This is a genomic window from Leptospira mtsangambouensis, from assembly GCF_004770475.1.
Lineage (GTDB): Bacteria > Spirochaetota > Leptospiria > Leptospirales > Leptospiraceae > Leptospira_A > Leptospira_A mtsangambouensis.
Map to the genome: position 1 here is coordinate 115,343 of NZ_RQHK01000015.1, position 57,671 is coordinate 173,013.

The 57,671-nt window shown below is 36.6% G+C and carries 45 protein-coding genes (2 of these 45 running past the window's edge); 31 read left to right on the forward strand and 14 right to left on the reverse strand.

All coding sequences use genetic code 11. The annotated features are described in order from the left end of the window. The 4 genes in view from EHR01_RS11195 to EHR01_RS11210 are tightly spaced (at most 41 nt apart) and all read left to right on the forward strand, a layout consistent with a single transcriptional unit that may run on beyond the window. Positions 1-1,500: the 3' portion of a PP2C family protein-serine/threonine phosphatase gene (locus EHR01_RS11195; RefSeq protein ID WP_135694872.1), read on the forward strand. The gene continues 387 nt to the left of window position 1, outside the view; only the last 1,500 of its 1,887 coding nucleotides appear in the window; the start codon falls outside the window, past its left edge; it ends in the stop codon at positions 1,498-1,500. After that, complete coding sequence (locus EHR01_RS11200; RefSeq protein WP_135694873.1) at positions 1,497-2,801, forward strand: sensor histidine kinase; 1,305 nt, start codon at positions 1,497-1,499, stop codon at positions 2,799-2,801. Before EHR01_RS11195 ends, EHR01_RS11200 begins: the two co-directional genes overlap by 4 nt. 41 nt (positions 2,802-2,842) lie before the next feature. Then, on the forward strand, positions 2,843-5,104 hold the full coding sequence (locus EHR01_RS11205) for an NAD(P)-binding domain-containing protein (protein WP_167482950.1): 2,262 nt from the start codon (positions 2,843-2,845) through the stop codon (positions 5,102-5,104). Further along, positions 5,073-6,296, forward strand: a complete 1,224-nt coding sequence (locus EHR01_RS11210; RefSeq protein ID WP_135694874.1) for a glycerate kinase type-2 family protein — start codon at positions 5,073-5,075, stop codon at positions 6,294-6,296. Before EHR01_RS11205 ends, EHR01_RS11210 begins: the two co-directional genes overlap by 32 nt. On the opposite strand, the gene EHR01_RS11215 is transcribed toward EHR01_RS11210, so the two are convergent. Beyond that, positions 6,276-7,622 (reverse strand): C69 family dipeptidase, encoded by a 1,347-nt coding sequence (locus tag EHR01_RS11215; protein ID WP_135694875.1) that lies wholly within the window; start codon positions 7,620-7,622, stop codon positions 6,276-6,278. The two genes, EHR01_RS11210 and EHR01_RS11215, sit on opposite strands and share 21 nt — an antisense overlap. Before the next feature lie 54 nt (positions 7,623-7,676). Here EHR01_RS11215 and EHR01_RS11220 point away from each other — a divergent pair, with 54 nt between their 5' ends. From EHR01_RS11220 to EHR01_RS11235, 4 genes are read left to right on the forward strand one after another with little or no spacing between them, the layout of a single operon-like run. Beyond that, positions 7,677-10,187 carry a cation-translocating P-type ATPase gene (locus tag EHR01_RS11220; RefSeq protein ID WP_135694876.1) on the forward strand — a complete coding sequence of 837 codons (2,511 nt, stop codon included), beginning with the start codon at positions 7,677-7,679 and terminating at the stop codon, positions 10,185-10,187. A gap of 37 nt (positions 10,188-10,224) precedes the next feature. Next, a complete protein-coding gene (locus tag EHR01_RS11225) occupies positions 10,225-11,091 on the forward strand; it encodes a patatin-like phospholipase family protein (protein WP_135694877.1) in 867 nt (288 codons plus the stop codon). 8 nt (positions 11,092-11,099) lie between these two features. After that, positions 11,100-13,025, forward strand: coding sequence for a hybrid sensor histidine kinase/response regulator (locus EHR01_RS11230; protein WP_135694878.1), 1,926 nt, complete (start codon positions 11,100-11,102; stop codon positions 13,023-13,025). Between the two features lie 44 nt (positions 13,026-13,069). Further along, positions 13,070-15,244, forward strand: coding sequence for an ATP-binding protein (locus EHR01_RS11235; protein ID WP_135694879.1), 2,175 nt, complete (start codon positions 13,070-13,072; stop codon positions 15,242-15,244). Here EHR01_RS11235 and EHR01_RS11240 read toward each other — a convergent pair. After that, positions 15,241-17,277, reverse strand: a complete 2,037-nt coding sequence (locus EHR01_RS11240) for a SpoIIE family protein phosphatase (RefSeq protein WP_135694880.1) — start codon at positions 17,275-17,277, stop codon at positions 15,241-15,243. The genes EHR01_RS11235 and EHR01_RS11240 overlap by 4 nt on opposite strands. 116 nt (positions 17,278-17,393) lie before the next feature. Between EHR01_RS11240 and EHR01_RS11245 the strand changes: the two genes are divergently transcribed. Together EHR01_RS11245 and EHR01_RS11250 are read left to right on the forward strand one after the other, a co-directional pair. Next, on the forward strand, positions 17,394-19,781 hold the full coding sequence (locus tag EHR01_RS11245) for an ATP-dependent Clp protease ATP-binding subunit (RefSeq protein ID WP_135694881.1): 2,388 nt from the start codon (positions 17,394-17,396) through the stop codon (positions 19,779-19,781). Between the two features lie 73 nt (positions 19,782-19,854). Then, entirely contained in the window at positions 19,855-20,682 is an 828-nt protein-coding gene (locus tag EHR01_RS11250) for an aldo/keto reductase (protein WP_135694882.1), read from the forward strand. A 28-nt stretch (positions 20,683-20,710) separates the two neighbouring features. Here EHR01_RS11250 and EHR01_RS11255 read toward each other — a convergent pair whose 3' ends face one another. Next, the gene (locus tag EHR01_RS11255; RefSeq protein ID WP_135694883.1) at positions 20,711-21,754 is read right to left on the reverse strand and encodes a hypothetical protein; all 1,044 of its coding nucleotides are present in this window, start codon (positions 21,752-21,754) and stop codon (positions 20,711-20,713) included. 20 nt (positions 21,755-21,774) lie between these two features. On the opposite strand from EHR01_RS11255, the gene EHR01_RS11260 reads away from it, so the two are divergent. Next, positions 21,775-24,150, forward strand: coding sequence for an ATP-binding protein (locus EHR01_RS11260; RefSeq protein ID WP_135694884.1), 2,376 nt, complete (start codon positions 21,775-21,777; stop codon positions 24,148-24,150). A 1-nt stretch (position 24,151) separates the two neighbouring features. Continuing rightward, entirely contained in the window at positions 24,152-24,628 is a 477-nt protein-coding gene (locus EHR01_RS11265; protein WP_135694885.1) for a response regulator, read from the forward strand. A gap of 86 nt (positions 24,629-24,714) precedes the next feature. Here the strand turns inward: EHR01_RS11265 and recA are convergent, their stop codons facing one another. After that, positions 24,715-25,872: a recombinase RecA gene (recA, locus tag EHR01_RS11270; protein ID WP_135694886.1), complete on the reverse strand. Its 1,158-nt coding sequence runs from the start codon at positions 25,870-25,872 to the stop codon at positions 24,715-24,717. Between the two features lie 303 nt (positions 25,873-26,175). Here recA and xerA point away from each other — a divergent pair, with 303 nt between their 5' ends. From xerA to EHR01_RS11295, 5 genes are all read left to right on the forward strand, one after another. After that, the gene (xerA, locus tag EHR01_RS11275) at positions 26,176-27,111 is read left to right on the forward strand and encodes a site-specific tyrosine recombinase/integron integrase (RefSeq protein WP_135694887.1); all 936 of its coding nucleotides are present in this window, start codon (positions 26,176-26,178) and stop codon (positions 27,109-27,111) included. Between the two features lie 221 nt (positions 27,112-27,332). Next, positions 27,333-28,022, forward strand: coding sequence for a TetR/AcrR family transcriptional regulator (locus tag EHR01_RS11280; RefSeq protein ID WP_135694888.1), 690 nt, complete (start codon positions 27,333-27,335; stop codon positions 28,020-28,022). A gap of 48 nt (positions 28,023-28,070) precedes the next feature. Next, on the forward strand, positions 28,071-29,513 hold the full coding sequence (locus EHR01_RS11285; RefSeq protein WP_135694889.1) for a nitrilase-related carbon-nitrogen hydrolase: 1,443 nt from the start codon (positions 28,071-28,073) through the stop codon (positions 29,511-29,513). Positions 29,514-29,656: 143 nt separating this feature from the next. Next, positions 29,657-31,813, forward strand: coding sequence for a PAS domain S-box protein (locus EHR01_RS11290; protein WP_135694890.1), 2,157 nt, complete (start codon positions 29,657-29,659; stop codon positions 31,811-31,813). Between the two features lie 95 nt (positions 31,814-31,908). Then, positions 31,909-32,688 carry a 1-acyl-sn-glycerol-3-phosphate acyltransferase gene (locus EHR01_RS11295; protein ID WP_135694891.1) on the forward strand — a complete coding sequence of 260 codons (780 nt, stop codon included), beginning with the start codon at positions 31,909-31,911 and terminating at the stop codon, positions 32,686-32,688. A 17-nt stretch (positions 32,689-32,705) separates the two neighbouring features. On the opposite strand, the gene EHR01_RS11300 is transcribed toward EHR01_RS11295, so the two are convergent. Beyond that, a complete protein-coding gene (locus tag EHR01_RS11300; protein ID WP_135694892.1) occupies positions 32,706-33,194 on the reverse strand; it encodes an SRPBCC family protein in 489 nt (162 codons plus the stop codon). Continuing rightward, positions 33,191-33,526 carry an ArsR/SmtB family transcription factor gene (locus EHR01_RS11305; protein ID WP_135694893.1) on the reverse strand — a complete coding sequence of 112 codons (336 nt, stop codon included), beginning with the start codon at positions 33,524-33,526 and terminating at the stop codon, positions 33,191-33,193. The genes EHR01_RS11300 and EHR01_RS11305 overlap by 4 nt, the downstream gene beginning before the upstream one ends. A 115-nt stretch (positions 33,527-33,641) precedes the next feature. Here EHR01_RS11305 and EHR01_RS11310 point away from each other — a divergent pair, with 115 nt between their 5' ends. The 3 genes from EHR01_RS11310 to EHR01_RS11320 all read left to right on the forward strand — a co-directional run bounded on the left by EHR01_RS11310 (position 33,642) and on the right by EHR01_RS11320 (position 38,887). Next, positions 33,642-34,925, forward strand: coding sequence for a chloride channel protein (locus EHR01_RS11310; RefSeq protein WP_135694894.1), 1,284 nt, complete (start codon positions 33,642-33,644; stop codon positions 34,923-34,925). 383 nt (positions 34,926-35,308) lie between these two features. Next, complete coding sequence (locus tag EHR01_RS11315; RefSeq protein ID WP_135694895.1) at positions 35,309-36,451, forward strand: FecR family protein; 1,143 nt, start codon at positions 35,309-35,311, stop codon at positions 36,449-36,451. A 363-nt stretch (positions 36,452-36,814) separates the two neighbouring features. Next, entirely contained in the window at positions 36,815-38,887 is a 2,073-nt protein-coding gene (locus EHR01_RS11320; RefSeq protein WP_135694896.1) for a methyl-accepting chemotaxis protein, read from the forward strand. A 60-nt stretch (positions 38,888-38,947) separates the two neighbouring features. On the opposite strand, the gene EHR01_RS11325 is transcribed toward EHR01_RS11320, so the two are convergent. Both EHR01_RS11325 and EHR01_RS11330 read right to left on the reverse strand, forming a co-directional pair. Beyond that, on the reverse strand, positions 38,948-40,762 hold the full coding sequence (locus EHR01_RS11325; RefSeq protein WP_135694897.1) for an alginate export family protein: 1,815 nt from the start codon (positions 40,760-40,762) through the stop codon (positions 38,948-38,950). Between the two features lie 387 nt (positions 40,763-41,149). Continuing rightward, positions 41,150-42,142 (reverse strand): HpcH/HpaI aldolase/citrate lyase family protein, encoded by a 993-nt coding sequence (locus EHR01_RS11330; protein WP_100744545.1) that lies wholly within the window; start codon positions 42,140-42,142, stop codon positions 41,150-41,152. Positions 42,143-42,404: 262 nt separating this feature from the next. On the opposite strand from EHR01_RS11330, the gene EHR01_RS11335 reads away from it, so the two are divergent. Beyond that, positions 42,405-42,836 (forward strand): globin domain-containing protein, encoded by a 432-nt coding sequence (locus EHR01_RS11335; RefSeq protein ID WP_135694898.1) that lies wholly within the window; start codon positions 42,405-42,407, stop codon positions 42,834-42,836. 137 nt (positions 42,837-42,973) lie between these two features. Next, complete coding sequence (locus EHR01_RS11340) at positions 42,974-43,702, forward strand: hypothetical protein (protein ID WP_244310089.1); 729 nt, start codon at positions 42,974-42,976, stop codon at positions 43,700-43,702. A 44-nt stretch (positions 43,703-43,746) separates the two neighbouring features. Here the strand turns inward: EHR01_RS11340 and EHR01_RS11345 are convergent, their stop codons facing one another. Further along, positions 43,747-44,679 carry an ornithine carbamoyltransferase gene (locus tag EHR01_RS11345; RefSeq protein ID WP_135694899.1) on the reverse strand — a complete coding sequence of 311 codons (933 nt, stop codon included), beginning with the start codon at positions 44,677-44,679 and terminating at the stop codon, positions 43,747-43,749. An 88-nt stretch (positions 44,680-44,767) separates the two neighbouring features. Then, positions 44,768-45,115: an LEPBI_I2431 family sigma-54 regulated protein gene (locus tag EHR01_RS11350; protein ID WP_135694900.1), complete on the reverse strand. Its 348-nt coding sequence runs from the start codon at positions 45,113-45,115 to the stop codon at positions 44,768-44,770. A gap of 281 nt (positions 45,116-45,396) precedes the next feature. Here EHR01_RS11350 and EHR01_RS11355 point away from each other — a divergent pair, with 281 nt between their 5' ends. Then, complete coding sequence (locus tag EHR01_RS11355; protein WP_135694901.1) at positions 45,397-46,383, forward strand: cytochrome-c peroxidase; 987 nt, start codon at positions 45,397-45,399, stop codon at positions 46,381-46,383. Here EHR01_RS11355 and EHR01_RS11360 read toward each other — a convergent pair. Continuing rightward, complete coding sequence (locus EHR01_RS11360) at positions 46,376-47,029, reverse strand: TetR/AcrR family transcriptional regulator (protein ID WP_135694902.1); 654 nt, start codon at positions 47,027-47,029, stop codon at positions 46,376-46,378. The genes EHR01_RS11355 and EHR01_RS11360 overlap by 8 nt on opposite strands. 262 nt (positions 47,030-47,291) lie before the next feature. On the opposite strand from EHR01_RS11360, the gene pyrE reads away from it, so the two are divergent. Continuing rightward, on the forward strand, positions 47,292-47,849 hold the full coding sequence (gene pyrE / locus EHR01_RS11365) for an orotate phosphoribosyltransferase (RefSeq protein WP_135694903.1): 558 nt from the start codon (positions 47,292-47,294) through the stop codon (positions 47,847-47,849). Beyond that, positions 47,850-48,602 (forward strand): hypothetical protein, encoded by a 753-nt coding sequence (locus tag EHR01_RS11370; RefSeq protein WP_135694904.1) that lies wholly within the window; start codon positions 47,850-47,852, stop codon positions 48,600-48,602. It begins immediately after the preceding gene. A 2-nt stretch (positions 48,603-48,604) separates the two neighbouring features. On the opposite strand, the gene EHR01_RS11375 is transcribed toward EHR01_RS11370, so the two are convergent. From EHR01_RS11375 to EHR01_RS11385, 3 genes are read right to left on the reverse strand one after another with little or no spacing between them, the layout of a single operon-like run. Next, positions 48,605-49,513, reverse strand: a complete 909-nt coding sequence (locus EHR01_RS11375; protein WP_135694905.1) for a hypothetical protein — start codon at positions 49,511-49,513, stop codon at positions 48,605-48,607. 37 nt (positions 49,514-49,550) lie between these two features. Then, entirely contained in the window at positions 49,551-52,010 is a 2,460-nt protein-coding gene (locus EHR01_RS11380) for an ABC transporter permease (RefSeq protein ID WP_135694906.1), read from the reverse strand. After that, on the reverse strand, positions 52,007-52,711 hold the full coding sequence (locus tag EHR01_RS11385; protein ID WP_135694907.1) for an ABC transporter ATP-binding protein: 705 nt from the start codon (positions 52,709-52,711) through the stop codon (positions 52,007-52,009). The genes EHR01_RS11380 and EHR01_RS11385 overlap by 4 nt, the downstream gene beginning before the upstream one ends. A 58-nt stretch (positions 52,712-52,769) precedes the next feature. Between EHR01_RS11385 and EHR01_RS11390 the strand changes: the two genes are divergently transcribed. The 6 genes in view from EHR01_RS11390 to EHR01_RS11415 are tightly spaced (at most 38 nt apart) and all read left to right on the forward strand, a layout consistent with a single transcriptional unit that may run on beyond the window. After that, positions 52,770-53,054 (forward strand): hypothetical protein, encoded by a 285-nt coding sequence (locus EHR01_RS11390; protein ID WP_135694908.1) that lies wholly within the window; start codon positions 52,770-52,772, stop codon positions 53,052-53,054. Between the two features lie 38 nt (positions 53,055-53,092). Continuing rightward, a complete protein-coding gene (locus EHR01_RS11395) occupies positions 53,093-54,838 on the forward strand; it encodes a proton-conducting transporter transmembrane domain-containing protein (protein WP_135694909.1) in 1,746 nt (581 codons plus the stop codon). Further along, the gene (locus EHR01_RS11400) at positions 54,839-55,717 is read left to right on the forward strand and encodes an NADH-quinone oxidoreductase subunit H (protein ID WP_135694910.1); all 879 of its coding nucleotides are present in this window, start codon (positions 54,839-54,841) and stop codon (positions 55,715-55,717) included. A gap of 8 nt (positions 55,718-55,725) precedes the next feature. Further along, positions 55,726-56,337, forward strand: coding sequence for a formate hydrogenase (locus tag EHR01_RS11405; protein ID WP_135694911.1), 612 nt, complete (start codon positions 55,726-55,728; stop codon positions 56,335-56,337). Further along, a complete protein-coding gene (locus tag EHR01_RS11410) occupies positions 56,334-57,551 on the forward strand; it encodes a proton-conducting transporter transmembrane domain-containing protein (RefSeq protein ID WP_135694912.1) in 1,218 nt (405 codons plus the stop codon). The genes EHR01_RS11405 and EHR01_RS11410 overlap by 4 nt, the downstream gene beginning before the upstream one ends. Continuing rightward, positions 57,539-57,671, forward strand: partial view of a hydrogenase large subunit gene (locus EHR01_RS11415; protein WP_135694913.1) — the 5' end (the start) only. 1,298 nt of this gene lie beyond the right edge of the window; 133 of the gene's 1,431 nt are visible here — the first part of the coding sequence; it begins with the start codon at positions 57,539-57,541; its stop codon lies beyond the right edge, outside the window. The genes EHR01_RS11410 and EHR01_RS11415 overlap by 13 nt, the downstream gene beginning before the upstream one ends.

Consider the following 57,671-nt stretch of genomic DNA (forward strand, 5'->3'; position numbering starts at 1 on the left):
ATTGAATGTCGTGAAACACAGTTTAGGTGTGGTATCTTTCGATCAATTCCCTATTTTGGGACCCAAGACGAAATCAAAGATAAAATGGTTTTTGAGGATGTGAACCAAATCCTCATTGGTGCTTTATTTTTTGGGATTTTTTTACAACAGGCTATCGGTTATGCTTTGAATCGATCCTCAAAATCCGGATTGTATTTAGCGGGTACAGCTATCTTCTTTGTGGGTTGGAGATTGCCTTCTATCAATAAGATTCATTTTTTATTGATCCATCCGGAGATTCTTGTAAGACTTTTGTTTTTTTGCCAGTTTATATTTCCCGTCTTTATCATGTTATTTGTTCATACTCTTTTTGATCGACGGATTACTAAACTTGCAGTCATAACTTTCTTTTTAGACACAGTCCTTGCTTTCACACAACTGTTTTCGATGGAACCTGATCATCGATTTTATTTAGTTTATATTTGGTATTTTTTACTTGCTGTTAAGGTTCCAATCCTAATCCAGCTACTGGTTCGAAATTATAAAAAAACAGCGGAAGCCGTAGTTGTATCCTTGGGGGCACTGGTAGCAACTTTTTTTGGAATTGCAGATGTCCTTACAGATTTGATAACTGGGAAAAATGCTTACCTAACTCAATATGGAATTTTAACATTTTTATTCGCCGGTGTACTTGCCATTGCTCTACAAAGTGCTAGGACGAGAAGGGAACTTCGAAATCTGAATGAATCACTTGAAATGCTTATCACCTTGCGCACACAAGAACTACATAAACAATATAAGTTGTTACATGATGATTTGGTGATGGCTGCAGGATTACAAGCTAAACTGATCCCTCCTATGGAATTTAAACACCATACACTCAGTGTTGCTTCTGTATTTATGCCAATGGAAAAAATTGGTGGAGATTATTTTGATTATTATATTCACGAAGACGGCTCCATAACATTTTTGTTATGTGACGTTCTTGGACATGGGATTGCTGCTGCATTGATCGCTAGTATGTTAAAGGTCAATTTTTTAGAGATTGCTCCGAAAGTAAAAGATCCCTCTAACTTTTTGTTAGAGTTAAACATGAAAATGTTGCCAGTAGTCGAAAAAAATTATATCACTGCCGTTGTTAGTCATTTTGATTTAAAACATTCCATTTTAAAATATTCGGTGATGGGACATCCGAGTCCTTATTCCATGAATGTTGTTTCTAATTCCTTAACACCGCTAGGGGGAAGGGGGCCGATTATGGGTTGGAAAAAAGATGTCCTCGTGGAAACATTTTCTCACCAACTTTCATCAGGGGATCGTTTCTTTTTTTATACCGATGGGATTACGGAAAGCCAAAATAAAAATAGGGAATTGTACGGAGAATCAAGGTTAAGAGAACAATTAGTGGGTGGGTTCCATCTTTCCCTTTCCGAATTAAACGAAAAAATTAAGAAGGATATTCGGAATTTCGCATTTCGTTTGTCAGATGACGTAACATACTTTACGATCGATATTAAATGAAAACTTTCTTGGATCGATTGGGAGTATTTCGGTTACTCAATTTAGGGGTGGCTGAATATTTGGGTTTAGAAACTTCCGTTCGTATTCAACTTTCCAATTTGGTTGCCATTTTGGGAATTTTTTCAAATATCGAATATTCCATTTTTTTTGCAATCGCAGGTGCTCCCCATTATCTGGTCATGAATGTCATTCATGTCCTTGTTATCTGTTCTTTAATTTATGTTTTGTATCTAAATACGAGGGGAAGGTATTTTTTTTCTCGAATTCTCCTGGTGTTTACAATTTCAGTTCCGTTGTTTTGTGTTTCCACAATTAGTTTTGGAACATCCGGTGGGTTTTACTATTATTTTCTAATGTTTGCCATTGTGCCATTTGTGATTTTTTCATACGATGAGAAGGGTTGGATTTTTTTTGTATTCCTTATGAATACAAGCTTTTATATCTGGTTTGAGTTTTTTGGCAGTCCAGGTATGTTCGAAAAAGGAACATTATTATATTATAAAGAAGTTCAGGATTTGTTTCGTATCAATTCGGTTGTATCTTGTTTATCTTTTGTAGCTTTGTTTATGTTTTATTTTTTAAGAAATATCAATCGAATCCAAAAGGAAATGGAAAGGATCAATGATCATAAAGATCGTATTTTTTCTATCCTTGCACATGATTTGAAAGGACCAATTGGTACGATTAGTACGTATTTAGGTTATATAACAAAATCATTGCCAGAGAGAGAAGAACTTCTTTTTGGTTTAACGGAGCTGAAAAAAAGTACAAACCAAACGTATTTGGTTTTGGAAAACTTATTGGACTGGGTTAGGAATGAAACGCAAAAAACGCAATGTAATCCCAAAAATTTAAATCTCAATTCAATTTTAAAAAATGCGCTAGATCTACTCAATATTCAAGCAAAAGACAAAGGTATCACTTGGGAAACAAAAGTTTCAGAAGATCATTTTGTGTATTGCGATGAACGAATGACAGCAACTGTCTTACGCAATATATTGTCCAATGCGATAAAATATTCTCACCCGAATAGTAAGGTTTCAATTGAAACTGAAAAAAACTCCGATTGTATCGAAATACGCTTTCAAGATTCCGGTGTGGGTATGGGGCCTGATCTACTTGCCAAGATCCTTGAAGGGAAACGATTCGATTCAGGTTTTGGAACAGCTGGGGAAAAAGGAACAGGTCTCGGTTTGCTTGTCTGTAAAGAGTTACTTGCGGAACAAGGTGGAACCCTAAAGGTCAGCAGTAAACTTACAAAAGGGACAAAAATTAGCATTCAACTTCCCCTTGCCGATTAAAATTATTTCTTTTTTTTAATCATTTAGTCCAATCATTAAGTATGTGGCCATCATCCTATTTTCGTTGGTTAACCAAATCTGCCCCAATGGGTCCTGTTGAAGTTTACCCAGAATTATCTGAATCGTATGAAACAAACTTACCTAATGTTTTTATCATTGGTGATTTAACGGGTGTTCCACTACTGAAACTTGCCGCCGAAAGCGGTGTGAATGTATGGAAACACATTCGTGAAAAAACAGAAGACTGTTTAGATGCAGTGATCATTGGCTCAGGGCCTGCTGGTCTCTCATGTGCATACGAAGCGAAACGGTTAGGCAAAAAGTTCATTCTCCTTGAAGCTAATATTCCATTTCAAACCATCCAAAGTTATCCAAAACATAAACCAATTTTTGCGGAACCAAAAGGATTAAATTCCAAGTCCAGAATTAAGATTACTGATTCAACGAAAGAGGACTTATTAGAGTATTTGAATGCCCTAATCAAAGAAGATACAATCACTATCCAAACTGGGAAACGTGTTGTTTCAATTCAACCTGAGGGTAATGTATATAGAGTGCAAACGGAAACAGGTGAATCATTTTTTACCAGTTCTGTTGTAATCGCAATCGGAAAATCAGGTGATCCAAAGAGATTAGGTGTGAAAGGTGAATCGAACCCTTCTGTATTTTATCGTTTTTTTGATCCTTCTGATGCAAAAGAAAAATCTGTGGTGATTGTTGGTGGTGGTGATAGTGCCGTTGAAGCAGCAATCGCCTGTTCACGTTATGCGAAATTGGTAAATTTGGTATACAGAGGAAAGGAGCTTACTCGTCCAAAACAAAAAAATAAAGAAGAATTGGAAGAGTTGGTCCGAGATGGAAAAGTCAAACTTCAACTTGAATCAGAAGTCACCGAAATTTCTGAACAAAACTTATTTGTGAAAACATCTGTAGGTTCGGCCAAACTAAATTTCGACTTGGTTTATATTTTGATTGGGAATACTGCACCTACCCAATTTTTAAAAAAGTTAGGTATTAAAATTCAAAATGAAAAATCACTTTCTGATTGGGTTGGATTTAGTTCCCTTTTATCTTTTGCAGGTGCAGCTTATTTGGGCAAAGCTTCATTTTATGGGCCTGGATGGTTTTCGCCTTTGGCAACAGTCTTTGCCGCCATTTCCTTTTTGTCCTTATCCTTTTTTATTTATTTAAAATGGAATTTAAATCATCTGAAGACTATTCCTTGGATTTTTTTAAGAAACACCTATTTACTATTTGTGTTTTTTTATTTTCTCTATGTATATCTATCCACCACTTATTTTGGTTATACTCTTTTTGGTAAATATCCATCTTTCCACTATACAATGTTATACTCGCTAACGATTCTATTTTTTGGAATCAGAAGGATTTTGGTTAGAAAAACAGATTATATCTTTTATCAAACGATCAGTTTAATCTTGATTCAGATTTTCTTTTTGTTTTTGTTACCTGAATTAATTTTACCAACCCTTGGTGATTTAGGATATTTAGGTACATCGAATGGTTATGTTAGAACAGAAATATTTCCAAATGATGCCTATTGGAAGGCTTATGGGTTTATTTTGGCGTGGCCGCTCAGTATGGGGGTTTTGTATGATGGTGGGATCACCAATTTTTGGTTAGGTTATGGTCTTTTCTTTAGTTTTGGGTTTATTCCTTTTTTAGTTTATCGTTATGGTAAAGGTGCTTATTGCGGCTGGATTTGTTCTTGTGGTGGACTTGCAGAAACTTTGGGAGATGAACATCGGCAGAAAATGCCACATGGAAAATGGGCCTATCGTTTGGAACATTCAGGCCAATACATTTTGGCTTTGGCATTTTTGTTAACAGTCTTTAAATTATTTGGAGTTTATGGAAAAAAGATCCACCCCGATTTAGAAATTTCTGAAGTAATGGCTGATTCAGTAAAATGGCTTTACGATCTCATTGTGGATATTGGGCTTGCTGGTGTTGTTGGAGTTGGTTTTTATTTTCTTTTTTCTGGAAGGATTTGGTGCAGAATGTTTTGTCCACTTGCTTCTTTGATGCATATCTATGCTCGGTTTAGTAGTTTTCGAATTTTTTCTGATAAAAAGAAATGCATATCTTGTAATATTTGTACAAAAAATTGCCATCAAGGAATTGATGTAATGGGTTATGCAAGTAGAGGCATTCCTATGGATAGCGTACAGTGCGTACGTTGTTCTGCATGTGTGTCACTTTGTCCGACTGACGTTTTAGAGTTTGGGCGATTGGTCCCATCTGGGATTCAGTATGATTCCCTCACTGCAAAAACAAGGAAATAAACAACTGAATGCTTTAAGAAAAGATATTGAAGAACTATTTTGGGAAGGGGTACGAAGTGCAACACCCGAATATCTTTCACCAGAATTTTGGAAAAACCATCAAGATCTTTGTGAAGTATTCAAAAATCCTCTGAAGAAAAACTATGTTTTTGCACTCGGAAAAGCTGCTTATGCGATGGCTTTGTCTTTCCAAAAGTTTTTCCCAGTGGATGCTGGTTTTATCCTTACTAAGTACAACCATCTTCCAAAAGAAATCCAAAAAAACGGACAAATGGATGTATGGAAATGCAGAGAAGCCGCTCACCCCATACCAGATAAAAATTCCGAACTATATGCAAGAGAAGTGTTGAATGAAATTTTACAGCTAGGTGAAGATCACCAATTGATTGTTTTGTTATCAGGAGGAGGGTCTAGCCTTTTTGAAATACCGGAAAATGGATATCTACTTAAAGATTTAATTGAACTAAATGAAAATTTGTTAAAAAAGGGACTTCCCATTCAGGAAATCAATGCGGAAAGAAAAAAATATTCAGCAGTGAAAGCCGGTAAATTCTTAAACAATCTCAAAGCTCAGTTAAAGGTTTATACGTTTGCAATTTCAGATGTGTTAGGTGATGATCCAAATGTCATTGCTTCTGGACCAAGTTATCCAGGAAGTGAATATTATGTGATGGGGAATCTGACTTCTTCTCTGAAGGCAATGGAAAAAAAAGCCAAAAATATTGGTTATGAAGTGAAAACCATATCCGATTCATGGGATTTTTCCAGTGAAATTACTGCAAAAAAAATCGTTGGTGAGTTGTTAGATGGCGATATTAATCCTAAAAAACAAGCCATTTTACTCGGAGGAGAACTTGTATGCCCTGTTGAAGGAACAGGGTTAGGAGGCCGAAACCAAGAAACGGCGCTGCGTGTGGCAATCCTAACCGAAGGCAATAGTATGGATCGGGATTGGTTATTTCTTTCTTGTGGGACTGATGGAACAGATGGTCCGACTGATGCTGCCGGTGGAATTGTTGGACCAGGAATTACCCAAAAGATGAAGGAAAAAGGTTGGGATCCAAAAAAAGAATTATTAAATTCCAATTCCTATCCCATCTTGAAAGACATGGAGGCACTCCTTTTTACTGGTGCTACCGGAACCAATGTCAATGACCTATTGATTCTTTTGTTAGCGGAACGGAATTCCTAATTTTTTATTTTGTCCCGACCAATACAATTGGAAGAGTGGGTTTTGCCATCGACTTGTTCCAATTTTGGAACGGATGAGTTCTTCATCTATTTTTTTCAAAACGTTCACATGATCTTTTAAAAATCTCCATTGGACTTCTTCTTTTTTTTGAGGAGAAAGAAACTCTTTGGAAATATTTAAAATAGATTCTTGGATTCCGATTAATGCAGGAAGTAAAATCGAACGAACTGCTTGGTAATCAAAGTTGGATTTTCTTGCAATTGATTCGTGTAACCACCATAAGGTTTCGGAATAAGTTTTATTAGATGATAAACTCGAAGAATCGATGAAGTTCTTTGTTCCAAAATAAAATGGTTTAAATAAACTTAAACACGGTGTGGATGTTCCTGTATAAAATACTCTGAGTGGGTCTTGGTTGGTCTCTGAAGTGTCCCACTCAACAATTAAACTTCCGTTAGTTTGATTCGGCGTTGTGGGTCCTGTTGCATGTAAACATAGGGATTTCATTGAAGAAGAAGATGGTTCAAATTCATCGTTTTCGATAGTATGGGTTTTTAAAGTGTCCATAGCATTTTTTGTAGTATAACTTGCATTTTCCAACTCTAAACTTTCTGCAGTTTTTTGGTGCAGATATCGTCTGTCTTTGCAATGGCTCATATAAGTATAAAATCGATCGCTGAAATGGTCTTTAAAAGAAAATTCTTGATTAGGTTTTTTTCGAAGTTTTTCTATTAAGTTAGGTGATGAATATTCAAAATCGGAGCCGATTGTGAGTCCATTCGAAATGGCATAAAAAGTATCTATTTTTTTTGCTACCCAGTAACGATCAGCAGTTTCTAATACATATCCATCTTTTCTATCCGCTATGATAAAGCTGTTATGATAAAAGAAGGATTGATTTTCATAACCTCCGCATGCATCTTGCCCGTATGTTTCTAAAAGTTCTGTAATAAGGAATAATCCATCTTTAGCCGATTTACATCTTTCTAAAGCCAAACGGATCAGGTCCATTCCTGTTAAACCATCATTTTTTTTTGGTATTTTTAGATTGGTGAAAACTGCTTCATTGCCAATACAAAGTCCGAATTCATTCACACCCATCTCTGCACCCCACATATGAAATGGTTTGCTCAAAAAAACTTCATAAGTAACGGGAGTTTGTGGAATCTCAATATAAGTTGTACGTAATTTTGAACCTTTTTTATGTTCTAAACGAGGAACATGAAGTATGGATTGTGCTTCGTTTGGTTCGCGATCCGAGTTTTTCGCAAAGATTCTTTTTTGAGTTTTGGTAAATTTTTCAGTGGCAAGAGAGGTGTCGCACATTCTAGAATGTTAAACAGATTTTTTATAAAACACAAGAGCAAATCAAATAAGAATATGCCTTCGATTCCAAAACAAATTTCAGAATATATCCTCATGGGTTTAACCCAAGAACAGGTTCGAAAAAACCGTACGAAGTACGGTGCCAATGAAATCAGCTCTTCAAAGAAGAAAGGGATTTTTCAGATGTTGTTTGGGGTGGTGACAGAGCCGATGATTCTGCTTCTCATTTCCATAAGTATTGTTTATTTGCTTTTGGGTGATCGTGGTGAGGCTCTTTTGTTATTATTTTCCGTTCTCGGTATCATCACGATTACTTTTTACCAAGAGAAAAAAACAGAAACTGCAATCTCTGCCTTACGTTCTCTTGCGAGCCCAAGAACCAATGTCATTCGTGACAAACAAATCATTCGGATTGAAGGAAAAGATGTAGTTTATGATGATCTATTGATTTTGAACGAAGGAGATCGGGTTCCTGCCGATTGCGAATTGATTTCTGATCGAATGTTCTCTTGTGATGAATCTTTATTAACTGGAGAATCTGTCCCTGTTTCCAAATCACAATCCAATTCTGTTTTTTGTGGGTCGTTAGTTGTTAGTGGAGAGGGTGTTTGTCGTGTGAATGCTGTAGGAAATCACACAGAAATTGGGAAAATTGGACGTAAAATTGCTGATGAAACAGTTGGCAGAACATTACTCGAAATAGAAGTAGCACGTCTTGTGCGTAATTTATTTATAGTGGCTGCATCTTTATGTGTCATCCTTGCTCTTTATTTTGGAATTGTAAAAAGCCAATGGTTACATGGTCTACTTTCGGGTTTAACATTGGCAATCGGATTGATGCCAGAGGAACTGCCATTGGTTTTAACCATTTTTTTTGCCTTAGGTGCATTTCGTTTGAGTACAAAAAATGTTTTAGTTAGGCGATCCTCAATCATTGAAACTTTAGGTGCGGCTACGGTCCTTTGTTCTGATAAAACGGGGACGATTACTCAAAATAAAATGAAAGTTGGAATTGTAGTTACAAAATCTGAAACAGTCACCTTGCATCCAGATTCGAAACTTTCTAAAGATGTAAAAGATTTATTAGAAATTGCTTATTGTGCTTCCAAACATCCAAGTTTTGATCCAATGGATATTGCTATATCCGATTGTTTGGTTTCTTTCCATGAAATAGATGATTCGGCTTTGTTATCTGTAAAAGATTTTCCATTGACACCTGACCATCTAACGATGGTTCGTGTGCTGCAAGGAAAAAATGCCTACCATAGTTATGCCAAAGGTTCTCCTGAAGCAATTTTTGATTTATGCCAATTTGATTCTGCAGAATCAAATTTTTGGACAACAAAAACCAATGAATTAGCAAAAGAAGGATACAGAGTTCTTGGTGTTGCCAAATCAAAATCATCATCTTCGAATATTCCTGAAGAAAGAAAACACGTTGATTATTTGTTTTATGGACTATTGGCATTTTTAGATCCCATTCGTGAGATAGTTCCTTTGGCAGTAAAAACAGCCTACGATTCGGGAATTCGTGTGATTATGATTACAGGAGATTATCCAGAAACTGCCAAAAACATTGCAGACCAAATTGGATTAAAGGATTCTCATTTGGTTTATACGGGAAAGGCTTTGGCCAGTTTGAATGAAACTGAATTACAATCTGTTATCCGAACTTGTAATATTTTTTCTAGGGTCAGCCCAGAAGACAAATGGCGAATCGTTCGTATGTTAAAAGCGGATGGTGAGATTGTTGCTATGACAGGGGATGGTGTGAACGATGCTCCTGCATTGCGTACGGCAAATATCGGTGTGGCAATGGGAGAAAGAGGAACTGATGTTGCGCGAGAAGCTGCCGACATTGTTTTGTTAGATGATTCTTTCTCTTCTATATTGGAGTCAGTTAAGATCGGAAGGCAAATTTTTGATAACTTAAAAAAAGCATTAGGATACTTGATTGGAGTTCATATCCCAATAGTTGGTATTACATTTTTCCCTATTATTTTTGATTGGCCTATTGTTGTTTTATCAGCCATTCATATTGTATTTATGGAAATGGTCATTGATCCTACTTGTACAATTGTATTTGAAAGGGAATCGCAAGAGGCAGATTTGATGAATCGAAAACCGAGGGAAACTTCGGAACCACTTTTGGATAAAGAATTGTTTATCAATTCCTTGATCCAGGGTGCCATTTCTTTGTTATCTGTTGTATCATCATACTGGATCACTGAGTTGTTTTTGAAAGGAAATTCCTCTCCAAAGGTTGTGAGTACGGCTACTTTTGTTACATTAGTATTTTCGAATTTATTCTTAATCCTTGCCAATCGTTCACTCCATGAGTCGATGTGGAGTCGGATGCGAATTCCCAATCCTATCATTCGGTTTGTTTTTGCGGGGACAATCGGTGTGCTTTTTTTGGCTATGTATTTGCCCGGTTTGAATGCTATGTTTCATTTTGTGCCACTTAATTTTGTTCAGTTTTCCTCTGCGATACTGGTTGCATTTATTGGAGTATTGTTCTACGATATGACAAAAGTTTTGGTTTCAAAATTACTTCGTGGCTGACATGATCGTGGTCTGTTTCTAAACTTAGCAAAAGCTTATGATAGAACTCTTCTTTCCTAAAAAGTATTCTGCTCTTTGTTTGAAATCCGCCTTTTTTGGATTTTTTGCCCATACAGGATTTGTGCGCGGTTTGCAAGAAATTGGTTTTAAACCTGCCGTTGTTACAGGGTCAAGCTCTGGAGCAATGATCGGTGCCTTGTATGCAACCGGTCGAGAAATGGTCGAATTTGAATCTCTTATTTTGGGACTAAGAAAAAAGGATTTTTGGGAAGGGAACTCTTTGTCAATGCTTGGTCGATTGTTACGCAAAGGGTTAAATGGTTATAGTGGGGTTCTTACTGGCAAAGCAACTCGCAAAATCTTATATCCATATCTTGGAAATAAAAAGTTTTCCGACTTACCAATAAAGTTAGGAATCGCCGTCTCCAATCTATCAAAAAACAAAAGAGAACTGATCACTGAAGGAAATGTTTTAGATGCGGTGATGGGCTCAATCGCATTTCCATTTTTATACGAAGTACAAGAATTTCAAGGGCAGGAATTTTTGGATGGTGGTATTGGTGATGGAGAACCGATCAAAGAACTGATCTTGGATCCTAGTATTGATCGCATTGTCATACACCAAATCAATAATCATAGACCTGTGAGTCGAAACACCATTAAGCGTGCGTTAGACGCATCTGTACAAATTATCGAATCGGAAACAGAAGATTTGAAATCATTGTTGGCTAAGGAAAAAGGAAAAAAACTAATCCGTTTAGAGACAAACACTCCTTACCTTTCGCCCAATGACTTTTCAAAAGGTAAATTTGCTCTTGCCGAAGGGCGTGGAACCGCTTATCGGCATAAGGCAGAAATTTTGGGTGAACTGGAACTACCAGTATTTGGTTTTTTTAATCAATAATTCAAATTATGGACATCCAAAAGAAACTCAATGTATTGATTGTTGAAGATTCCCTTGCTTCTTACAAAGCAATTGTAGCAGTTTTACAAAACTTTGGGTTTTCTATATTTTCTGAAAGAGCTGAGTGGAAATCAGAATTCGAACAAAGAATAAATGATGAAACTTGGGATATCGTGATCTCAGACTTTTATCTTCCAGATTTTGATGGTCGTTATGTGATTTCTAGAGTCAAAGAAATCAATCCAGAGCTGCCAGTGATTCTTGTTACGGAATTTTTACCAGAAGAATCTGCTTCTGAATTTTTAAATTTAGGTGCAGCAGAATTTTTACCAAAATCTTCAATCATCAAACTGCCGTTTGTTGTAAATCGTGAATTGGAAGCTTACCGCCTAAAACAATCACAAAAAAAAGCTTGGGATATGTTGGTTCATGGGGAAGAACTTTTAACACGTTCTCAAAAAATTTCTCATCTTGGTCATTTCGAAGTAATTTTTCCTGAAAAAAATACCTTATGGTCTTTAGAGTTGTATCGAATTTTAGGATTTGATTTTGCGGAAATTCCTTTGATGGAAAAAGTATGGGCACTTTTGGATGAAGCAGAGCAAGACCATATCAAAGTTGTTTGGTCTGATTTACTTAGAGACAATCACTCTAAGGAAATGATTGTCACGTTAAATACAAAATCTGGCAGAAAAAAAGTAAATCTTTGGTTGGAAGCAGAAAAGTTTGAAGGCTCAAGATTCAGAATTTTTGGTACCATTCATGATATTTCGGATTTATCTGAATTAGAACATTCCATTCAGTTGAACGAGCAGTTGTTTAAGGGTATCTTTAATAATTCCTCACAAGCTATTTTTCTTTTGGATTTACAAGGTCATGTGATTCGTATGAATCGTAATGCTGTGATTTCTTTTGAAAGAGAGGAAACTGATGTCCAAGGTTTGGAATTGATTCGATCTATTTTTTCGAATTCCGATGAAGAATCTAAAAAAAAATTAACTTACGGAATGAAGTTAGCTTTAAAAAATCAAAGTTTCGAGGTATTTGTCAGCTATAATTTGTTAGATGGAAGGGAAAAATACTTTGATTGTGATTTTTATTCATTAACGGACACATCTGGGAAAATTTTGTATATAGTCTTAGAAGCCAAGGACATTACTGAGAAAATTGTATTAGAACGTGCATATGCCCAATCGCAGAAATTAGAAGCACTGGGAACGTTTGCCGGTGGTATCGCCCATGATTTTAATAATTTACTCACTCCAATGTTAGCTTATGTTTCTTTTTTGAATTCAGAATGGTCCAAGGGTGCTACGAATGAGGCAATTCAAAAATCCTTACCTGCAATTGAAGGAATTTCCAAGTCTTTGGACAGGGCAAAAAACTTAATCCAACAAATTCTTACTTATTCTAAAATCGATAATTCCATTTCAAAACAATTAGATCTTAGGGAAAATTTATTACAAGTTTTAAAGGAAGTAAGAACTGTATCTTCTAACCAAATCACATTGTTTACCGATTTAGGAAATGAACCTGCTTATGTGAATGCGGATCCAATTCAAATTTTTCAAATTCTATCGAACTTATACGAAAATTCCGTGTTTGCCTTGAAAGATATACCAAATCCGAAAATTACAATTTCTCTTTCAAAAGTTTTATATGAAAAATCAGAATTACTTCATATTGGATTTATGAAAAATACTGAGTATTGGAAATTAGGTTTTGCTGATAATGGAGAAGGAATCCCTCCAGATATTATCGAAAAAATCTTTGATCCATTTTTCACTACCAAAGGTGGGAAGGGTACGGGTTTGGGATTGCCTATCATTTATGGGATCATGGTGAAGATGGGTGGAACAATTCTAGTAAATTCTTCGATTGGGAAAGGAACAGAGTTCGATCTATATTTTCCGGCTTGGAAAGCTATGCTTTAATCAATTGACAAGATCATCCTTTTGTATTAATAAATGATGATCCCATGAATAATTATTTCCAGAGAAAGCACTTCGAGTCCCTCTATCTAGGTTTTTTATGGGGACTTCTTGTATTACTTTTGCTTTCTTCTTTTTTTTTCTTTTATCAAGTGTATGAAAGTCGTAAAGATCGAAATTTATATGAAAACCAGAGTCGCTGGAATGCATTTTTAATTCAATATTCTTCTTATTTAAAGGACGCAGAAACTGGAGTCCGTGGTTACCTCCTAACTTCGGATCCAGAATTTCTGGAACCTTATAAAAATTCTCTCCTTCAAATGCAAAAACTCGAGACTTCACTTAGAGAAGAATGTGAATTCATTTATATTGGAGAGTTAGAGTCCATCATTCGTGCCTACCACCTAAAACTAGAATACATTCAAAATTTTATAAAATATTTTCCCAATAAACGTCCCTCGAAAGAGGCTTTTATTGAAAGCAAAAGACGAATGGATGTTTTTCGCGACGAAGTTCAATTGCTTTTGGATAAGAAGTTAGAAAAAGAAAATTTAGAAAGAGAAACAAATCGTAAATTTACCATTCGGTTGATCGCCACTTCAGGTGGATTATTTTTTATTTTATCCATACTTATATTGTGGATGATCTTTGTATTAAAAAGAAATACGAGAATATTAGTTGAGAAGGAACTAATTGAAGACCGTTTGTTTGAGATCGACGACTTGTATCAAAACTCACCAGTTGGATTTCATAGTTTAGATGTAAATGGTTTTTTTGTAAAAGTCAATCGAACAGAACAAGAATGGTTGGGATACACAGAAGAAGAGTTAATTGGAAAAATAAAATGGTCTGATCTTCTTGCTGACGAGAGCAAACAAGTTTTTCAGACTAATTTTCCTGTTTTTAAAGAGAAAGGTCGGATAGACAATTTAAGATTTGAAGTCATTCGCAAAGATGGTAGTTCTTTGTTTTTGAATATTTCGGCGACGGCAATTTATTCACAAAACAACGAAATGGTGAGGTCTCGTTCTGTTTCTTTGGATATATCTCAAATGGTATTATATGAGAGAGCTCTGATTGACTCTCGAATCCGTGCTGAGGATGCAAACCGAGCCAAGTCAGAATTCCTTTCCAATATGAGCCATGAATTAAGAACCCCGCTGAATGCAGTGATCGGGCTTTCTATGTGGCTTATGGAAGACAATCCAAAACCAGAACAGATAGAATACTTAAAAAACTTACGTTTCTCTAGTGAAACACTTCTTACTTTGATCAATGACATTTTAGATTTTAACAAAATTGAAGAAAGAATGATCATTATAGAAGAAATTGATTTTAGTCTGAAGGATTTTATAAGCTCTGTTTCCTCTTCTTTTGAGATTAAGGCCAAAGAACAACTTCTTTCTTTCCAAGCTGAAATTGATGAAAAACTACCCGAATATATTTGTTTTGATCCCACACGAATGTTGCAAGTACTTAATAATTTATTATCTAATGCCGTGAAGTTTACTAAAGCAGGAAAAATTACACTTCGTGTTCAATTAGAATCAAAAATTGGTAATGACGTTGTAATTCGATTTGAAGTGGAAGATACGGGAATAGGAATTGCATCTGAGAAACTTAAATTTGTATTTGAAAAATTCACCCAAGCAAGTGGAGACACAACCAGGAAGTATGGTGGCTCTGGCCTTGGGCTTGCCATATCAAAAGGTCTTGTCGAATTAATGAAAGGCAATCTTGAATTAGAGTCGGAATTGGGGAAAGGATCAAAATTTTCTTTTACCTTCCCATGTAAAATCGGAAATTCAAACATAAATAGACAAATTCCTTCATTAAAGGATTCTTCTGATTTAACCGGAAAAAGAATTCTTGTTGCTGATGATATTGAAATTAATCGGTCTATCGTGATTCGTTTTTTAAAACGTTGGGGTATTGAATCGGAAGAAGCAGCTGATGGTGAGGAAGTATTACAAAAGTTGGCCAATGGAAAATATGATTTAGTTTTGATGGATTTGCATATGCCAAAAATGGATGGTTATATGGCAACGAAACGAATTCGCGAAAATCTTTCTTGGAAAAACTTGCCGATTATTGCTTTAACTGCTTCCGCACAATTAGAAACACAAGATAAAATTCATTCAGTTGGAATGGATGATTTTATCTCCAAACCTTTTTATCCCAATGATTTGTTTCAAAAATTAACGCACTGGATTGTAATTTAATTTTTTTTATCTAAAGAGATGGCGAGTATTGTGATGTCGTCGTCCGAACGTTTTGACTTTTGGAATTTTTCCACTTCTGCGATTACTTGATCACAAATTGTCTGAGGGTCTTTGTCGGCTAATGTTTGTAAAATGGAAATAAATCTTTCTTCTCCAAAAAGTTCTCCCGTTGTTGATTTTCTTGCTTCAATTACACCATCCGTAAATAATACCAGAGTACCGGATTTAGGAAGGGGTAATGTTTTTTCAATTACTTGAGCTTCAATGTATTCGTTTATGGCTCGCCCTGGACTTGTGATATGTTCGATATTTCCATTTCGATCTAAATAAATCAATGGGTGGTGCCCAGCATTGGCTATCTTCATGATATTTTTTTCTGGATGCAGATAAACAAAAAAGGCACTCAGGAAATGTCCAGAAAGAGAACTAAGAAGAGATAAACGAATTCGTTCGGCTGCATAGGCAGGCCTATCGAGGGAATCATCCCAGATTTGAAGGGAAACTTTTGTCATGGATGCAATCATTGCGGCAGGTATTCCGTGGCCCGAAACATCGCAGAGAAATAAACCTATTTCATTTTCTTTAACAATGAATTGAACAAAATCACCACCAATGTCAGAGGCGGGTGAATAACGAAAGCCTAATGCATAACCATTTGCATGTGTCCTTTTTTGTGGCAATAAACCACTTTGGAGTTTTTGTGCAATTTTTAACTGGAGGTCTAATTCTTGTTTTTCTTCTGTTGCTTTTCTGTAATCAGAAACTTTTAGAACCAATGCCATCGACAAAAAGAAAACTTCTATTGCGGAACCTAACGGCAGTGAGTAGGAAGATAAATGGATGGGTTTGATGAAACCTTGAACGGTTAAAGTATTTAAAGCGCCACCGAGTAGAATCGATCCGAAAGCCAGTAGGAAAAGAATCACTTCAAGTTTTTTTTTGCTTTTGATCACAGCCATAAGAGAAATGAAGAGGACAAGCAAAATGGGTATGATCACTAGAGAGACACCTAACTGAATGAAGTTTCTCAGTTCTAGGAAAAAGATTGTAAAGATTAAAGAAATAAACAATAAGATAAAACCTTTTGTAAGTTTATTCACTTTAGGAAAGTTTTTTTCTGTTTCTAAAAATTCTATCGTAAAAAGTAAACCAAAGACTGAAGTCAGATAGATCGTGATCGGAAATAAATAGTTTTTCCAGGTATGCGAATTTCCTATTTCAATGTATTGCATAAATCCAGTGGAAAACAAATTGATCAAGAGAACCGTTGCTAAATAGAAAAAGTAAAAGAAAAATTTTCGATAACGCAGTGTATTCGCTAAGAATAAACTGAATAAAAACATCATAAAACCTGCGCCGAAATAAGCCGCAAAGAATATATCTTGTTTTTTTGAAAAGGCGATGAAACTTCGCGAATTATAAATAGAAACAAAATTAAAGATTGGATTTGCTGAATTAATTTTTACGTATATAGTGCGTGTTTCATCTGGTGAGAGAGTAATTGGAAATGCCGGGATATGGGAGTATATAGGTTTGTTTCTTTGTAGGACCTGCTCGCCGGATACTTGTGTAATCCAGTTCCCTTTCACTTGTGCATGCAGTTCAAAAACATCCACCACCGGACTTGAAAAATGCAAAAAGAATGTATGTGGTAAATTTCCATAGTGGATCAATGTAATTCTTAACCAAAGTGGATCTTTCACTTGTGAAAAAGAGATAGTCGCTTTCGGATTTGGTCGCCAAATTGTGTCCTCTCTTAGAATTCTGTCCAAACTAGATTCCTGTTCTGGAACAATGACATATTCAAAATATTTTCCAATGTCCCTATAGTTTTTTGATTCCTCAATGGAAAGAGGAAAGGCCGAAAGAGAGGACTGAAAACAAAGAAGAACCACAAAGAGTGGAATCCATAGTTTGGGGATTTTGAGAAAAGGGAGATTCTTGTCCGTTTTTTGTATTTTGGTTTTCCTTCCTGTTTCGTTCGAAGGAAATTTAGGTGAGTTGGGGAAAAAAGAAAGCCAGTTTCGAAACATTCGCACTATAATAGGACGAGAATTGGAGAGAGAAAGTGATTTTCCGAGAAAAAACTTGTAACAAGAACGAGGAATTGGCAGTCAAACGATTAGAGTGCTAAAAAAGGGGAGACACAATGAAACAATATGATTCCAACGTCCAAGGAGCTTTGGACATTGCACAGACAGAGGCCATGAGGAGACAAAATACAGAAATCACTCCTTACCATTTGGTTTGGGGGTTTATGACCCTGCCAACTTCTGTTTCTGGCAAAACATTAATTAAGTATAAATCGACAGTGGATGAATTTTTAAAGAAACAAGCCCGTGCCTCTGGAGAGATTCCTTTTGAGTCCCTTAGGACCTCACCCAAGTTGGCTCAATGGTTTACGATGGCTTCTTCTCGGGCCGCAGAAAATGGACGTGAAGAACTGAAAGAGGCTGACTTTCTTAAATTTTTACCGCAGGTCCTTCCTGAATTAAAGATCAATTATGAAGATTTGCAGGTAAAGGAAACGGATGAAGAAGTACCTAACTTTCTTGTGAATTTGAATGATTTGGCAAGAGAAGGGAAACTAGATCCTGTCATTGGAAGGAGCAAAGAGATTCGTTCCGTGATGGAGATTTTGGGAAGAAGGTCAAAGAACAATCCTGTGTTAGTTGGTAGTGCGGGAGTTGGTAAAACTGCCATTGTAGAGGGTCTTGCGGAACAAATTGTAAAAGGAAGAGTTCCCGATGTACTCAAAGGAAAAACCATTTATTCTTTGGATATGGGCCAACTGATGGCTGGGACAAAATACCGCGGTGAGTTTGAAGAAAAACTAACTGCCTTACTTCGGTACATTAAAGGCCAAGCAGGAGAAGCAATTCTTTTTATAGATGAGATCCATCAATTGGTGGGAGCCGGTAAAACAGACGGGGCAATGGATGCCGCCAATCTTTTGAAACCAGCTTTGGCAAGAGGAGAACTCCATTGTATTGGTGCAACCACTCAGGATGAATTTCAAAAGTACATTTTAGGTGACCAAGCTTTAGAAAGAAGATTCCGGGCGGTTCCAGTGAATGAACCTAGTAAGGAAGATGCCATCGAAATTCTTATGGGGATTCGTGATAAACATGAAATCCACCATGGGATTAAAATTTCGGATGAAGCGATTTATGCATCTGTGCTTTTGTCTGACCAATATATTACCGATAAATTTTTGCCGGACAAGGCAATCGATTTAGTGGATGAAGCAGCATCTGCTTTAAAACTTTCAGCTGAAGCAATGCCTACGGAACTTGTGGAATTGGAGAGCGAAATTCGTTCCAAAAAAATCTTTGCTCAAGTAGAAAAGAAAAATGAAGAGATCTTAAAGGAAATCGAAAGTTTAGAAAAAAAATTCCAAGCTGGCAAAGTTGTTTGGGAAAAAGAAGTAAATTCGTTAAAACAAATAGCTTCTATCAAAAATAAAATTGATCGAGTGAAATTTGATTTGGACGCTGCCCAACAAAGAGCGGACTATACTGAGGCTTCTCGTTTGAAATATGCGGTCCTTCCTGAATTGGAAAAAGAACTTAGTAATTTCCAAAACAGTTGGATTTTAGAAAGAAATCATATAGCGGCTGTTATTTCTAGACAAACAGGAATCCCAGTAGAGAAAATTCTAAAAACGAAACAAGATAATTTGCTTCATTTGGAAGAAGATTTGAATACTGTTGTTTATGGTCAGAAGGAATCCATTCGCGAAATTGCGGATACTCTTCTTACTTCTTATGCCGGTATATCTTCAGATTCAAGACCACTTGGATCTTTTTTACTGAAAGGACCTACCGGAGTAGGAAAAACTGAAACTGCAAAAGCCATTGCCAAATTTTTATTCGATCAAGAAACAAATTTGGTTCGTCTGGATCTTAGTGAGTATTCGGAAAAACATTCTGTTGCAAAACTGATTGGAGCACCTGCGGGTTATGTTGGTTATGACGAAGGTGGAATTCTTACGGAAGCCATTCGAAGAAAACCTTACTCCGTAGTTCTTTTTGATGAAGTAGAAAAGGCACATCCTGATTTTTCTGACATCCTACTTCAAATTTTGGATGAAGGTAGATTAACTGATAACAAAGGTAGAACTATCAATTTTAAAAATACCATTGTGATTTTGACTACGAATTCAAAAAACATTGAGATGGATTTTAAGCCAGAAGTTTTGGGAAGATTGGATGCGATTCTAACCTATCATTCGTTAGATTCTTCGATTATGGAGAAACTAATTGAAAAACAAGTTCGTCAGTTGAATGAACGTTTGAAGGTAAAAGGAATTGTCATCGAACTTTCGGAAAGCACAGAACATATTTTGCGAGAACAAGGTTTTGATCCAAAATTTGGTGCAAGGCCCCTTGGCAGTGTGTTCAATCGAATTGTCAATCGTCCTTTAGCAAAAGAAATTTTAGCTGGATCCATTGGTGAAGGAACCTACCGAGCCGATTGGAATGGGGAGCTATTACAATTTGCACCCATTCCTGAGCCAGTCGGATTCAAGAAGTAAATTTTCAAAACTTTGAAATGAATCCAAGGATAGTGGTTCTATCCTTGGATTTTTTTAGTCTAAAGTCTACTCTATGACAAATCTCAAAATCTCATCTGTTTTGAAATCCAACCAATCGGTCTCCGTCCCACAGTTGGGACTTGGCGTTTGGAAATCTCGTCCGAAAGAATGCCTAGATGCTGTCAAATCAGCTTTATCACTGGGATATCGCCATATTGATACTGCTGCCATCTATGGAAACGAATCGGAAGTGGGCGCGGCAATCAAAGAAAGTGGTGTAAATCGAAGTGATATCTTTCTTGTCACAAAACTTTGGAATGCCGACCAGGGTTATGATTCCGCATTACGTGCGATAGATGTTTCTTTAAATAAATTGGATACAGATTATGTTGATATGTATTTAATTCATTTTCCTGTCTCAGGGAAAAGAAAGGAATCGTGGAAGGCACTGGAAAAGATAAAAGCAGATGGAAAAGCAAAATCCATAGGGGTAAGTAATTTTATGGTTTCACATCTTGAGGAACTATTAAAAGAAACTGGAACCGTCCCTGCAATGAACCAAGTGGAATACCATCCTTTTTTGCAGGATATCGAGTTAAAAGAGTATTGTTTGAAAAAAGGAATTCTACTCGAAGCATACAGCCCTCTTGCTCATGGGCAAAAGTTGGAAGACCCTCGGATCACAGCACTTGCAAATCGTTATCAAAAATCAAATGCACAAATATTAATTCGATGGTCTTTACAAGCAGGGCATGTGGTGATCCCAAAATCAAAAAATCCAGTTCGTATTAAAGAAAACGCAGATGTATTTGATTTTGTTTTATCAGATGAAGATATGTTGGAAATTTCCAGTTGGAATGAAAACTTCCGGACTTGTTGGGACCCCACCACTGTGGAATGATGGGACCGAAGGATATAGATTTATCTTTTTATTTTTTAGAAAAAACAAGGACTGCCGATTGACGGTTGTCCTTGGTTCCTAAGTAACCATAACCAAATGGAAAGGGAAGAGTATTGTCATTTGAATGATCACTCAAACTTTTTAATTCTGGTTGGGTTTCTGGGGTGACAGCTCCAGATAGATTCCATGATTTTTCATACCTTCCAAAAACTTGACGATTCCAACTTTCTTCTGGAAAAAATCGAATCGGAAAGCCTGATTCATCTTGGACAATAAATTCTGCATTTTTGAGCAACAGTTCTCTAAATAATTTTCTTTTTTCACCATGAAATAAATATTCTGCTGACTTTGTAAAGATTCCTATATTGGAAAGATTTGAAAAGTATTCATATAAGCCATCACCTGAAGTTCCTTCATTCCCAATTAAGAATATTTTAAAATAGGTAAGTGATTCTTGTTTATGCAGTTTTGTATCATAAAGGGAGATTGTAAATCCCTTATAAGTAATGCCTTTGCCTTCAATTGTTTCTTCTTTGGAATCCAGAATTTCTTTACCCATACGACGAAGGAAGGCGACAAATACAGGGTAAGCTCCATTGAGTTCCTTTTTCTTTGTTTCTTCTTTCATTTTTCGGTAAGTAAAGTAATTTCTTCCAGCTAGGTGATCAGAGAGATTTCTAATTCCTTGTTTAACTATTTGTTTTTCTTTTTCTGAAAGTGAACTGTATGAATTTGGATAACCAGGATCTTCTAATCCAAAAAGAATATAACGATCGGCGTTAGGATAAAATGAGAAAAGATTTAAAACATCAATTCCACTAAATGGATAAACAACGGTTTTAACTTTGGGTTGATAGTTTTTTCCTTTAAGGAAGTCGGTGATCGTATCTCTAGTGTTTGTTAGTTTTCTCCAACTGAGATCCATTTCATTTTTGTGAAGAATGTCTGTGTCCGTAAGACCTGCCCATTCATCATAAACGTGAGTTTCGGCAAACGCGATTTCTGTTTTCTTTTCTTGGAGTTGGCATTGAAGGGTTAAAAAAAATAAGCAAATAATTAATTTCTTCGTCATATCTTGTCGGTAGGTTTTGTATGGAAATCAGCGAGGCTATCGATAAAGTACTAAGTGCAAAGAAGGAGTTGGAAGCTGCCTGGGATGGAAACCCATTGCCTTCTTTTGTTTTAGACAATCATCTTAAGATCCTCAGATGCAATGCTTCTGCGACGGAACTTTTTCAGACATCTTTTTTTCATCTTTTAGGTAAGGATTTCGTTGAACTATTTTGGAAAGAAGAAATCCAAGAGGAGATCCGAAACTCGTTAGTTCGTAGGTCAGAAAAATCTTCATTTCCTGTAATCCTTTCTCGTTTGGGAGGTTCCTTCCAGCTGCTTTCTCAAGCTATATCTGAAGATCGGAGCGTTGTTTACATTGTAAATCTAGATACAATTCGTGTTCCTGAAAATCGAGAGGAGGAGGTCCGGCTCAAATTAGCTTTAGAAAGTGGACAAAGTGGAGTTTGGGATTTTTCGCTTCGTTTAGGTAAGGCTTATTTTAGTCCTGAATACGCGAGAATGTTAGGGTTTGAACCGGAACGTTTCCCACAAAATTTTTCCCATTGGGAGACTTTGGTCCACTGGGAAGACCGTGAACAAATTCGATCCTTATTTGAAAACTATCTCAACGGTTCCATTGATTCTCATGATTTAGAAATTCGAATGTTTACAAGGTCAGGAAAAACCATTTGGGTTTGGAGTCGTGGCAAGGTTGTCGAAAGAGACGAAAATGATCTACCAGTGCGTGTGATCGGAACTCATATTGATATAACAGAACGTAAAAAAACAGAGATCCGAACAGAAGCTGTGATTGAAATCGGTCAAAAAATTTCTCTGATGGAAAGTGAAGACAGCATCTTACTTCTGGCTTTGAAATATTCCTTGCAACTAACGGAAAGTAATTGGGGTGTCGTTCGTATTTGTCGTGATGGACTTGTCATTAAAGAATCTGGTCTGTATACGATGAGAGACCAATCTAATTCTGTATTTGTACCTATCGATTCCACAACCACTTTACCACATATAATTCGAGAATTGCCTCTTAAATTTAATTTAAAAGATAATGAATCGATTGAACTAGCCCTTTATAATAAACGAACTGAATATGAGAGTATCGATTTTAAAGAAGTGGAATTACTCGGTACAGAACTAGTACATATTATCATTCGGAAAAGAACCGAAGATTTGCTTTTGGCAAGTGAGTGGAATCTGCAATCTATTGTCGAATGTTCCCCGAATGGTATATTGATTTTAGTTGATGGTAATATTCAATTTTATAATCGAAGCTCAGAGATTCTACTCTCGCAGAACAAAAATCAGATGAGAAATAAAAAAGTGTCTGAAATATTTGGTTTTTTAAATGGTGAAGATCCTTTTGAGTTCATTCAATCGTTATCAAATAACGGATTTGCACCTGATCAAAATGTCGTAGAAAAAAATATAATCCTTTCGAATGGTCAAAAAAAATGGATTAGTTTTTGGGCGATAGAGATCATATATAATGGGGAAATTTCTATTTTAGTTTATTTAAATGATCTTTCAAAAGCAAAAGATACAGAAACACAATTGTTGCAAAGTGAAAAGTTGGCAACAATCGGTCAATTGGCGGCCGGGGTAGCGCATGAGATAAACAATCCAATGGCATTTATTTCAAGTAATTTGGAAACGATGAAGCGATATCATAAACAGCTTGCTACAGTAATGGCAAATGTACATTCAGTGCTTCAGAAAAACCATATGGATCCTGCGATTTCAAAAATTCTAACTGATTGGGATCGTAATGATCTATCTAATGTTCTTTTGGATACATCTGATATTTTGGAGGAGTCAATTGACGGTGCTAGTCGTGTTGTTGAAATTGTTCGTAATATCAAAAGTTTTGCTCATGTAAATAAAGAAGAAAATTTTGTTCGTTGTAATTTGAATGAGGTGATCAATTCCGCCATTAATATTAGTCATCATAATATAAAATACGATAGTGTGGTTGAGTTTTCCTTTGATAAAAATCTTCCCGAAATATTTTGCCATCCGCAAGAGATTGGCCAGGTGTTTATAAATTTACTAGTGAATGCTGGCCACGCAATTGAAGAAAAGAAAAACCATGGTTTGTTTCCTGATACCCAGGGCGAAAAACCAGGAAAAATTGAAATCAAAACTAAGTGTATTTATTCTGAAAACAACCAACAATTTGCTGAGATAAAGATTAAAGATAACGGAATTGGAATTCCTGAAGACATCCAGTCAAGAATCTTTGATCCTTTTTTTTCAACGAAAGAAACTGGTGAGGGAACTGGACTTGGTTTGTCCATCAGTATGGATATCATTCGAAAACATAAAGGGAAAATTGATTTGGAAAGTGTACGTTGTGAAGGAACAACGTTTTCGATTTTGTTGCCAACAAATCTGGAGGATTAGTATGGTTCCGAGTAGCATAGACCAATTGATACAAGAAGTAGAGTCTCAAGTAACGGACGTTAAGAAAGATGAGAAAGTTTATAAAATTGTCATGGTAGATGATATTAAATCAATTTCTTCTTCCATGAAACGAGAGTTAACCTTTGTCGCACGTAAATTAGACAATGTTAAATTGTCGATTGTAGATATTCAAGATCCTGAAATTGCTTATGAGTATTTGCAAAAGTGTAGACCCGATCTTCTTATTTCTGATGTTAAGATGCCATACCTAACGGGCGATAAATTAGTGGAAGCGGTAAAAAAACTTTATCCTGATTTACCTGTAATTGTTGTGACTGGGTTTGCCACAAAAGAAAACATTCTTTCTGTTTATAAATCGGATAAAAACAGTATCATTTTATCGAAGCCCTGGGAACCGGAGAGGCTTGTAGGTGCTGTGAACCAAATGTTGGGAACTAATTTCCAGTGGAACGATTGATCACCTGCATTTGCCTTGAACAAAAAAAAACCGGCCCGGGAAACCCCGAACCGGTCAATGGTTCCTAAAAAGAAAGCCGAATGGTTTTATTCTCCGACAGCAACTTCCGCTTCGGTAGAGAAACTAACTGGTTGTTTTGATTTTGTTTCTTTAGTTTCCTTTGGATCCCTTTCTATGGATTTTACTTCTCTCGTTTGGATTTTGGATTGGTCCATCAGAGGGAGGCTGTTGAGATCCCGAACTTGGTTTTCGATTTTAAATGCAATGTCTGGATTTTCGAGAAAGAAGTTTCTGACTTGTTCCTTTCCTTGTCCAATCTTCTCTCCACCGTAAGAATACCATGAACCAGCTTTGGCAACAAGGTCATGACGAACCGCAAGATCAATGAGAGAACTTTCTCTGTTGATTCCATTCGCATACATGATGTCGAACTCTGCTTGTCGGAATGGAGGGGCACATTTGTTTTTGACCACTTTCACTCGAACGCGGTTTCCAACAGGTTCTTCCTTTTCCTTTAGAGTTTCGATACGACGGATGTCCAATCGGATGGATGCATAGAATTTTAATGCGTTTCCACCGGTAGTGGTTTCTGGACTACCGAACATCACTCCAATCTTCATACGGATTTGGTTGATAAAGATGACTGTGGTATTGGATTTCGCAATGGTTCCAGTGAGCTTACGTAGGGCTTGGGACATGAGTCGTGCTTGGAGACCCATATGAGAATCTCCCATATCCCCTTCAATCTCTGCCTTTGGAACAAGTGCAGCCACGGAGTCTATGACAATGAGGTCGATGGCATTGGAACGAACGAGGGACTCACAAATTTCCAGAGCCTCTTCCCCGTTGTCCGGTTGGGCCACGAGTAGGTCGTCTACGTTGACCCCGAGTTTTTTAGCATATGATGGATCGAGAGCGTGTTCTGCATCGATGAAGGCAGCAATGCCTCCTTTTTTTTGCGTCTCTGCAATCGCAGAAAGAGTGAGGGTTGTTTTACCAGAAGATTCTGGTCCGTAGATTTCTACAATCCGACCGGAAGGAAACCCGCCAATTCCCAAGGCGATGTCTAAATCCAAAGATCCAGTGGATACGACGCTCATTTCTGCCATGCGTGTATCAGCACCAAGGCGCATAATGGAACCCTTACCGAATTGTTTTTCGATTTGGCCTAGGGCAGCGTCAATGGCCTGCTTTCTTTGGTCGGTTTCTTTTTCTTGAGCCTTGTCAGCTTTCTCTTTTTTCATGAATCAAACGTTCTCCTAAAATCGGTGTTCCGAAAGACTAGGTAGGGGACTAGGTCAGTTGGTCTCAAAAAAACAGATCTGACCGACTCTCTCAAGGATGAACCCATCCCTTCCGAATTCCACTCTTTTTCTCTTCCAGATTGGCTCCAGTATGCATGAGACCTGGGACAAATTAGAAAGGTGAGGGAATTTTTTCTGGATTATGTCTTTTTTTTGTCGTTTTCAACACTAAACAAAATGTAAGTACTTGTATAGTATTTTTTTGCCGTAGGAGAAAGAAAACTTTGCCGATAGTTTCTTTGTATGACCCTGCCAGCTCTTGAAGTCCAAATCCCTGACCATTTTCCCCAAGCCATGGCTGAACTTTTCCGAAGTTACCGAACTTATCTTAAAATTGAAAAAAATTATTCGGAACATACTCTATTTGCCTATTTGCGTGATTTGAAATTTTTCTTTGAGTTTTGTTTGAAAGAGGAAATTGACATTTTGAGTGTTGATGTCTTAGATGTGAGGGCTTATTTTGCTGATTTAAAATCGGCGAAAAAACAAGACAAAAGAACCCAAAGCCGTAAACTTTCTTCCTTACGTACTTTTTATAAATTTTTATTCCGCGAAGAAAAGATAGGTGCCAATCCTATTTTACAAGTCAGTTTTCCTAAAACAAAAAAGAAGTTACCGAAAAACTTCACACCGATCGAAACGGAAGACATCCTGGATTATGAAGATGGTGATAAAGCAGAAGTTCTAGGGAAAAGAGACAAAGCCATTGTGGAAGTATTGTACAGCACTGGCCTTCGAGTATTCGAGTTAGTCAATGCAAAGTTAAGCGATCTGAATCATGAATTAACATCACTTAAAGTGATGGGAAAACGTCGTAAAGAACGCTTTGTATTTATTGGCGAAGAAGCACAAAATGCACTCCGAGAGTATTTGGAAGAAAGAGGAACGGACGGCCCTGAGGAAATCTTTTTAAACCAACGTGGCGGAAAACTCACCACTCGTGGGATTCGTTATATTTTATCGGAACGAAGAACTGTGATGGGAATGGAAAAAGCCATCACACCTCATAAATTTCGACATACCTTTGCGACTGATCTTTTGAACGCCGGTGCAGACATTCGCGCCGTACAAGAGTTACTCGGTCATGCATCTTTATCTTCTACACAAGTATATTTGAGCGTTTCGAGAGACCGGTTGAAAGAAGTGTATCGGAACGCCCATCCTCATGCGAAGAAGTAGGGATTGGATTTAAGTTCCGCGCGCGGATAGAATCTCCCCGCCCTGATTAGGGTGGGGAACTAGACCCGCCACCCAATACGCTCCCTTTACCATAACCCCCTTTTTTTCGAAACCAAATCTCCTTTTCGTCTTAAAAAAATAACCTATTTGTTCGCCTTTCGGATCTATTTTGGATTTTATTATTGTTGACTATAAAAATATATAAGGCTATAATTATAGTCATGCCTCAGAATTTGGAAAAAAATTTGGAAACCCTTCGGCAATTTCCCTTAAAGGAAAGAAAGTTTGCCAAAACCCGGACCAACCTTACCTTCGCCTTCCTCTCCGAACTAGAAACAAAAACCTTTGAAGAGATAAAAATCAAAGACCTTTGCCAAATGGCAGAAGTATCAGAGCCAACGTTTTACAATTATTTTCCAGAAAAGGGAGATTTAATCCTCCATTACATTCAAATTTGGAGTTTGCAAGTTTCAGTTTTTGCTCATGAAAAAAAATTAGCTGAATCTGGGTACGGTATCCTTTCCGCTTTATTTCGTTATACGGCAAAAGAGTCCAAAAAAAATCCAAGAATCCTTTTAGAGATTATTTCTTTTCAAGCGAAAACCAAAAAGCCGATTCAAATCAACAGGTTAACAGTCGCTGAACGAGTGTTACTTTTCCCTGAAACACCTGGGATCGAAAATCTAGCGGCCGATGGAATCGAAGGAATCATCCAGAAAGCACTCACTGTTGCAGCAAAAAATGGAGAACTTCCCGAATCTACCAATTGGCAATCTTTTTCATTGTCCATCGCTTCCTGTTTTTTTGGAATTCCTATCCTTGCTTTTCAATTAAACCAAAACTTGGAAAAACTTTGGTTAGATTCGCTTCAATACTTGTGGTTGGGTGCAGGTGGGAAAATTGAAAATTAAGAGTCACTAATCATTTATATATCTATATGATAAAGAAGGAAAAAACTAATGAAGTATTTTGATCAAAAATGGTTTTTGTTGTTGGTAGGTGGACTATTGATAGGGTTCACAGGGATGAATTGGAACATACCCATTTTTGTTTGGGTTGCAATGGTTCCTTTTTTGCGTTACATGCGACTTGGATACTCTGTTTGGACTTTGTTCTTTGTTATGACATTGTTTCAAACGTTATCTACAATGAGAATCGTTTCAGAGCCATTTCATATTATGATTGCTGTGCTATCTGGAATTCAAAGTGGGATCGTTTTTACACTGTTACTTTGGATTTGGAACCAACTTCGGGTAAAATTCTCGAATCAATTGTCATCTATTTTAAATTTTTCATTTCTTTTTATGATCACAGAATGGATTGGAGGTTCCTTCTCCGAGTTAGGTGTTTGGGGAATGTTTGCAAATAGCCAAATTAACAATTTAATTTTGATACAATCGGCTTCGTTGTTTGGTGCCACTGGAATTAGTTTTTTAATTTATTTTGTGAACGGAAGTATAGAACAAACTTTATCTGATTTCCTTTCGACTAAAAAAATTTCAAAATCATCCTTTCTTTTTCTTTTTACCTCTTGTTTTCTCTTGATCGGTTTGTATTTTTATGGTACGTTCCGTTTGACCATACCGATTGAAGGAAAAAGTATAAAAGTAGGCACTGTGACATCCAAAATGGAAATTCAAACCATGTGGTCAGATCCTTTACAGAATCAAAAAAATACTGAAATTGTTTTAAATCGCACCAAACAAGCCGCAGATGAAGGTGCAGAGGTAGTTGTTTGGAATGAAGGAGCAATTCTCGTCAATCGAAAGGATGAGGATTCCTTTCTGAAAAGAGTAAGCTCTCTTGCCTTAGAAAATAAAATCGAAATCATTGCCGCCTACATTATTCCTTTAAAGGAAAATGAATTTTTTATGGAAAACCAATTGCATTGGGTTGGAAAAGACGGAACCTTTCGCCAAATTTATTTCAAACAATTCATTCCACCGGGAGAAGCAATCTCCCATATTCCTTCCGAAATCAAAGCCCTTGATTTGGGTTGGGGAAAAGTTTCTGTTGCCATCTGTTATGATTTCGATAATCTCAAATTAACTAAAAAACATGGAGAATTGGGAACAGGAATTAGTTTGATCCCTGCTTCTGATTGGAAAGGAATCAATCCATTTCATACGGAAATGGCTGCTCTCCGAGGGATAGAAAATGGTTCTTCCATTGTTCGTTCCACTCGAGGAGGTTTGTCAGGAATTTATGATGCTTACGGGCGCGCCAAAGGTACACTCGATTATTTTGAAGAAAATGATGGGGTGCTTGTCGCCTCTGTTCCAACAATCCAAACCTCTACAGTTTACAATCTATTTGGAAATTGGATGGTGGGGATTGGCTCATTCTATTTTCTTTTAGGCAGTATTTTCATTGTAGTGCATGTACTAAAGAATAAAAACTAACAGAGATTTGGGTAAAGCGATAAGGGGTGATTTTTTTGTTTAGAAAAATTCTAAATATTTGATTGAATTAAATTTCCTTTTTGTCATCATTTGTAGTTTGTGAATTCCTAATATAGTCATTGGGAATTTGCAAAGGATGTTTCATGACTCTAGTCGCTGATAAATCCATCTTGCTTGTGGAGGATGAAGCCCTCCTGGCAATGTTTGAGAAAAACCAATTAGAACAAGGTGGTTATCTCGTCACCCATGTTACAAATGGTGAAAATGCCATTCAATTGGTCATCCGTGAAGAAAAACCTTTCGATCTAATTCTTATGGACATAGATCTCGGAAGAGGGTTGGACGGTACACAAACTGCTACAGAAATTTTAAACCATAGAGAAATCCCTGTTGTATTTCTTTCTTCTCATACAGAGAGAGATATCGTTAAAAAAACAGAAACAATTACATCATATGGTTATGTGGTTAAAAACTCTGGATTTACTGTACTTGATGCTTCTATTAAAATGGCGTTCAAACTTTTTGAAGCTAATGAATTAACGAAAAGTAAAAAAGAACATCTAGAGACAGTCTTGCATTCAATTGGTGATGGTGTCATCGCCACAGATAGTGATGGAAAAATCATTCGAATGAATCCTATTGCCGAAAAACTGACTGGTTGGACGCATGATGATGCAGTGGGACTTGAAATAAATCGAGTATTCAGAATTGTGAATGTAAAGACCAGGGCTTTAGTAGAAAATCCTGTTGATAAAGTCCTACGAACCAACTCAATCGTAGGACTTGCAAATCATACGGTCCTACTTTCTAAAGATGGATCAGAATACCAAATTTCTGATTCAGGATCTCCCATAAAAGATTTAAATGGTGATACGAGAGGGGTTGTACTTGTCTTTCGTGATATCACTGCAGAATACAATGTACAAAGCCATATTGCGAAACAGGCAAATATGTTGAATAATGTATTGGATGCTGTAATCGGAACTGATTTTAATCATCGAATCAACTATTGGAACAAAGCTGCGGAGAAAATTTATCTTTGGAAAGCTGAAGAAGTGATGGGAAAATCCGTTTTAGATGTTCTGCATACGGATTATCTTAGCCTAACAGCTGATCATGTCATAGAAAAAGTAAATTTGGAAGGCAGTTTTATTGGAGAAGTAGTTCAGTTTGCAAAGGATGGTAACATCCGAAATATTGAAATCAACCAAGTTCTGTTAAACGATGAAAGTGATTTGCCGATTGGTTACATTGCAGTAGGAAGAGATATTTCTGAACGCTTGAATGCTATGAATCATATCAGAGAATCAGAAGCAAAACTCACTCAAATCATTGAATCTGCAATGGATGCAATCATCAGCATTGATCAATCTAAAAAGATCATTCTTTTTAATGGAGCTGCGGAAAAAATGTTTGGATACCAAGCTTCGGAAATCATTGGACAACCCTTAGATGGTTTGGTACCACTCGGATTTCGAAACCAACATGAAAGCCATATTGATTCATTTTCTAAAACAGGAGTGAGTCGTCGAGCTATGGGAGCTCTTGGTGAAATTCGCGGGCTTCGATCTAATGGAGAAGAGTTTCCCATCGAAGCATCCATTTCACAAATTTCAGTAAAAGGTGAAAAATTATTCACTGTGATCCTAAGAGATGTTAGTGTTCGAAATTTATCAGAATCAAAAATTCAAAAACTATTACATGAAAAGGAAAACATACTGAAAGAAATTCACCATCGTGTGAAAAATAATATGAGTTCCATCTTTACGCTTTTAACTCTACAGGCAAGGGCTCAGTCGGAAAGTAATGTACAAACCATTCTATACGAAGCGGCAGGTCGTATCAAAAGTATGATTGTATTGTATGATAAATTGTATCATTCGGAAACTGATAACTCAGTCTCATTACAGGACTATTTTCCGGCAATTTTCACAGAAATCGTAAACATCTTCCCAAAAGTTGTAGAAGTAAAGATGGATATTTTGGAAGAGCCAATTGAACTAAATGCAAAACTTCTTTCTTCCCTTGGGATCATCCTGAACGAACTCATTACTAATTCAATGAAACATGCGTTTGGAGAAATAACAAATGCAGAAATTGGGCTAAGAATTTTTCGTGAAGGTAAAAAGATATTTTTAGAATACTCTGATAACGGAGTGGGGATACCTGAATCAATTTCATTCGATCACTCACCTGGGTTCGGATTACAATTGATTGGGATGCTTGTTGATCAGATCGAAGGTAAAATTAGCATTGTTAGAAATCCAATGTCTAAATTTCTTTTAGAACTATCTGTTTGAACTATTATAGATTCTTTTCCAAAAATATTCTAATTTTAAGAAAATAGATACGAATTTATTGTTTACCAACTCTTGGGTTCGGCTCCCATTCTCACATGGGCCAACTCCAATTCTTCGTGGTATTGTGTTATTCAATTCCATTTCTAGTGATTCTTTTTCCTATCGGTTTGTCTTTCTCTTACATCTTTAAGATCACAGGTCTTGATCGCTGGTCGAATCGGATCAATAATTATCTGGGATATTTTTGGTATCGTTCTTTTTTCCTACTCACAGGTAGAACTTTAGAATTCAAACAAGGCAACTGGGACCCTAATGGGAACAATCGCTTTTTAATTTGTAATCATACAAATGCGATGGAAGTCCCACTCATCGTTGCTCTTCCTTATTTATCGAATTCAAAAGATGTAAAGTTATCTTATTTAGGTGGAGATATCATTCAAAGGTATAAAATCATTCCACTTATGATGCATAAGACGATTGTAGAAGCAGTGATCTATTCTGAAAAAAAACCGAATTTCAGAAATTTCAAAACTGATGTTCTCAGAGTTTTAAAAACAAGGTCTATCTTTTTGTATCCGGAAGGAGAAAGGACTTTTACAGAAGAAATCAAACCGTTTCAAACTGGTGTGATGAAGATTGCATATAAATTTGATGTTGATTTGGATGTATTTGTTGTTAGCGGGATGATGGGGTATTCCAACCTTCCCGAATACTCTTATTTGAAAAAAACAAAAACTGTATATTTTCATTTTTGTGGTTCCATTAAAGCAAAAGATTTTTCTACTTTTGAATCATATTTATCAGAAGCAGAAACACTTATGAGAAATAAAAAGAAGGAAATTGAAGAGCTGGAAAAAGCTGCCGTTATTGCTTAACGGCTAACTTCTATTTTTTATCTTGGTAATGTTTTTGTAAATGCCACTAGTTGGTCTAAGGCAGTACCCCATCCATCCATAAAGCCCATGTCTTCATGTTGTTTTTTTGTTTCAGGGTCTTTATGTTTGGCAATTGCTTTATATTTTGTCGCAGTTCCAATTGATTCCATTGTAACAAATGCAGTCATGAAACTATTTCCAGAAGGCCTAAAACCTGAAAGTAGGCTGTCGGTGAAAACCAATTTTTCTAGCGGAACCACTTCCAGAAAACAGCCGTTATTTGGAAATTGGTTGCCTTCAGGTGATTGCATCAAAGTGTAAAACTCGCCACCAGGTTTTAAATCGATTCGACAATCAATTGTTTTCCATGGAACAGGAGTAAACCACTGTTTTAACTGCTCTGGCTTTGTCCAAGCATTCCAAACCATTTCCACTGGTACTTCAACGATTCTTTCCAACACCAAATCCAATTCGGGATTGATTGTTTCATTTGATTCTAACTTCATGTTTTCCCCCGCGTTTTTAATAAAAATGAGTCCAATTGGTTTAACCTAGTTTCCCATTGTGACTTTTGTACCTGTAACCAATTTTCCATAACTGAAAATGGATTTTGGTTCAAATAACAAATCCGAACCCTTCCTACTTTTTCCGTATAGATCAGTTGGGAAGATTCCAAAATATCCAAGTGTTGCATAAAAGAAGGCATTGCCATCGAAAATGGCGAAGCCAAATCACTCACACTTGTTGGTCCTATTCCTAAACGCTCGATGACTTGTCGCCTTGTCGGATCTGATAAGGCATGCAAAACAACATCAATGCTGTAGTTCCTTTTGACCATATAGGCATTCTAAATGATTTCAATACTTAGGTCAACACCTAAGTATTGAAATTTTGAAATTTTAAAAGTTAGTTTTCGATGAGATCTATTTCCATTTGATGGAAAAGGTAAGTTGATGGAAAATTCCAGCCCCAGTCGTAAAAATACCAATCCCAAATTCCAACCCCTTTTCTTTGGAATTCAATGGATTCTGGCCATTGGATGGATCGCTGTCTTTGTCGGTTCGGCTTCAGCTTTTTTCCTCGTGACATTAGAAAAAGTAAGTCAGTTACGTGAATTACATTCCTCGTTGGTTTATTTTCTTCCTTTAGCGGGATTCACCATTGGTTGGTTTTATTTTCACTATGGAAAAAATGTAAGTAAGGGAAATAATCTACTCATTGAAGAAATTCATTCTCCTACATCGATCATTCCGATTCGAATGGCTCCATTTGTATTTTTAGGAACTATCATAACCCATTTATTTGGTGGTTCTGCAGGGAGGGAAGGGACAGCTGTGCAAATGGGGGGAGCCATTTCCCATCAGCTGGTTCGTTTGTTTCCTTTGAAAATTAAAGACCAACAAACTTTGATTATACTAGGAATTAGTGCGGGATTTAGTTCAGTATTTGGAACTCCATTGGCAGCTACTATTTTTTCTATTGAAGTAATTCGGATTGGAAATTATAGATGGAATTTATTTTTCCCTTCTTTGGTAACAGCATATCTTTCGCATTGGGTTTGTTTGTTTTGGGGAGTTGGTCATTCTCATTATCCAAAAATTCTTTTCGACTTAAATGGGACTATCATTGTTTTTTTAGTGGTCATCGCAATATTCTCTGGTTTAGTTGCTCGGTCATTCAGTTGGTTTGTTCACAATCTGTCTCAATGGCTTTCTGATTGGGTAAGGTATCCTCCTCTTCGACCTTTTGTTGGTGGAATTGTTATTATCCTTTTGATTGGATTTGGACTTAGCCCAATTTATTTGGGTCTTGGACTTCCCACAATTCAAGCAGCATTTCAAATTCAATTGCCAATAGAAACTTTTCTTTTGAAGATACTAGTAACGGTTGTTACGATTGGTTCTGGTTTTAAAGGAGGCGAGGTGACACCTTTGTTTTTTATAGGTGCCAGTTTAGGAAATATTTTTGGTTATTTTGATCACAGTCATTTATCTTTGTTTGTTGCTCTTGGTTTTATATCTGTTTTTGCAGGGGCAAGTAATACTCCTATTGCATCTGCGATCATGGGAATGGAATTATTTGGATGGGAAGCCGGAATTCTTTTTTTTATGGCTACTTGGATCGCTTATATTGCTTCTGGTCATACCAGTATTTACCAGTCGCAACTCATTGGGAAACCAAAACTATTGAGTAGGTCTTCCGATCTTGGTAAAAAAATATCGGATTTAAAAAAATAAATTTAGAATTAAATTTTCTTCTATCAATTTGAAAGGTCTGAAGTCGGAGAAAAAATGTGTTATTTCTCTGTCAATCTAAGCATAAATTTTGGGCAGTAAACTCTTGTTTATTGGTCCAGTTTTAGAAACATTGGTACCATTTTAAATTTGTATTCTAAGTTTCCTGGTAGTGCACGGCCTAATTCCTAGAAACTTTCAAAAAAACATCACCATTCGGGTGTTTTACTGGGACCACTCCCAACTGTCTTTATTTTGTAATGTTAGGTTAGGAGTTTGGCAAAATCCTATTAAATTTTCTAAAAAAAAAATTGTTTTTACAAATTTGAAAATGGGATTACTTTGAATTGTTTCTCCTAATACAAGGCTTAGTTGGAAAAAAAAATATGAAAACGAAAATGATCCTTATCCCAATCCTCCTATTTTCCTTACAATGCAGTCGTTTCCAATTTGGTTCGAATGCAACAAATGACCAAACTGCTGGTGCAGTGGTGACTTTTTTGCAGGGAAATATCACCATCCTATCACAAGGAAAAGAATCCAAAGCAAAAATTGGAGATGTCGTTCGACCAGGGGACCGGATACTTTCCAAACTAGGAAGAGTCGATTTACAAACTTACAGAGGTGAAGTGATCCGGATCAAAGACAATTCTGATGTATTGTTTCGAGACATCGCTGGAGAAAACCGTCCCAATACCGAACTTCATTTATGGGCAGGAAACCTCCTTGTAAAATCAGTAAAACTAAAATCTTCACAAAATCTTTCTGTAACTTCACCTACGATGGTGGCTGGTGTCCGTGGAACAGTATTTTCATTTGAATTAGAAAAGGGATCCGTTCCTAAAGTGAAAGTTTATGAAGGAGCCGTTTCGGTAGCCTTTAAAACTTCTCCTAAATTAGTAGAAATCAATGAAGGTCTGTCTGTGGAGAATTACAACCGTTTGGTGAAAACTCTAGAAGAAAATGAAGTTGTTTTGGAACCTGGTGAACGTTTGGAAGTAAATCCAAATTTAAATGAACTTGTGTATTTGATCAATGCAAAAGTGGCAGCCAATGCATTAACAAACGAAGAATTAACAGGTTTTTCCGATTTTGATAATGGATTGTCCAAAAAAGAAAGTGTTGTCACTCCTCAAGAAAAAGCCGAAGCAGAAACTCTTGTTTCCATTCGTTCGGAAACAATACAAAAACAAATCGAATCGCCCAAAGATAACTCATCAAATCCATCAGAAGTAGCGGTTGCGACAATCGAAAAAGAACATGCTGGAAAAAGAGAAGAAGCTTTGAATAAAATTGCTGCTGATGCTGCGAAAACCGGATTTGATGATGAAGAAGAAATTCACAATCATTATAGTGTTTTGGAAACAATTCATAAATCAAACGGAGATGTTCTCTCTGGTGCAGTAGTCGCTCAGTTAGGTGATATTTTTATTGTTCATTCGACAAAAGGTGTGTTTCAACTTTCAATTGATGATATTGAATATGTGGAATACAAAAATTTCTCAGTAAAAACCAAAGTAAAAAAATAAAGGTTCATAAGGAAAAAATAGACTTATTTTCCTTTTTCGCAAAGTCACCGAAGATCTAAGGGATAACAAAATTTCCTAGGTCTTCATTTTTTTTATTAAAAAGTAACAGTGATCAGTTGGGTGCTTCCGACTGATTTTATAAAAATCGCAAAAACTCTCTACCAAATGGGAGATCTCAGCCTAATGCGACAAAGTAAATTGTTGAATCAAGGTAAAACCAGAATTTAAAAAACTCAATCTTAGTAAAACTACCAAAAATGAAACTATGGAAATTAATTTCCATCCGAATCGAAAATTCAGATTTCAAACCTAGGAAACGGTAAACTATTTACAAAATATAGAAAACACCTAAGATCGATCCTTATGAGTATACGCCAAAGGGTTTCTCTTTCCATCGCCGGAATTTTATTTATTGGATTTGTTGTGTTAACCACATTTCAAATCTATCGCACAGCCACTGACCTAAATGCCGAAATTAAGGAAAATTCAAAAGTCACTTCTGAAAAATGGTCTTTTGAAATCCAAGAACATCTCAATGCCATGATGGGGGTGATTCGGGGATTCCGATTTGCTTTGTTTTATACCTCACCTCCTCGAGAATCTATGATCAGTAGTATGAGAGAGATCCTTGAACGTAACGATGATATTTTTGCTATTTGGCTTTGTTATGAACCGAATGCCTATGAAGGACGAGATGTTGCTTTTGCAGGAAAACCTGGCCATGATAAAACGGGGAGATTTATCCCCTATATCCATCATACACCGGATGGAAAAATCAGTTTGGAGCCATTGGTGGATTACGATAATCCGAATGGAGCAGGTGATTATTACCTTCAAGTTAAAAAATCAAATAAGGCAAAAGTATTTGGACCTTACGAATATTTGGCGGGTGGAAAAAAAATTCAAATGATTTCACTTGTTGTACCAATTTACCCAAAGGGTAAATTTTTAGGAGCTGCGGGTATTGACTTAGATATTGCAACACTCCAGGAAAAAATTGGAGAGACTAGACCTTTTCGGGGACAAGGAAGAATAGCATTTTTGTCATCTAATGGAACTTATGTGATGTATGGTCAAGACCAGACCAAATTAGGAAAAAAAATAGAAAATCCGGATCATCTTAAATATTATTTAGAGAATCTTAAATTGGGGAAAAGTTTTACAATCCAACATGATGGATATACAGATTATTTTTCACCTTTTCATATTGGAAAAGATCCGCAATTTTGGGCTTTACAAGTAAGTATCCCTGATTCGATTTTTAGCGATCAAATTACAAAAGTGATTCTTAGTTCCACTTTGATCTCCATTGCTATTTTAGTAGTGGTTTTGTTTTTTCTTAACTTTGTATTTAAAAAACAAATCAGCAATCGTTTGGAAAGGGCGATGGAATTTTCATCTCAAATTGCAAATGGAAACTTGGCGATCAATGCAGAAGAAATTAATCAGGATGAAATTGGTAGTTTACTACATTCAATGAATCGAATGAAGAATAGTTTGGTTTCTATCATTGCCGACATAAAATCCACTGTTGAAAAACTAGGCAGTCAATCGAACAAGATGGCGTCCACTTCACAAAACCTTTCTGACACATCACAAGCCCAAGCTTCTGCCGCTGAAGAATCCTCCGCTGCTGTTGAAGAATTATCTGCTTCAGCTGATAATGTTGGTAAGTCGATGGAGGATGCTGTTGTCAAAATGAAAGAGATCGATAAATCAGTGTTAACTCTCAGAGAAGAAGTCCAGAATATTAATAAGGAAATGGAGTATCTCGCTAAGTTTGCATCTGAATCGAGAGAACATGCAGTAGTGGGTGAAACTGCAATGAATGAATCCACAAAAGCTATGGAAGACATCGGAGAAAAAGCCGAACGAATTAGTGAAGTATTGGATATCATAACGGAAATTTCTGAAAAAACCAATTTATTGGCCTTAAATGCAGCAATTGAAGCAGCAAGAGCTGGCGATGCAGGAAGAGGGTTTGCCGTAGTTGCAGAAGAGATTGGGAAACTTGCATTACAAACTGGTGCTTCGGTAAAAGAAATTGGTGATCTAGTTATCTCTACAAACTCAGCTGTCGAAAATGGAAACAGAAAGGTGACTGAGGCGGCCCAAGTATTAAATTTACTGAATAGCCGAGTGAAAGAATTTGAAACATCCGCAACGAGGGTTCTGGAATCAGTTCTATTACAAGAAAATAATGCGAAAGACATCGCTCAAAATTCAAATCTACTCACCAACTTAAACTTACAAATTGAAGATGCAGTATTTGAACAAAAAAGAGCAACGGAAGAGATATCCAAAACAATTATAAGTATCTCGAATGGAACCCAAGATGTAGCCACTGGATCTGACCAGTTAACGATTGTTGCTGCAGAAATTGCTTCTCAAGCTTCCTACCTTTCCACTCAGGTAGAAAGGTTTAAGCTAAAGTAATTTTATTAGTTTTAGTTCTTTCAAACAACTCAAATGAGCCTAGTATTTGCGGTTCCTCTTTTAAATCGCAAATACTGTTTGGAATGTAGCCATTGTAGCTGTAGGACTCAGATCATATCGATGTAGTGGATCAGTTTCCAATGGGTTATTCTTTTGGTTGCGGATTGCATCGCCAGCCTTTATCACAGTTGCTCCAAACCAAAATGATACATTTTCGAATGGAGTGATGATATAGATAAAGTTTAATTCAGTTGCGACAAGGTTTCCTAACTTGGGTTTTGTTGGATTGTATGCTTCTGCATTATAATAATCTTCTGTTGATGCTGTCTCTCCTGTTGCCTTACTTCCTGCAACATAATTATTGTTATCATAATAACCATCTTGTAATTTCACTTTATAATACCAATGTGGGTTGATGATAAAAGTTCCATAATTTGAGGATTCGTATTTTAGATGTAAGGAGTAGTCTTTAATATTTTGCCAAAAGACAAGACCAGAGTTCCCATTCCCTGCAAACGGTAAGGAACCTCCCGCCATTCGTCTTGTTGCAAATAGGGGATTATAGGTGGCAACGCTAGAATCATTTCGGTTTGGATCACCTGATGCTTGCACGTATTGAACTCCTATTCGAAATTCTTTTACTGGAGTATAACCAAGTTGAACTGCAACGATATTTGCTTTGTAACGAACTGCTTCTGAAAGAGGAGGTGGTTCTCCGGTTTTCTGATTTGTTGAGTAAAGCCCATTTTGATTTAACCAATCTGGAGTTACTCTTTCTCCATTAAAACCAGTCTGCCAAGCTGCTTCCACCATCCAGTCTATTCCGGTCGTGTCAGGAAGGGCGTTATTTTTAGTTCGATTGGTTAGTCGAAAACCTGAGGTATTCAGTTGATCGTCACCACGGTAATTTCTTGTTTCTGAAAGGGCTGGAGGAGTAGATGCTTTTCTTTGTTGTTTAAATAAACTGTAATTATACAAGTCAATTCCAAGCCAATCGGCTACTTTCCAGTTATAATGAGCTCCACCATAATAGGAATCTCCTACACCACCTAACTTTGTTGAATTGTTTGATACAATGCTGTTTGAATTATTTTCTGCTCCGATGACTGACCCAAAAACGTCCAATGTATGATTGCTGATTTTGCCAGTAAACCTGAGAGCATCAAATGAGTTACCATTTAAGCTATCATTTCTGGAACCAAGGATCCTACCATCTCCGAATTCTAAAATTTGCCTACCGGTCCTTAATCTAAATGCCTGATTCGTTGTTTTTAAATCTAAAAAAGCTTCGCGGATCCCTGTGAAATTATTAATGGCAACTTCTCTTTGTTTGGTTGTGTCTACTGTTGTTCCTGCATTTGCAATGGCTGCATATTTCTGTTCCGCATTTCCGCTTGAGACTACCTCGCCTCCCCAAAGGCGTACATCTTGTAATGTAATTTTGAATAGTACATTCTCGTTGATATCTCCTAGGATAAAAAATTGTGTTTGAGTCAACGCATTGTTTCTGTTATCCGGTGTAGATTTATCAAAATCTGTATTATTCAAGGAATCCACTTTCGGTCGAATTCCAAACCCAACCCGAAACTTATCAGCAAACCAAAGGCTTTTATTTTCTTGGATTGCCTTTCTTTGTTTGCTCGTGACTTGCAGACTTCTCAAATATTCGCCAGATAGATTACCGATCTGTGGGCTTTGGTAACCTTCCTTTTTTTCTTCTTTTGGTAGCTGGGGTAAAGGTTCGGAAACTGTCTCTACTTTGGGAGTTGTGTTTGGCTCAGCTTGGGCATAAATACCACTGACTGGGAATCCTACCAGAATGAAGGAAACCGAAAGGATAAGAAAGGGAGTTAATTTTGATATTCGCTTACTCATAGGTGAAGTCAGTAATTGTCCAAGGTTTCAGTATTGCAAACAAAAAATCAATATAACGGACAAAAAATCTGTAAAACTAGAAGTTTCGCTCTATTTCATATCAAATTTTTTCATTTCAAGTGCTAATTACTAGTAAAAGGCCATATTCGATTCTTTTGGGAAAATCAATCGCTTGGTTTTTCTTTCTTTTGTTCAGTTGCGATTTGTTTTTCGTTTTGAATGGGGAGAGGTGCGACGACGGGAAAAGGTTAGCTGGGTGAAAGCGAAAGTTGGTGAAAAAGGTAAGTCGCTAAATAAGGAAAGTGACTTACCTTTTTCGTGCGACTTACCAAAGTGAGCCAGTTTCGAAGGAAACTTGCTCACTAAGTTCAATGGTTAAAAATATTCTTAGTTTGAAAAGAATCGTTTTTCGACTTCATCTGGAAGTTTTTGTCCTGTGAGTTTTGCTCTTTGGACAAGTTCCCAGAAATATCGGTATGTAGCTCGGTCATGTAAGTCACCATCATGTTGGATTGGACCCCATTCTGCATCTTGAGCTTTGATTAGAATGTCACAAGCTGTTTGTGTTTCTGCAAAGTTAGGAGCCATTGCATCCAAAATAGATTGGATTTGCGCAGGATAAATGGACCACATACGTAAAAAACCGAATTCATCATGCGCACGTTTTGCATCCGCATACGTTTGGTAAATATTTTTTAGATCCAAAGTTACGTTATGAGCAGGAATCACCCCATTCATAAGTGCCGCTGCTACCAAGTTTGCTTTTCCACGGCGAAGGAGTTCGTGGTCAAATTGACCAGGAGATTTCATACAAGATGCTGGAATCGCACCATGGTGTCCGGAAATAAAGTCCATTAAACCAAAATCTAAAACTTGTAACCAAGGAAGTGCTGCAATTTCGAATACATCGTTTAATGCACCGTGAGTTTCAATGAGTACGTGAATTGGAATTTCTCTTTTGATTCCTGCTTTTTTGCACGCCTCTTGAATGTAAGTGATTTGCTCTTTCACCTGACTTGCTTTTGTAGGCTTAGGGATTGTGATGTAAGCAATTACATTTCCTGCTCCAGGTACAAGGATATCAACATCGCCTCGCCAATGTTCGTTTGTATAATCATGGATACGAACTCCACTCATTTTATGTTTGTTGAGTTCAGAGTTTTGGATACGAACAATCATCTCTGCGTGTTCTTTTTCTTTTCCAGTTTGGGCACCGTCTTCGCAGTCCATCGTGATGTCGAAAAGTCCACCGAGTTTATTTTGCAACTCAAGGGCTTTAGTGATGAGTTTTTCAGATCCAGCGAAGTGTTCACAAGCAGGGATGATAGGGAAAGGTTTTTCTCCTGCAAAGAGTGCTGATTGCGGGTGAGTCAGTGCCATTTAGTATACCTTTTTCGGATTTTTTTACCAAGTTTTGTGAATTTTGCCTGTCGTCCAGGAATTAATGCCAAAATCTGAATGGAACCAATCCTAGAAAGAAACTCACTTACCTTTTCGAGAACCTTTCCAAATCTAGGGACTTTCTTTTGTTTGGGGCGACCCCCTTCGTCCCTCGGGTCCGGGCCAGTCCGGGCTTCGCCTTCGGCTCCGGTCGAAAATTCGACTTCCCCTTCCTGTCCCTTTCGCGAAACTGACTATCAATTTGGATCCTGATTATATTTATACACCGCCAGGTGGTCCTCCCCCTCCAAACCCCAATGTAAAATTTCTTTTTGAAAAATGGGGAGAATCTGCCATTCGCCAACTTGTCTCCGATTTTTATGACCTAGTAGCTCATTCTGAAATTAAATGGATGTTTCAGGGGGACTGGGATTTGGCCAAAGAGAAACAAGCGGATTTTATGATCCAAGTGTTAGGTGGTCCAAGTTATTATATCGAAAAATGGGGACCTGCTAGGATGCGGATGCGCCATTTTGTTTTTCCTATTTCTGAAAAGGAGAGGGAAGTTTGGTTTCGTTGTTATGACGAAGCCTTACAGAAGTTTGATTTTGAACATGATGACAAAATTGATTTTTTATACTTTTTAGACGGTTTTAGCGCATGGATGGTAAATCGGAAAGATTCTAATCCGTAAATGTCTCCTTTAGCGAGTGTTAAAAGGTTTTTCTTTTCCGATTTGATTTATCCTAGAAATTCGGAAGTCAAATTAGTTCTTGTATAAATTGAAGTTAACTCAATTGTTTGTTGCATACTTCCAAATAGTGAGACCTTATGTTTTTAAAATTCGTCACTTCGGTTTTGTTCCTCACCTTGTTTTCCTGCGCAAGTAGGGGGATTCCATTAGAAACTCGTTTACATACAAAATCGAATATTTCACTTCAGTGTCAGGCGGTAGAATCTGAAATCAGAACCTTCAGAGTTTTATTTCTGCTCCCGGTTTATCATTCTCAAAGTTATGAAGCAACAAGTAACGGTTATGTGATCGAAACAAAATCTTATGCAAAACCTTGGGACATCATCATCACAACTTTGGGTTTTCTTTTTTCAGTAAATTCCTCAACGGATTATATTCGTTCCTGTCCTTGGGAACAAGTGGAAAAATCGATGAAAGGGAATGGTGACGGCGAGAATAACTTTGAAAAATCGAAACTTGCTTTTTGGAAACCAGTGGGAAGTTCAGAACCAATCGAATCTATTTTTTTTGAGCCGGACGACCATAGATTAAACGAAGAATCTATCAATAAATTGGTTGTTTTAGGACAAAAGATACTAAAACCCGAAGAAAAAGTGCAGGTGATTCTATATGGGAAAGTCAACACTGTGGGTGATGTAGGATTCCAAATTCGACTTCTTAAACGTCGTTACGATGAAATTAAATCAACGCTTTCTAAAGAATCGTCGATTGATACCAATTCAATCATCCCAATTATTGGTGAAAAAGAAAATACTGCAGATTCAAAATCTAATTCTACAATACAAATATATTTATTAAAGAATTAATCAAAAACCCAAGCGGAATTGAAATTTCGTTTGGGTTTTCTTATCTAATTGTGGTTTTCTAAAAGTTTTAGGATAACAGCCTTTTGTGCATCCAACCTGTTTTCTGCTTGAGTGAAAATGATTGAACGATCGCTTTCAACCATCTCTCTAGTGATTTCATAACCTGCATGGATAGGCATATCATGCATCACTTTTGCCTTTGTGTTTTTTAAGAGTTCCGAATTAACCTGATATGGCATCATTAATTGAATTCTTTCTTCTTTTTCTTTTTGAAACTTTGGGTCATTAAAATATTCCATATCCACCCAAGTGTCTGTATAAACATAATCTGCAAGAGTCACAGCTTTTTTGACATCTGTTTCCCAGGAAATAGTGCCTTTCTTTTTTGCTCTTTCTATCGATTCTTTGACAATGGAATCATCTGAAGCAATCGGTGTTACAAGTGTTAAGTGGATTTCCAGAGCGGCAGTGATTTCAATGAGAGAGTTTGCTACATTATTATGTACGCCAATATAACATAGGTTTTTCTTCTGCCAGTCGTTTGGTGAATCCATCACTATTGTTAGTATATCTGCAAGAGATTGGCAAGGATGAAATAAATTGCAACATCCATTGATCACAGGTACAGTCGAACCAGACTTTAATACAAGAAGATCTTCGTGTTTTTTGAGTCGAGCCATAATGATGGCAACATTGCTAGAAAGATACTTTCCTTCGAAATCAATATCAGACAGTAGGAAGTTGGAAGCCATCCAATCTAGAAAAATTGCGTGTCCACCAAGTTCAGTCATTCCTGCTTCGAAAGATACCCTGGTTCTTGTTGATGTTTTTTGGAATAACATTGCAAGAGACCGCCCGGCCATATGTCCGGAAAAATAAACGCGATTTTTCTTTACATAGACTGCAAACTCGAGGAGTTCTCGGATTTCTCCGTCGCTCCAATCTTGCCAAGATATCAAATGTTTGACTTGGGACATAGCTTTCCCCACTAATATCGGATCAGATTGGATCCAAATCGAGAGATTCTCGTTAGAAACTAACCTAGAATCCTGATTTTTTTAACCTTTAAGCTGCCGATTCTGCGATTGACCTGGCTATGATAAAATTAGGTAGGATAAGTTCTTCGGAAAATTTGATCCCGAAGAGGAGTCCTTGGTCAGTTTCTTTCATCCAGGCAATTTTTCCTTTGAATGAAATACGAGATCTAGTTAAGTCACTTTCAATGATTCCAGTGACCAGGTCTCTGTCTTTGATTTGGATATCCTGGTCTACCGAACCACTCACCCCAAGTTCCGAAATATTTCCAATTTTTGCGAGTAGGAATTCCGGCCTTTCATTAATAGAAAAGAGTTTTAAGACCAAATCATCCCAGTCCAAAGATTCAATTCGATCGGTTCGTCTTGTATTTAACATATATAGCTCCTAAAGATCTAAAGCAACTATAAGCATAAATCGTGCCAATAGAGTCAGGGAGTTACTTTTTACAGTTTGTCACTTTGGTGCAATTTGGATGCCATTCATTTGACTAAATCTGTTTGTTTCTGACGAATTCCTTGGAGCAAGCTGCTCTGTAAATCTTCCAAACTGCTTAATCTCGATACATATTAATATTATTCCAAATTTAGACTCAATGTATAATAATTCCAACTTGCCGATTCTGAACAAATCTCAGCATTATCCGTTAGAGGATCGATATGCTCAGAAAAATATTTACACCTTTTCTTTTTTCCCTTTTATTCTTGGCGTTCGCTAATTGCGGACCTTCACCTGAAACCAAAGATTTGCAAGTGAAAGCAAAACAAATCATTGGTGCACTTCCTGCTAAAATGCCAGGCTCGGAAAATGATAGTCAGGAACTAATTTCACTCGGTAAAAAACTCTATTTTGAGAAAAAACTCTCCCTTAATGAAACGCAATCTTGTAACTCTTGTCACAACGTGGAAGGAAAGGCCGCAGGAGTAGACAACCTTTCTACATCTCCCGGTGCATTCGGAAAAAATGGAGATAGGAACTCTCCAACTGTGCTTAATGCCGGATTCCATTTCGTACAATTTTGGGATGGAAGAGCTGCTGATTTGAAAGCACAAGCCAAAGGTCCAATTCTTAACCCAGTGGAAATGGCGATGCCTTCCGAAAAGGAAGTTTTAAAACGAATTAACGAAGATTCTGAATACCCTGCGTTATTTGCAAAAGCTTATCCAAATGAAAAAAATGCTGTCACTTACGACAATTTAGCTGGAGCGATTGCTGCCTTTGAAAGAACCTTAGTGACTTCTTCACGTTTCGATGATTTTATTAATGGAGATTACAAGGCCATTTCGAAAGAAGAACAAGAAGGGTTTAAAAGTTTTCTTTCTGCTGGATGCACTTCGTGCCATTCAGGAAATCTACTTGGTGGTAATTCTTACAGAAAAATTGGTTTAGTGAATGAATACAAAACTGCTGACCTTGGACTTTATAATGTAACTAAAAAAGCTGAGGATAAATTTTCCTTTAAAGTTCCAAGTTTAAGGAACATTGCTTTGACTGGCCCATACTTTCATGATGGCCAAATCAAAACTTTGGACGAGGCAGTTCAAAAGATGGCATTCCATCAGTTAGGTATCAAGCTCTCTGAAGAAGAAACCAAAAAAATTGTTCTCTTCCTTGGGACACTTTCGGACAAAACACGTATCAATTAATTCTTTTCTTTGTATTTGAATATCCTTGGATCCCTGACAGCATTTGTAGCGATCCAAGGAGCCATTTTTCCAAAGCTCGATGCCTAAGTGCAATTGGTATCGGTTGTAAGTATTCTTTAAAGGCTTTTGATCCTAATATCCGAATAACGGATATCATTTGTCCTGATATGACTCTTAAAATTGGATTAAACTCGTTCTTGTCACTCTCTAGTTGCAGAGCGTCTGCTAACCTGATTTCATAATGTTCCCAAAGCAATAGGTATCTCTGTTCCAAATCAGGACTGTCCATCCATGGATGAAAACCCGGCAATGATTCGATCAAAACTTCCGGATCAATCGATTGAATTATGTTCCAAAGAAACTGTTTGAATGCCTCAAACAAAGACTCGGATTCTTCTCTCGCTAAAAGACTTCTAATCAGTTCATCACAGAATAAAATTTCATCCTGAAATGCGAGGTCTTCTTTCGATCGAAAGTATGTGAATAGGGTTTTGACAGAAACATCTGCCGAATCTGCAATTTCTGATACAGTAACAGCAGAATATCCCTTTTCTTGGAACAATAGTTTTGCCGATCGCAATATGGAGGTTTGAATGCTCTGTTTTTTTCTTTCTCTAAGAGGTAATCTGAGGATCATTTGGCTCATTGGGGTTGTTTTTCTCTACTTTGGTCCTATAAACCAACCCGAATCTTCAAAAAAAGAATCTTAGGGTTAGGTCAGTTTTTGGATATAGTGAGGTGCTGTAAAAAGTAACTTACTTTATTTAGAAAGTCACTTTACTTTTATAGTTGCTTACTTTAGAAACTAAGTGTAAAAATAAAGTCACTTACTTTTTATAGTCAAATAAAATAATCTCCCTAAAAGAAAAATATACTTTTCCCACCAGAATTGGAAAAATAATTGGAATATGTCTCAAACACTTCGCGATCAGCTCTTCCTTTGGATGAAATCTCATGTTTACCGTTATTCAGAAGCACCATTTCGTCTGGCGAGTGGATTAGAATCTCATCATTACTTTAATTGTAAGGAAATCACTCTTCATCCGGAGAGACTTGCCGTTCTTGCTAATTGTTTTGTAGAGGAAATCATTCCAAAACTAGGATTGGAGTTCCAAGCAGTGGGTGGTTTGACATTAGGAGCAGATCCATTAGCTTATTCGATTTCTTTGGCGTATCAAAGGAAAGGGAAACTCATTTACCCGCTTGTTGTTAGAAAGGAAGCGAAAGGACATGGGACTGGCCAACAAATCGAAGGTTTTTGGAAAGAAGTTAAATCTTGTTTGGTAGTGGATGATGTGATTACTACCGGAGGATCAACTCTCAAAGCAGTCCAAGCATTAAGAGAAGCAGGAATTTCGGTCACCAAAGGAATTTGTATTTTGAATCGAGAGGAAGGTGGGGCAGAAAATTTAGAAAAGTCTGGAATCCAGATGGAATCAATCTTTCGTAAAAGTGAGTTTTTTTAAATGAGTGCAAAAATGATATTTCTATATGACGTAAAATTGTTCAGGAACAAGTTATTAAAGAGAACTTGGGCAGTCATTTCATTGTTTGTCGTTTTTGTCGCGTATAACAGCCTCCAGGTTCCCAAGGAAGGGAGGTTACAGTTTTTTACAATTTTTCTACCATTGTTAGCATTGTTCTTTTGGTTTTTGAGAAAAAACTATTTGAAACAGATTGAAATTTTATCATCAGGAAAAATTGAAATTGAAGGTGGGTCGCTAAAACAATTTGATTCTAACGGAAATTGCGCAAGTATCAGGTTAAAAGATTTAGAACAAATAACCACCGATAAATTCCGTGGTTATGACCGAATTGTATTGGAAACAAAAGAGAAAATTCATCCTATCGTGAATATTGAATCACAAGATGAGTTGGTATCCATTTTAGAAAAAGAATCTGGGGTTAAGAGACTTGTTGATTTAACTGAAGATAGGTTGTGGAATTTGAAAACACCTTTGTATTTTGTTCCAAGTTTACTCGTATTAGTAGTTACTTACATTCCGTTCATAAAAAGTAAGTTTCCAATTCTATCTCCAGAATTTTTGGGTCTATTTTTTAATGTGAATTTAATTATATACTTACTGTATTTACCTGAAAAACAGAATCACACGATTAGTCAGTTCTCTCTTAAAAGGAGAATGATATTTATTAGTTTGGTTGTATTTTTCTTTCAGGTGTATATCCAATTGGATAAGTCAGGCTGGCTTAAAAACTAAGATCAACTTTCTTGTTTTGATCCAACACTTTGCCTAAGCAAATTCAGTTTTGCTTGGGCATATCGTCTTAGTTCTATCATTTCTGTGGCATACCTTTTCAAAAGATTGTCTTGCTCCAGTCGATTCTCCATTAATTGCAGAGTGTCTCGAACATATTTAATATCTTTTTCTTCTTTTAATTTGCCTGTTTGTATTAGTTTTTTGACCACATCGAATTCATATTTTCTAAAATGAACTCGCAATAAGAACTCAGTTGAAAAGTTCTCTTTGGCTTTGACCCAATTTTGGTCAATTTTTTCTTTTGGTCCTTGTTCTTTTAATTGGTCGACTGCCCGTTTTGTTGGGTCCAAGTCTCGAACCGAACTAGCGTTCGCCAATTCTTCTGCTGCGTTGATTTCATCTTTGAAAATTTCTTGGAGTTTGTTTCTCCGCCACTGGTCAGTGTATTCATAACTTTGTGCCGTGAGCATTCGTTGAAACTCTTCGAGCATTACTGAAACATTGATGGAACGTCCAAGAGGCGTGTTATTAAATTCTTTGATTTTGGGAAATAACTCTCTCGTTATTTGAAATGCTGATTTTCTTTTATAATTACTTGCTTCGTATAGCTTTTCTAACGAGTCCTCAGAATGTTTTTTTAGTTCATTCAGAATGAATGGTTCGGCAAACACATAAGCGTCTTCACCATAAACAAATAAATTTGGATCAGGTGCAACAACTGATACGATAAAAATATAATGGCTGTCTCTAAGTGCTGTCAGAAGTTTTCTTAAATCTTCTTCTGTTCTTGAAAGTTGCGAAGACCAGATTCGTAAGTGCGAATCGGAAGTAGGGATTTTTTCTCTTGATTCGAGGTTTTCTTTTCGAATCATATCTGCCAGTTCCAAACAAACTTTGATACTTCCCGCCATAAATAAAAGTTACAGATAGCACCTTTTCGGTAAAGAATTATTCATATTTCAATTCTTTTGAAATATTCATCTGTTTTAGAAAGTAGAAGGGTATCAAGCAAATTATAAATGTAATTACGGGTATTAATATCGGGAGTTTTACTACAAATGAGAGTGGGTATTGAAAATCGAGAACCCATCCAAAAGCATTTCGATTGATTCCAAAAATGACGATTGGTGATAAAACGATACTATTAAGAATTCCAGATAAAATTCCAAAAGAAACAAGAAATAATGCCTGGTAGTAGATCAATTGAAACATTTGAAATGAACTCATTCCAATTGATTTTAATCCAGCTAACATTTGTGATTTTTCCCTGATAAAGTAAACTAGTGAAGTTGTTAGTGCCAAAATCGAAATTATTAGCGCAGATACCTTTAAAGTATCTAGTATTGAGAACACTTTGTTCATTCCTTCAAGATAAAGTTTTTTTAATTCCGCTTGATCTATATACTTTAAATCGTATTTTTTTGTTATTTTTCTTAGTAGTGTGATTGTATCTTCTTCTGAACTACTTTTGTTCCGTGTGATTCTGATAGAGTTTAGATGATTGACTTTGAAATTTTTCTGAAAGAAAGAGTAGTCCATCATGATGGTTCCTCGTTCTGAAAAAAAATGTTCTTTGGTATCCTGAATTTTTATCTGTAATTGAGGTGTTTTTTCTGTATTGATGGTGATCAAATCACTTTTGCAGATATGATCTAAAAAACATAAGTTGTTCGAGACAATAATTTCGTCTTTGTTGTATTGGTTTGAAAAATTAAACACGTGTAATGTATAATATTTTCCGTTCACAATAAATTTGGAATCAATGTAAAAAGGTTCAACTGCTGAAAAGGTTGGATCATTGGCTATTGTCTCTAAAAGAAAAACAGGAACACCTGGTTCTCCCGAGTTCAACTTTTTTTCGTTGATAAGTGAAAAGTCTGATTTGTTTTCTTCATTGACCCAACGAACAACCGATTGTTCATAACTTTCAGTGAGGCTCGTGAGGGTTAGGACAAGAGAACTCGATAACATGATGGTTGATGCAGTTAGCCCATGTTTCCAAGGTTCGGATTGAATTTCTTTTAGTCCAATTTTTACGCTAGGGTGAAATCGGATCTTTGATAAAAGTTTGTCTATCTGATGAATCACGAAAGGTAAACAGAGAAAATTTAATAATACAAAGGCGAATATAATGAATCCTATACCGATCATACCCGGAAGGATTTGTTTGGCGATTTGAACAAATCCTAAGTAAATTCCAAGGGACAAGGAAGCGATGGAGATTAGAGAGTTTGAAAATTTTGAAAATCCAAAGAGGTTAGTGGGATTTGCAGAATCCTTTTCCCTAATCAAATCAATGGGTAAAATTTGAAAGGTTTTGTATGAATTATAAATTGATGCAATGATTGAGCCAATGACGGAAATAGTTAGACCTAATAAGATGACAGAGACTGGAATGTTTTGGTATGAACTGATTTGGTTGGCATCAGTGATTGTATTTACCGTTGTTAAGAAGTCGGTGTTGGCAACCAAAATTCCTAATAAAACTCCGGCGATCCCGCCTAAAATTCCAATGACTATGGCTTGGGTGAGAAATAATAAAAAGTTATTTTTTTTACTGGATCCAATGGATAATAATATTCCAAATTCCTTTTTTCTAGATAAATAAAGGCCCGTAAACATATTCGATACCATAAAAAAAGATATCAGAACGGAAACCAACGAAACAATTGTTAGGTTTATTTTTAATGAGCTTAATACTACACCTGCTCTTTCTATGATTTGGTTTTTTGATTCAAAAGTCCATTCATCTGATTTTATGATAGGTGTCTCTGGTGATTGTGTTTGTTTTACTTCATCGATTAGCCAAATGGATGTAAGTAGTTTCTGTTTGTCACAGATGGATTGTAGTCTAGTGATATCCATGACGAGAAAAATTCCTTCCATCGGTAAAATATCAAAGTTGTCTTTTTGTAGTTGGATATCTGTTTCGCAAATCGATAAAGTGATTTTATCCGTATGTATTTTCAATTGATCGGCAAAAGCTTGGCTGAGTAAATATTTTGGAATTTTTTCTATTGGTGTTTTTGTGGTATTAGTTATCTTTGTTTGTAGGATGTCTCTTCCAATGACAGGGATACTTTGGATTTGATTGTTTGTAGTTGAATACGTGGCTTTGGTTTGTAACTCGGGTTCAACTCGAATGTTCTCAGAGACACTGGATTCCACTATTTTTAAAAATCGATCATCGGCCCCTTGGTTTTGGTTATTGGCAATATACCTTCCCATAAAATTTTCTGAAGAATAACCTATCATCTGGTCTAAGACACTTTTTTCAGCTCTCCAAGCATTGATTTGGGTGCTTACAAATAAGGCAATTCCAAGGCTAATACCAGAGATTGACAGTAACATTTTTGGAAAATGGTCTTTAAAATACCCTAGTATAAATGAATAATAAATCATTTTCATTTTGATCTGATTTTACCATCTAACATCCGCAGGTTAATGTCTCCCGATTGACCAATTTGTTCATTATGTGTAACAAGAAATACTGATATACCTAGGTCTTTTACACATCGACCGAATAATTCCATAATCATATCCGAAGAATGGGAGTCCAAGTTACCCGTTGGTTCATCCGCAAGGACTAGTTTTGGTTGGTGCACAATGGCTCTTGCAATTGATACTCTTTGTTTTTCTCCCCCTGACATTTCTTTCGGGGTGAAATCTTTTCTATGGTCAAGTCCCACCAGGGAAAGGACCTCTTTTGCCTTGGATTCAGCGATCTTTTTCGTTGTGCCGGAAAGATAAAGGGGCAAAGAAACATTTTCTATGGCAGAAAGATAAGGGAATAAATGAAAAAATTGGAAGACGATTCCTATTGTTTTTCGTCTGTACATGGTAAGGTCATTTTCTGTTGCTCCGATGAGTTGGTTTCCGAATACATTGATTTGTCCAGAATCTGCAGATTCAATGGCTGAGAGTAGGTTTAGTAGCGTTGATTTCCCACTCCCTGAAGGACCCATCAACGTAACCAGTTTTTTCTCTGCAATTTCGAATGAAATATCATTCAAAACGGGGAAGGTTGTTTCTCCTTGTTGGAAACTTTTGTTTACATTTTGGATTTGGATGGTTGTTTTGTTGGCAGACTCTTTTTTTTCATTGCTCACGAAAAATAACTTCCCATATATAAGACAGTCAAGAATATCAAGATTAAGGTAAAACTGATTGTTAGCACGTATATTTTTCATACTAATTGTATCAGTTTTAGTATTCGGTAAGTCGCAAGCTTGGACTTCTATTGCGGAGTTTACCGAGTCTGGAGAAATTTTCGTTTCTGAAAATAATTCCGAAGAACCGCCTAGCGAAGAAGAGGGTTTTATCTATATTCCTTCACTTCCCGTTTCCGTTTCCATCGTAAAATTTTACTCTTTCTCAATTGCTGCTTTACTTGCACCTAATATCATTTCTATTAAATTCCCGGATCGTCGGGGATCTCCCAAATTTATATAACAAACTTATTTCTTTAAAATTTAAATTTTGAGGTAGTTATGTTAGAAGATGAAAGAATTTCAATCTTCAGATCGGTTTTGGTAGGTATATCTGCGCTTTCGCCGCTTGCTATATTCTTATTTTCTAATTATGATGTATTGTCAGTTGACTTTCCGATTTTGGTTGGGCTTTTCATCCAAGCATATATCGGTTTTTCTTCTTTTATGTTGGTTCAGTCTTATGAACCGAAGGAAAAAAACAAAGTCACCATAGGGTATGTTATTTTTTGGTCTGCGCTTGGTGTTTGTTATTTATCAGGTAAGTCGCTCATTCTTCCCATTGCCTTGGAAGTAACTTCTTTTTCCACGATTCTGATCTATTCAGGAACAGAGTTTGGAAAAAAACAGATCGAAAGTTTAGGATCTTTACTACTGGCTTCCGGTATTGCCGCTTTGTTTCTTTCCGCTTGGGTTATGTTACCCGATGGAGATAATGTCGGAATTATTTTACTTTTGATAGGGCTTTTGATCAAATCAGGTTTTTCTGGATTCCATTTGTGGATACCTAAGGTAAATGAAGGTGGTCCATCTCATGCACTTGGTTCCTTTGCAGGGGTTCTTGAAGTATTCCCTTTGTTATTGTTCTATAGATATGTGCTTCCAAATCAATTAGATCCAATCATTTATCAAATTTTGTTTCCGCTTGCTGCATTAGGAATTTTTTTTGGCGGTATTACTAGTTTCTTTCATAAAGATCCAAAAATATCATTAGCATATAGTTCTGTGGAATCTATTAACTTCCTTTGGTTATGTTTGATCATTGCTGGGATGTTTCAATTTTCAGTTGATTCGGAGTTGATGAATTTGAGTAATTCGTTTCGAATTTTATTTTTTCTTGGATTGTTCCATCATTCATTTTCTAAAACATTCCAATTGTTTTCAATCGGGATGGTAGCAAGGCTTAAAAATTCCAGTTCAAGCGACGAGTTAAAAGGAATTGGAAGATTGTTGGGAATCTCTCCATTGTTAGTTGGAGCAGGAACTTTTAGTTATGCAGTTCTTCCGGGAACATTGGGGTTTGTATCTGAAGCAACTTACTTTTATCTAAATGCTCGGATTTTGGACATGCCGATCGGACGTTCTATTTTCCTTTTGCCTTCGATGATATTTATTTTCTTTGGAATTGTTCTGGGTGGATTTACGCATATCAAATTGTTTTTGAGTTTGTTTTTGTCAATCCCAGATAAAGACATCAATATCCAACCATTTGGACCACAAAAAAGAAGATGGGTGAAAATTTCTCTATTTAGTTTGTCTTTGGTCATTTTGGGATTTCCATTGGCGATGCCATACTTTGTGAAACTTCCGATGCTTAGCCCGTTCGTTGATCCGCAGTTAGCTGAGTGGTTTTGGACATTATCAATTGTTTCGTATGTAACCATTGGTACTGTGTTTGTTTTCCGTTTGTATGATCGTTATCAGTTAAAAAAATATGGGGAACAAAAAACTAAAAACTGGGATTGTGGAGGAGGTTATAGTGGTCATGAACTCTCCATACCAACATCTGTTTTTTCTGAACCATTGAGAAATTCCCTAGGAAGGTATTTTTTAAATAAATCTGGTGAATCAAAAGTGGATTCTTTTCTGATCAAAGGGATTTCTTCCGTGTTTCGTTTTGGAACACGATTTGTATCGGCGACGAATCATCCAAAAGAAGAAGATGTGAGTAAGTATCTCGCGATCTCTTCTATGTTTTTGATTTTCATCTTCTCACTTTTGATTTTGGGCGATTTTGGAGGTCTGTAGATGAATTCAATTTTATACTATATTTATCTTTTTGTTTTGTTTCTTGTTCTTCCATTTTTACTAACGGGTATTATCCGAAAGGTGAGGGCTTTTGCACAAGGAAGGCGTGGCCCTCGGCTTTTACAGTTTTTTTGGGAAGTGGATAAGTCATTAAGAAAGAATCCTATTTCACATACAAATATATCAGATTTCACTCATTTGGCTCCGAGAGTTGCTTTGTTTTCTTCGGTGATGATTTGGAGTGTTGTTTTGTTTGAATGGGCGCCCTTCATTTTGATTCCATTTTTTCTGGCTTTGTATCGATTCTCTTACGTGAGTTTTGCGATGGAAGGAGCTTCGTCTTTTGGGGGTATGGCTTCGGGAAGAGAAATTCTCCTTTCTGTGATGGCGGAACCTACTTTTATTTTGATGATACTTGCAGCTCAGTCTCATATTGAAATTTCAGTAAGTCCACAAGGAGCATTGATTGGACTGCTCTTTTTGTCTTTGTCTTTTATTGCGATTCTTGCAGAGCTCGCAAAGCCACCGTTCGACGATCCAAGAACACATTTGGAATTAACGATGGTTCACGAAGCAATGATTTTGGAAGCATCGGGAAAACAGTTGGGAGTCTTTGAGTTGGCAAGTTCAATCAAACTTTCCACATTGTTAGTGTTTCTTGTAAAATTGGCACTGGAACATTCGAAGTTATTTAAAAACGAAGTTTTGGATAGTTTTGCTCGTGAACTTATGATTGCACCAATGGTCATCTTACTTGCAATCATTCTTGGCTTTTGGGAATCAAATAGCGTTCGTAGGAAATGGACTTGGATTCCTGAGTTTATGGGACTTACTTTCATTGCAATTTTAATATTAGGCACTTTGGTTAAGTTGTCTTAAGGATTATTATGATATACGATTTTATCTATCTATTGTTGTTACTCACCGGGGTTGTTGTTCTAGTAGAGAACCGACTCAGTCGAATTATTTTTTTCTTAAGTATCCAAGGGTTTCTTTTGATTTTCCCTGTTTTACAAACTCACGAAGGTGATTGGACACATGCAATTTCGTTGATAGTTATGGTTGTTTTGTTCAAAGGAATCCTTACTCCATGGGTTTTGAATTGGACAGCCAATAAATCAAAAATGAATGAGAGTACTGCCCCGCGCTTTGGATATTTAGCAACTTTATTGTTTATGGTATTGGGTTTGGTTCTTGCTGTGAAGATTACAGAAGGAGTTTCCGTTCTCACGATCCCTGTTCATAAAATCGGACTCATCTACGTAATTTTACTCGTATATGTTGGAATTCTTTGTTTCGTTGTTAGGCGGAACTGGCTTGCTCTTATTGCTGGATTTTGTGTATTTGAAAATGGAATTTTTGTTTTAACTATGGTTCTGGATAAAGGATTACCGGTAGGACTAGAGTTTGGTTCCTTTTTAGATGCAATTCTTGTCATTGTCTCTGGTGGGATTTTGCAACTCTCTCCTCACATGCACACAAAGGAGAGAAAAATATGATGAAAGAATTATTTTATTTTTCTGGCGTTCTGGCCTTCGTAATCATTTTTCTTGTTTCTGTTTTTGCGCCAACAAAAGGACAAACTCGAATTTGGTTGTGGAGTCTTTTGAAAATTTGTTTTTTCGGTTCCTTGTTTTATTCTTGGTTTACCGATAACATTGTACTCAAGTGGATTTTAATTGAAGCATCAACTTTGTTCGGGGCTCTGTTAATTTCTTCTAGTGGAACGGAACGGTCTTTTCATGTGGGTTGGAAATTTTTATTAATCAATTCCTATGCACTTGGGTTGGCATTTTTGGGGATTGTTATTTTGCTTTTTGCTTCCACTCCTTTGGAGAATTTAGATTTTTTAAGTTTGAAACAGGGGTTAGTTGGCCAAAGTGGATTGCTCATTGAAACGGGAATTTTACTCACTGTTTATGGTTACAGTGGAAAGTTAGGACTTGTTCCAAATCATTTTTGGGTTGGAGATACTTATGCAGAGAGTCCAAGTCAAATTTCTTCATTGATTGCATCGTTTGTCCCGGTAAGTGTCGTTCTTGCTGTTCGACCTCTTATTCAATTGGAGCGTGAAATCAATCCGCATATGATCAATGCTGCCAATGGTTTTCTTTTTATTGGAATTTTAACCATTCTTTACTCTACGTTAATATTATTTTCTCGCGAGGACATTCGTAGAATTTCAGCGAAAGTTGCCTTGTTTCATACGGGTATGTTGACTTTGTTTTTATGGTTAGATGTATCTGATGATGTTTTCTATTTTCTATTAACAACTACAGTGTTAGTGAAACTTCTGGTTTTTCTCTCTATGGGGATTTTGCGAATGGATGCTGGGAAAAGAAATATTTCGCAGATTTTGGAAAATTCTTCTTTGAGTCATAAAGCTTTATATATGTATTTACTAGCCTTACTCGTTGCTTTTGTTTTTCCGTTATCACCAGTTTTTGTTTTGGATTTAAAAGTCATTGAAATAGCTATCAAACAAAAGATGTTTTTTTTGTTTTTGTTTCCCATTATCGGGGCTGTCTTTTTCTTTATTGCACTCAACAAAGTACTACCTTTGGTTCGATTGCCTAACCGGAATTTTGAATCAAGTGTATATGGAATACTCCAAACTAGATTAGTATTCTTTTGGTTTAGTTTTTTATTCACCGTAGTAATTGGAACATACGGTTTAACTTACTTGATGGCAGAGCATATATGGAAAAGATAACAGGCCTTACTAATTTTAATGGTGTTTACCACCAATTTATCATTCGCGACCAAAAGATGGTTCGAGAAGAAGTAGGATCTAAAAAAAGTAATATCGATTTTTTATTAGATCCTCAATATC

Bases quoted from the DNA above. Each gene is read 5' to 3' on its own strand.
- EHR01_RS11200 (WP_135694873.1), top strand. From the start codon at position 1,497: ATGAAAACTTTCTTGGATCGATTGGGAGTATTTCGGTTACTCAATTTA.
- EHR01_RS11205 (WP_167482950.1), top strand. From the start codon at position 2,843: ATGTGGCCATCATCCTATTTTCGTTGGTTAACCAAATCTGCCCCAATG.
- EHR01_RS11210 (WP_135694874.1), top strand. From the start codon at position 5,073: ATGATTCCCTCACTGCAAAAACAAGGAAATAAACAACTGAATGCTTTA.
- EHR01_RS11215 (WP_135694875.1), bottom strand. From the start codon at position 7,622: ATGTGCGACACCTCTCTTGCCACTGAAAAATTTACCAAAACTCAAAAA.
- EHR01_RS11220 (WP_135694876.1), top strand. From the start codon at position 7,677: ATGCCTTCGATTCCAAAACAAATTTCAGAATATATCCTCATGGGTTTA.
- EHR01_RS11225 (WP_135694877.1), top strand. From the start codon at position 10,225: ATGATAGAACTCTTCTTTCCTAAAAAGTATTCTGCTCTTTGTTTGAAA.
- EHR01_RS11230 (WP_135694878.1), top strand. From the start codon at position 11,100: ATGGACATCCAAAAGAAACTCAATGTATTGATTGTTGAAGATTCCCTT.
- EHR01_RS11235 (WP_135694879.1), top strand. From the start codon at position 13,070: ATGAATAATTATTTCCAGAGAAAGCACTTCGAGTCCCTCTATCTAGGT.
- EHR01_RS11240 (WP_135694880.1), bottom strand. From the start codon at position 17,277: ATGTTTCGAAACTGGCTTTCTTTTTTCCCCAACTCACCTAAATTTCCT.
- EHR01_RS11245 (WP_135694881.1), top strand. From the start codon at position 17,394: ATGAAACAATATGATTCCAACGTCCAAGGAGCTTTGGACATTGCACAG.
- EHR01_RS11250 (WP_135694882.1), top strand. From the start codon at position 19,855: ATGACAAATCTCAAAATCTCATCTGTTTTGAAATCCAACCAATCGGTC.
- EHR01_RS11255 (WP_135694883.1), bottom strand. From the start codon at position 21,754: ATGACGAAGAAATTAATTATTTGCTTATTTTTTTTAACCCTTCAATGC.
- EHR01_RS11260 (WP_135694884.1), top strand. From the start codon at position 21,775: ATGGAAATCAGCGAGGCTATCGATAAAGTACTAAGTGCAAAGAAGGAG.
- EHR01_RS11265 (WP_135694885.1), top strand. From the start codon at position 24,152: ATGGTTCCGAGTAGCATAGACCAATTGATACAAGAAGTAGAGTCTCAA.
- recA (WP_135694886.1), bottom strand. From the start codon at position 25,872: ATGAAAAAAGAGAAAGCTGACAAGGCTCAAGAAAAAGAAACCGACCAA.
- xerA (WP_135694887.1), top strand. From the start codon at position 26,176: ATGACCCTGCCAGCTCTTGAAGTCCAAATCCCTGACCATTTTCCCCAA.
- EHR01_RS11280 (WP_135694888.1), top strand. From the start codon at position 27,333: ATGCCTCAGAATTTGGAAAAAAATTTGGAAACCCTTCGGCAATTTCCC.
- EHR01_RS11285 (WP_135694889.1), top strand. From the start codon at position 28,071: ATGAAGTATTTTGATCAAAAATGGTTTTTGTTGTTGGTAGGTGGACTA.
- EHR01_RS11290 (WP_135694890.1), top strand. From the start codon at position 29,657: ATGACTCTAGTCGCTGATAAATCCATCTTGCTTGTGGAGGATGAAGCC.
- EHR01_RS11295 (WP_135694891.1), top strand. From the start codon at position 31,909: ATGGGCCAACTCCAATTCTTCGTGGTATTGTGTTATTCAATTCCATTT.
- EHR01_RS11300 (WP_135694892.1), bottom strand. From the start codon at position 33,194: ATGAAGTTAGAATCAAATGAAACAATCAATCCCGAATTGGATTTGGTG.
- EHR01_RS11305 (WP_135694893.1), bottom strand. From the start codon at position 33,526: ATGGTCAAAAGGAACTACAGCATTGATGTTGTTTTGCATGCCTTATCA.
- EHR01_RS11310 (WP_135694894.1), top strand. From the start codon at position 33,642: ATGGAAAATTCCAGCCCCAGTCGTAAAAATACCAATCCCAAATTCCAA.
- EHR01_RS11315 (WP_135694895.1), top strand. From the start codon at position 35,309: ATGAAAACGAAAATGATCCTTATCCCAATCCTCCTATTTTCCTTACAA.
- EHR01_RS11320 (WP_135694896.1), top strand. From the start codon at position 36,815: ATGAGTATACGCCAAAGGGTTTCTCTTTCCATCGCCGGAATTTTATTT.
- EHR01_RS11325 (WP_135694897.1), bottom strand. From the start codon at position 40,762: ATGAGTAAGCGAATATCAAAATTAACTCCCTTTCTTATCCTTTCGGTT.
- EHR01_RS11330 (WP_100744545.1), bottom strand. From the start codon at position 42,142: ATGGCACTGACTCACCCGCAATCAGCACTCTTTGCAGGAGAAAAACCT.
- EHR01_RS11340 (WP_244310089.1), top strand. From the start codon at position 42,974: ATGTTTTTAAAATTCGTCACTTCGGTTTTGTTCCTCACCTTGTTTTCC.
- EHR01_RS11345 (WP_135694899.1), bottom strand. From the start codon at position 44,679: ATGTCCCAAGTCAAACATTTGATATCTTGGCAAGATTGGAGCGACGGA.
- EHR01_RS11350 (WP_135694900.1), bottom strand. From the start codon at position 45,115: ATGTTAAATACAAGACGAACCGATCGAATTGAATCTTTGGACTGGGAT.
- EHR01_RS11355 (WP_135694901.1), top strand. From the start codon at position 45,397: ATGCTCAGAAAAATATTTACACCTTTTCTTTTTTCCCTTTTATTCTTG.
- EHR01_RS11360 (WP_135694902.1), bottom strand. From the start codon at position 47,029: ATGAGCCAAATGATCCTCAGATTACCTCTTAGAGAAAGAAAAAAACAG.
- pyrE (WP_135694903.1), top strand. From the start codon at position 47,292: ATGTCTCAAACACTTCGCGATCAGCTCTTCCTTTGGATGAAATCTCAT.
- EHR01_RS11370 (WP_135694904.1), top strand. From the start codon at position 47,850: ATGAGTGCAAAAATGATATTTCTATATGACGTAAAATTGTTCAGGAAC.
- EHR01_RS11375 (WP_135694905.1), bottom strand. From the start codon at position 49,513: ATGGCGGGAAGTATCAAAGTTTGTTTGGAACTGGCAGATATGATTCGA.
- EHR01_RS11380 (WP_135694906.1), bottom strand. From the start codon at position 52,010: ATGAAAATGATTTATTATTCATTTATACTAGGGTATTTTAAAGACCAT.
- EHR01_RS11395 (WP_135694909.1), top strand. From the start codon at position 53,093: ATGTTAGAAGATGAAAGAATTTCAATCTTCAGATCGGTTTTGGTAGGT.
- EHR01_RS11400 (WP_135694910.1), top strand. From the start codon at position 54,839: ATGAATTCAATTTTATACTATATTTATCTTTTTGTTTTGTTTCTTGTT.
- EHR01_RS11405 (WP_135694911.1), top strand. From the start codon at position 55,726: ATGATATACGATTTTATCTATCTATTGTTGTTACTCACCGGGGTTGTT.
- EHR01_RS11410 (WP_135694912.1), top strand. From the start codon at position 56,334: ATGATGAAAGAATTATTTTATTTTTCTGGCGTTCTGGCCTTCGTAATC.